We start from the raw sequence: 57,027 nt of genomic DNA, 5'->3' as shown, positions 1-57,027 counted from the left end.
CGAGGACGGAGTAGTCGCCGTTGGAGGACAGCAGCGCGTCACGCAACGAGGTCTCCGCGAGCGGCCCGAGCACCATACCGATCATCAGCGGGGCCAGCGGCATGTCGTGGCGGCGCATGATGAAACCGACGAACCCGATACCCAGCAGCAGCATGAGCTCGAAGGTCGAGCTGGAGGTGGCGTAGACGCCGAGCGCGCAGAAGACCGTGATGCCGCCGTAGAGGTAGGGCGCCGGGATGAGCAGGAGCTTGGCCCACAGCTGGGCGAACGGCAGGTTGATGATCAGCAGGATCACCATCGCGATGAAGAAGCTCGCCAGCAGCGGCCAGACCAGCTCCGGCGTCCGCTCGAAGAGAAGCGGGCCGGGCTGCAGGCCGTACTGCCGGAAGGCGGCGAGCATGATGGCCGCCGTGGCCGAGACCGGTAGACCGAGGGCCAGCAGGGCGCCCATCGCAGTGCCCGTGGTGGCGTTGCCGGCGGCCTCCGGCGCGGCCAGGCCGCGGATCGCGCCCTTGCCGAAGGCGGGCTCGCGGCGGCGTCGGTCCAGGCGGCGCTCCAGGTCGTAGGCCATGAAGGTGGGGACCTCGGAGCCGCCGACAGGGATGACTCCGAAGGGCAGCCCGATCGCCGTGCCGCGGGCCCAGGCCGGTGCGGCCTCCTTGAACTCCTTGCGGCTGAGCCAGGCCCGGCCCGAGGGGCGCATCGACACGACGTCGGGGTCGCGTCGGATGCGGGCCGCGATGTGGAAGACCTCGCCGAGGGCCAGCACCGCGACCGTGACCGTGACCAGCGAGATCCCGTCGAAGAGCTGCGGGGCGCCGAAGGTCGCCCGCTCCGCGCCGGACGTGGGGTCGATGCCCACGGTGGCGATCCCCAGGCCGAGGACCAGCGAGGCGAGCCCCTTGACGACGGAGTCGGAGACGACCGAGGAGGTTGCCACGAAGGCGAAGAGCGCCAGCGCGAAGTACTCGGCCGAGCCGAAGCTGGCCGACCAGCTGGCCAGCTGGGGAGCGAGGAAGACCACCACGACCGCAGCGATCATGCCGCCCACGAACGCGCCGATCGCCGCCGTGGCCAGCGCCTGCGCCGCACGGCCGTCCTTGGCCATCCGGTGGCCCTCGAAGGTCGAGGCGATCGCGGAGGCCTGTCCGGGCGTGTTCATCAGGATCGCCATCGTCGAGTCGCCGAAGAGGCCGCCGAAGTAGACGCCGGCGAACATGATGAACGCACCGGTCGGGTCCAGCGCGAACGTCATCGGCAGCAGCAGCGCCACCGCCATCGACGACCCGAGGCCGGGCAGCACGCCGACCGCCGTGCCGAGCAGGCAGCCGACGACGACCCACAGCAGGTTCATCGGGCTGAAGGCTCCGACGAAGCCCTGCCCGAGGAGCTCGAGCACCTCCATGTCAGATCCCCCCGAGGAAGCCGACGGGCAGGTTCAGGCTGAGACCCTGCACGAAGGCGATGTAGATGAGCGAGGAGAGCAGCAGCCCGAGACTGAGGTCGAAGACCGGGCGTCGGGAGCCGATGCCGCGGGCGACGCACCAGAACAGCAGCGCGGCCGCGAGGATCCAGCCGAGCACCTCCAGCACCAGCGTGAAGAGGATGAACCCGCCGACGCACCACGCCACGGCGCTCCAGTCGGTGAAGGTCCGGTAGCGCGGGCCGGTCGGGTCGGGGTCCTCGGGCACCTCCGGGTTGCGCAGGTAGTGCAGGACCAGCAGGGCGGCCAGGACGAGCCCGACGACCACCAGGATCATCGGGAAGAACTGCGGTCCGGGGAAGTCGGTGCCGTCGGGCACCTCCATGGTGACGACGCCGTAGAGCAGGTAGAGGCTGAAGGCGACCATGACCCCCGCCAGGGCCAGCCCGGAGCGTCCGTGCCAGAAGCCGTGGTCGGCCGTGCCGGTGCCGACGGCGGTGCGGCCCGGCGGTGGTGCGTCCTGCAGGGTCGGCGCAGTCTGCCGCCTCGGGTCGTGGGGAGTCCCCTGGTCGTCCTCGCTCACAGCCCGACCTCCTCGACCAGCGCCACGATCTGCGCGGTGTCCTCCGCGATGAAGACGTCCAGCTCGTCCCCGGTGAGGAAGACGTCGCTCCACTTGTTGCGTTCCATGGCGTCCTGCCACTCCGGTGTCTGCACGGTCTCGGTGATGATCTGCTGCAGCTCGGCGTACTGCTCGTCGGTGATCCCCGCGGGCGCCAGCAGACCGCGCCAGTTGGTCATGACCACGTCCTGTCCCTGCTCCACCAGGGTCGGCATGTCGATCCCCTCGACCCGCTCCGGGGCGACAATCGCCAGCCCCCTCATGCGGCCCGCCTCGATCTGGTCGGCGAACTCGTTGAAGCCGCTCACCGCGGCCTTCGCGCCCCCGGAGGTCAGCACCTGGATCGCCTCGGCGCCGCCGGACTTGGGGATGTAGGTGACGTCCTCGACGGGGACGCCGTTGAGGAGGGCGAGGTCGGCGATGATCAGGTGGTCCAGGCCGCCCGCGGACCCGCCGGTCCATGGGAAGCCGGCGGGGTCCTGCTGCCAGTCGGCGACCAGGTCCTCGATCGACTGGTACGGAGAGTCCGCCGGGACGACGATCACGTCGTACTCCTCGGAGACGCGCGCCAGGGGTCGGACGTCCTCGAGGGAGACGGGGGAGTCGTTGACCTCGATCGCGCCGATCATCACGCTGCCGGTCGTCATCAGCGTGTCGGCCTGGGCGTCCATGGTGGTGAACTTGCCCAGCCCGATGGTCCCTCCCGCACCGGGGATGTTGACCACCTGCACGTTGTTGACGATCTTCTGGGCACGCATCGCCGCCTGCAGCTCGCGGGTGAAGGTGTCCCAGCCGCCGCCGGCCCCTGCTGGCGCGATGAGCGTGAGGTTGGCGCGCAGGTCCTGCCCGGTGTGCGCCGAGCGGACCGAGCTGAACAGGGCCCACCCCACGACCAGGGCGACCACGACGCCGTAGACGACGAGCGCGACGGGACCTCGGGGCCCTCGTCGGCCGGCCGCGGCGCCCTGGGGGACGGCGACCGCGTCCCGTGCGGTGGCCGGCTCGTCTCCGTCAGGGGTGACCATGGTCCGTACCGTCCTCCCGGCCGTCGCCGCCGATGACCTCTTGTGCCTTAACATAGCGTCAACCACCCACTCCCCACAGAGGTCCGACCGGAGGAGCTTCCGATGACCGTCGTGCTGGCCCGCACCACCACCCCCGAGGGGACCGCGGCCCAGGACGCCGCCGTCGAGGAGGCCCGTCGTCGCGGGGAGGACCTGCTCGTCGTCGACCTCTCCGGCGAGGGCTCGGAGGTCGAGGACGCCGAGGGCGTCACGGTGACCCGGCGTGCCCTCGACGCGCGTGACCGCGACCCGGTCGGCGCGCTGCTCGACGTCGTCGCCGAGGTCGGTGCCAGCTGCATCGTCATGGGGATCAAGCACCGCACCGCGGTCGGGAAGCTCCTGCTGGGGTCCGCCGCGCAGAAGATCCTCCTCGAGGCCAACGTCCCGGTCATCGCCGTCAAGTCCGCCCAGACCTGAGGGTGGGCCCGCGAGCGCGACGACGAGCGGCACCACGGCATACCCGGAGGTGACCGGCGCCGAGCAGCTGGTCGGACGCCGGTCGGGAGCGCCGACGCGGGCGTGACATGGTGGGAGCCGTGCCCCTCGACACCTCTGCCGTCCTCACCCTGCTCCAGGAGACCGCCGCGGAGGTGATCGACCCCCGCTTCCGCGCCCTCCAGGACGGGGAGGTCTCCTCCAAGACCCACGCCGGCGACCTCGTCACGGTCGCCGACCAGGAGGCCGAGGTGATCATCACCGCGGCCCTGCGTGCGGCCTACCCCGACGCGCTGGTCCTGGGGGAGGAGGCGTATGCCGGGGACAAGGGACTCCTGGAGGCGTTCCGCCGCGCGGACCACGCGTTCACCGTCGACCCTGTCGACGGCACCCGCAACTTCGTCCACGGCTCGCCCGACCACGCGGTGATGGTCTCGGAGGTGCACGGCGGCCGCGCCGTGCGGGCGTGGATCTGGCAGCCGCAGCACCGCAGCGCCTATGTCGCCGAGCTGGGGGCCGGCCTGTGGCGCGACGGCGAGCGGGTCCGGGTCCACGAGCCCGCGCCGAGCCCCCAGGAGTGGGACGTGCGCACCTCGCGGCGCAGCGCGGTCGGCACGATGCTGGGCCCGCTCGGACCGCTCGCCCTGACGTGGGCCAGCTGCGGCATCGACTACCCGCACCTGGCCACGGGAGGGTGCGACGCGCTCATCTACCGCGGAACCATGCCCTGGGACCACGTGCCCGGGTCGCTGATGATGCACGAGGCCGGCGGCGTCGTGGGCACCGACGACGGCGGCCCCTACGGGCCCCGCAGCACGCCGGGGGCGATCGTCGGGGCGGTCGACGCCACGGTGCTCAGGACCGTCCTGAGCCACCTGTGAGCCTCGGGTCGCCGCCCGCCAGGTGGCGGTGCCGGCGGGCCCGGTGACGCCGCCACTCGTGCCAGGTCAGCGCCAGCACGAGGACGTCGAGGACGGTGAGCAGCGCCATCCCCACCGATCCCTGGGTCACGACGACGTAGAGCTGGTAGGCGATGAAGACCCCCAGCACGCCGATCATCCACGGGTAGGCCCAGAGCCGGTCGCGCAGGAGCGCCCAGACCAGGACGATCTTGACCACCGCGTGGCTGAGCAGATAGAGAAAGACGAACCACTGCGTCGACCCCGACACCGACCCGGCGTGGTCGCGGATCCAGGTGGCGACCGGGTCGTCGGGGTCCTCGATGAGCTCCCCGCGGGTGAGGACCACGGCGGCTCGCACCCACCAGCCGTGCGGGACGAACATCACGACGAGCGCGCTGACCAGCTCGGCCACCGCCAGCAGGCCCTTGCCCCAGAGACTCAGGCGGAAGAGTCGGTAGAGGACGCGCTCGTGCCGCTCGACCGGGGTGCTGGTGCGGGACCGTGCCGTCCTCACCGTTCCTCGGTGCCGGTGGCGTGGTGCTGCTCCTCCACGGCCCGGCGCAGCGCCAGCTCGCGAGCCAGCGTGGTCACCTGCTGCTCCACCTGCCGCATCCGGCGGTAGGAGGAGGCGACGTAGCCCAGGAAGAAGACCGTCAGCCCGTAGAGCAGCAGGTCCGCCCCACGCCCGACGCCGAGGAACTGGGCCACCTGCGTCAGCAGGCGCGGGAAGAGGACGGCCGCCGCGGCGAGCAGCACGAACCCGACGAGCAGCAGCCGGCGCACCGCCTGGTGGCGCGAGCCGGCCGTCGAGCGGTTGAGCATCAGGGTGATGACGACGACCGCCACGAGCAGGACGGTCTTGATCAGGGGCTGGTCCAGGGGCTGGTCGAGCATGGTCGTGCCTGCCTCACTTCAGGAGCGTGTCGACGAGGATGTTGACCGAGTTGATCAGGGACTGGCCCTTCTTGCGGCTGTAGGCGGTGTAGAGCACGTGCACCGGGTGCTCGGCCCACGGCAGCCCGGTGCGGCCCAGCTGCAGGACGATCTCGGTCGCGTGCGCCATCCGGTTCTGGCGCAGGTCGAGGGTCTGCGCTGCGTCCCGGCGGATCACCCTCAGCCCGTTGTGCGCATCGGTCAGCCGCATCCCGGTCTGCTGGTTGGTCAGCCACACGGCCGCCTTGAGCACGATCTTCTTCAGCAGCCCCGGCCTGGTCCGGCCGTCCAGGAACCGTGAGCCGAAGACGACCGCGAGGTCCTCCTCCTTGGCCCGTCGCACCATCGCCGCCGCGTCCTGCACCTGGTGCTGGCCGTCGGCGTCGAAGGTGACCAGGTAGGCCGCGTCGGTCGCCTCGAGCACGTACCGCATACCCGTCTGGAGAGCGGCCCCCTGACCCAGGTTGAAGGGGTGGCGCACCACCACCGCCCCGGCCTCCTCGGCCCGGGCGGCCGAGCCGTCCCGGGAGGCGTCGTCGACGCAGACGACGTGGGGAAAGACCTCGCGCGCCCCCCGGACGACCTGCTCGATGACGGTCGCCTCGTCGAACAGGGGGATGACCAACCAGGCGTCGTCGTGCCGGGGCGATAGGGTCATACCGGACATTGTCCCGCACGCGAGGCGGGACGCCCGACGAGCCCGGCAGCAAGGAGTGCAGTGGCGACCCGCATCGTGGACAGCGCCGACGTCTCGCCCCAGGCGAGCCTCGGCGAGGACAGCTCGGTCTGGCACCTGGCGCAGGTGCGCGAGGGAGCGGTCCTGGGCCGTGGCTGCGTGGTCGGCCGAGGCGCCTACATCGGCTCCGGCGTGCGGCTGGGCGACCACTGCAAGGTGCAGAACTACGCGCTCGTCTACGAGCCGGCGCAGCTGGCCGACGGCGTCTTCGTCGGGCCGGCCGCGGTGCTGACCAACGACACCTTCCCGCGCGCGATCAACCCCGACGGCTCGCTGAAGAGCGCGGCCGACTGGGAGTCGGTCGGCGTCACCGTCGGCCGCGGAGCCTCGATCGGGGCCCGGGCGGTCTGCGTGGCGCCGGTGACGGTCGGGGAGTGGGCCACCGTCGCGGCCGGCGCCGTCGTCACCCGGGACGTCCCGGCGCACGCGCTGGTCGTCGGGGTCCCGGCCCGCCATGTCGGCTGGGTCGGCCGGGCCGGCCACCCGTTGGAGCAGACGACCGTCCCCGGGCAGTGGCGCTGCCCGACCACCGGCGACCTCTACCGCGAGAACCGCGGCACCCTCACCCCGGAAGGCGACACCTGATGACCGAGACGTCCGAGCTGCCCATGATCCCTGCGGCCAGGCCGGTGATCGGGGTGGAGGAGCGTGCGGCGGTGGACCGGGTGCTGGCCTCGGGGATGGTGGCGCAGGGTCCGGAGGTGGCGGCGTTCGAGGAGGAGTTCGCGGCCGTGCTGGTGGGGGGTCGCACGTGCGTGGCGGTGAACTCGGGGACCTCGGGTCTGCACCTGGGGTTGTTGGCGGCGGGGATCGGTGCGGGGGACGAGGTGATCGTGCCCTCGTTCACGTTCGCGGCGACGGCCAACGCGGTGGCGCTGACGGGGGCCACGCCGGTGTTCGCCGACATCAGCGCGGACACCTTCAACCTGGACCCGGCCTCGGTGGAGGCGGCGGTGAGCGAGGCGACGGCCGCGGTGATGCCGGTGCACCTCTACGGTCACCCGGCGGACATGGACGGGCTGGGCGCGGTCGCGGCCGAGCACGGGCTGCAGCTGTTCGAGGACGCGGCGCAGGCGCACGGCGCGACCTATCAGGGTGCGCCGGTGGGCAGCTTCGGGGTGTTCGGGATGTTCAGCCTGTACCCGACGAAGAACATGACCTCCGGGGAGGGCGGGATGGTCTCCTGCGCGGACGAGGACATCGCCCGCGGGGTGCGGCTGCTGCGCAACCAGGGGATGGAGAGGCAGTACGCCAACGAGGTGGTGGGGCTGAACAACCGGATGACCGACATCCACGCGGCGATCGGACGGGTGCAGCTGGGCAAGGTGTGGGGCTGGACGCAGCAGCGGCGCGCGAACGCGGCGTGGCTGGACGAGGCGCTGGCCGGTGTGGTCGTGACGCCGCCGGTGCGCGAAGGGTGCACGCACGTCTACCACCAGTACACGGTCCGCGTCGAGGGTGCGAGCGCGGCGGAGCGGGACCGGGTGGTGCAGGCGCTGCGCGAGGAGCACCGGGTGGGGTGCGGGGTGTACTACCCCACGCCGAACCATCAGCTGGTCTCGTTGGCCCGGTTCGCCCCGGCCCGCGAGCTGCCGGTGACGGCGCGGGCGGCCGCCGAGGTGATCAGCCTGCCGGTGCATCCCTCGTTGTCGGAGGGGGACCTGGAGCGGGTCGCCGCTGCGGTGCACGCCGTGGTCGGGGCTGGTGGCTGATGTCCGGGCAGGTGGGTGCGGGCGTGCTGGCGGAGGGTCGCACGGTGCGGATGGGTCTGATCGGGCTGGGCTCGATGGGCCGGCACCATGCGCGGGTGATCCGGTCGGTGGAGGGGATGGAGCTGGTCGCGGTCGCCGACCCCTACGGCGACCGGCACGGGGTGGCCGGGGACCTGCCGGTGCTGCCCGGCGTGGAGGGGCTGATCGGGGCGGGGATCGACGCGGCGATGGTCGCGGTGCCGACGTGGTCGCACGAGGAGGTCGCCCTGGCGCTGTGCGGGGCGGGGGTGCACACGATGGTGGAGAAGCCGATCGCGGCGACGGCGGAGTCGGGGCAGCGGGTGGCGCAGGCGTTCGCCGACGCGGGCCTGGTCGGTGCGGTGGGGTACGTGGAGCGGTGCAACCCGGCGCTGCTGGAGATGCGGCGCCGGATCGAGGCCGGGGAGCTGGGGGCGCTGTACCAGATCACCACCTCCCGGCAGGGGCCGTTCCCGGGGCGGATCGCGGACGTGGGCGTGGTCAAGGACCTGGCCACCCACGACATCGACCTGGCGGCGTGGATCGCGCAGTCGCACTACGAGCGGGTGGCCGGTGAGGTGACGCACCGCAGCGGTCGGGAGCACGAGGACATGGTGGTGGCCACGGGCCGGCTGGCCAGCGGGGTGATCGTCTCGCACACCGTCAACTGGCTCTCCCCGCTCAAGGTCCGTCAGACGGTGGCGACGGGGGAGAAGGGTGCGTTCGTGGCCAACACCCTGACCGGTGACCTGACCTTCATCGCCAACGGTGACGTGACCTCCGAGTGGGACCGGGCCAGCGCGTTCCGGGGCGTGTCCGAGGGCGACTCGACGACCTTCGCGATCTCCCGCCGGGAGCCGCTGCTGGTGGAGCAGGAGAACTTCCGCGACGCCCTGTGGGGCCGCCCCTCCGCCGTGGTCTCGATGGCCGACGGCGTCCACACCCTGCGCGTCGTCGAGGCCGTCCTCACCTCCGCCGCCACCGGGCAGACCGTCACCCTGTGACGGGCCGGCGGCCCAGGGTCCTGCTCGCGACCCGGATCTTCGTGCCGGAGGCCGCGGCCGCGACCTTCCGGCTGCGCGCCCTCGTGCGATCCCTCGCGCAACGGGCCGACGTGGCGGTGGTCACCGCCGCGGCACCGCCGGCGCTGCGGGAGACCGCGATGCCGCCGCTCTCGCCCGGGCCCGGCCGGGTCTGCGTGTCCCGGTGGCCGGTGCTGCGGGACGCGACCGGCTACGTGCGCGGCTACCTGCCCTACCTGTCCTTCGACCTGCCGCTGGCCGTGCGGCTGCTCTCGGCCGTCCGCCCCGACGTGGTGGTCGTCGAGCCCCCGCCGACGACCGGAGCGGTCGCCCGGGTGGCGCTGGCGGTGCGCGGGCTGCTGTCGCGCCGGCCGGTCCCCTACGTCTACTACGCCGCCGACGTCTGGTCCGACGCGACCGCCTCGACGGGCGCGCCCGCCCCGGTCGTCACCGTGATGCGGTGGGTGGAGCGCTTCGCCCTGCGCGGGGCCCGCGACGTCCTCGCCGTCTCCGAAGGGGTGGCCGAGCGGGTCCGGGCCCTCGCCGGCGCCGCCGCCCCGGTGACCGTCGTGCCCAACGGCGTGGACACCGACGTCTTCACCCCCGGGGGCCAGCGGCACCCGGACGCCCCGGACACCCCCTACCTCGTGTATGCCGGGACCGCCTCGGAGTGGCAGGGCGCCGAGGTCTTCGCCGAGGCGATGCGCGAGGTGGTCCGCGAGGAGCCGGGGGCGCGCCTGGTGTTCCTGGGCCAGGGGTCCTCCTGGCCGGCCCTGGCCCGGGTGCGCGACGAGCTGCCCGAGGGCGCCGTCGAGCTGCGGCCGCTCGCGCCGGCGGAGCAGGCGGCGGCGTGGCAGCGCGGCGCCGCTGCGGCGCTGGTGAGCGTGAAGCCGGGGGTGGGCTACGACTTCGCCTATCCGACCAAGGTCCTGGCCGCGCTCGCCTGCGGGACCCCGGTCGTCTTCGCCGGGCCCGGCCCGGCGGCGCTCGACGTCGCCGAGCACGACCTCGGTGAGGCGGTGGGGTATGACGTGACGCCCGTCGCGCGGGCGATGGTCGCCGCCCTGCGCCGGGCCGGCGAGCAGACGCCGCAGCAGCGGGCCGAGCGGGCACGGCACCTCGCCGGGTGGGTGCACGAGCACCGGAGCCTGGCGGCGACCGGCCGCGACGCCGCTCAGGTCGTGCTGCCCGCGGACGCTGCGCTGCCGTAGACGGGGGCGGTGGGGACCGCGGGCCGCCAGGGCGCTCAGAGCCGCTCGGCGACCCGGCGGGCAGCCACCGAGAGCACCTCCCAGGCGGTCGCGAACGGCGGTGCGTAGGCCAGGTCCATCCACGCCAGGTCGTCGACCGTCCCGCCGAACCAGAGCACCGCCGCGGCGGCGTCGATGCGTTTGCCCGCCCCGTGCCCGCCGACGATCTGGACGCCGAGCAGGCGGCGGGTGCCGCGCTCGGCGACCACCCGGATCGCGACCGGCTCGGCCTCGGGCATGTAGCCCGAGGCGGTCCTCCCCTCCAGGGTCGCGGCCAGCACGTCCAGACCCCTGCCGAGCGCGACCTCCTCGGTCAGCCCGGTCATCGCGATCTCGAGGTACTCGTCCCCGCCCATGAAGCGGGTGATCGCGGTGCCCAGGGCGCCGTCGAAGGTCAGGGGGCTGGCGGGGTCGCCCAGGTTGTCCCCGAGCGCCCGGCCGAGCTTGTTGGCGTACGTGCCCAGGGCAGGAAGGAGCGCTCGTCGAGCAGCCGGTGGTGCACCTCGCAGCAGTCGCCGGCCGCCCACACGCCGCGGTCGGCGTCGACCCGGCCGCGGGCGTCCGGCAGGAGCCCCCGACGGCTGCCCAGCGGCAGCTGGCCGGCGACGAGGTCCGAGCGGGGAGTCAGGCCGAGCGCGAGTACCACGCGGTCGGCCGGCACGCTGGTGCCGTCGGCGGTCTGCGCGCCGCGCACCCGGTCCCCGTCGAGGTCCAGGCCGGTCACCTCGACTCCTTCACGCACGTCGGCCCCGGCCCGGCGCATCGCGTCGACCACCCGCTGGCCCATCTCCGGGTCGAGCGTGTGCAGGAAGCGGCCGCGGGTGAGCAGGGTGCACCGGTGCCCGCGGGCGAGGACCGTCTCGACCATCTCCAGGCCGATGTAGCCGCCGCCGGCGACCAGGACATCGCGGCTCTCGCCCCCGATCTCGTCCAGCCAGTACCGGCCGTCGTCGAGGGTCGAGACCACCCCGGTGCCGGGGAGCAGGGCGCCGTCCTCCCCGCGCGCCCAGCCGGGGCACGAAGGGTGCGGCCCCGGTGGCGACCACCAGGTCGTCGTAGGGATGGGTGCTGACCCCACCGGGACCCTGCGCCGTCACGGTGCGGGCGTCCAGGTCGACCTCGGTGACCCGGGTGCCCACCCGCAGGTCGATGCCGGCAGCGACGTGCTGCGCCGCGGTGCGGGCGACCATGTCGTCCCCGGACCCCACCTGCCCCGCGATCCAGTAGGGCAGGCCGCACGCGCTGTAGGACGTGTGCGCGGTGGCCTCGAAGGCGAGCACCTCGATCTCCCGTCCGGCCCGGCGGGCGGCGCGGAGCGCCTGGTGGGCGGCCGACATACCGGCCGCGTCCGCGCCGATCACCACGATCCTGTGCGTCATGCACAGACCTTTGCACACGCCGGTCGTGTGGTGGACGCCACAGACCCCCTCGGGGGCGGGCACCTACGCTGGGGAGCACGGAGGTGGCCAGCCATGACCGAGGACGAGGGACGCGACGAGCGACGCGATCAGGGGCGCCCGACCTGGGGACGCCCCGGGCAGCGGCCGGGTGCTCCGGACGCCGAGGAGCAGCTGGCGGAGCTGGGCATCGGCCCCCAGCCGCGGCGCCGGATGACCCCGGAGGGCATCCAGAGCTGGGTGGACCGGTCGATCGCCCAGGCCGAGCGGCAGGGCGCCTTCGCCGACCTGCCCGGTGCCGGCCGGCCGCTGCGCGACGTCGACATCACCACCGACCCCGACTGGTGGGTGCGCGGACTGATCGAGCGCGAGCAGCTGGACCTGTCCGACGCCCTGCCCGGGGTGCTGCAGCTGCGCCGGGAGAAGGCCGGCCTCCCCGGGTCGCTGGCGGGCCTGGCCGAGGAGGCCGCCGTCCGGGCACGCCTCGAAGACTTCAACGAGCGGGTGCTGGCCGACCGGCGCCGGCCCTACGCGGGGGCGGGGTCGCCGCCGGTCGTCGGGCGCGTGGACGTCGAGGAGATGGTGCTGGCCTGGCGGCGGCTGCGGGACGAGCGGGTGGGGGACGGGGACGGGAGCGCCGGGGCCGAGGAGCGGCCGGGGCCGGGCGGTGCTGCGGGGAAGCGCCGAGGCCGGTGGTGGCGCCGAGGGCGGTCCTCGGCCTGACCCGCCGCGAGGCGCCGCCGTCGTCGGTGGTGCTCAGCCGTCGGCGGCTGCCCCGTCGAGCCAGCTGCCGAGCACCTCCGCGGCCCGCCGGCCGTCGTGGTGCGCGCGTGCCCACCCCGGGCCGCGGGAGGCGATCTCCTGGTATGCGGTGCGCCGGGCCAGGACGTCCCCCAGCACCTCCCGCAGGGTGTCGGGGTCGGCCTCCACCACGGGGGGCGCGGCCGCCACGGGGGAGCCGGGGTCCGTCGTCGCCCGCGTGTCCGCCCAGCGACCCCGCACCTGCGCGGACAGGTGCGCGACGACGACGCGCCCGGCCGCCAGCGACTCCGTCATCAGCACGCCGGGGTTGCCGAGGACCACCTGGTCGACCACCACGTCCGCGTCGGCGACGAAGGCGGCCATCTGCTCGTGGGGGACACCGGTGAGGCGGCGGTAGTCGACCAGCCCGGCGCGCTGCATACCGTGCAGGACCTCCTCCACCACCTGCGTCCCCTTCAGCCGCGGGTTGGAGGGTGCGTGCAGGACGACCGGCCGCTCGCGCTCGAGCGGGCGCATGCCAGAGGCCTCCCCGGCCGCCGCGAAGCGGTCGACGTCGACGACCAGCGGCAGCAGCCTGGCGCCGGGCACGACGTCGAGCAGGTCCGGGGTGGAGACGAGGACGGGCAGCCCGTGCTCCTGCCAGCGGAGAAGGTCGGCCCGGTTGCGGTCGACGACCGCCTGCAGCGTGCGGAGGTAGTCGTCCCAGTCGCGCTCGGGCACCCGGAACGGGCTGTTGGCGTAGCGCCCGGCGTGCTCGCGCAGGTCGCGCACCTCGCTGCCGTGGTAGAGCACCGCGGGGCGGACGCCCGCCGCGGTCAGGGCCGGGAGGTCCTCGAGCATCGAGCCCGCGTGGAAGTCGGCGAGGACCGGCCGGCCGGACTCGTGCAGCACGTGCGTCGCCTCCTGCAGCACCCGCTCCCCGTGGATCTCGCGCACCCGACCACGCTGGGCCAGCACGCTGATCTCGTGGTCTGCGCGGTAGCGGAAGTGCGCCTGGGACAGGCTGCGCTGCGCCCAGAGGTTCTGCGCGGCGACCCCTTCCAGGTGCCGCTCGGCGGACCGTGCCCACTCCCACGCCTGCCCGGCGGTGTTCCACGGACCGACGTAGAGCCGGCGTCGCGCCGGCGGCATGGGCGCCAGGGCCCGCAGCTGCGCGTCGGCGCGGCGGCGCACCGGCAGGGTCGCGAGCTCGCGCACCGGGCGCGGTGTCCGCGCCAGGCCCTGCCACACCAGTCGTCGCAGGTCATTGACGGGGTCGGCCACTCCCGCAGCCTACGATGGGGCCATGACGAGGCGGGTCGCGTGCTGAGGCTGTGGCGCGCGCTGCGCGAGCTGCTCCCGCTGCTGCCGGCGTCCACGCGCTGGTTCCTGCTCGGGTATGCCGCCCTCTCCGCCCTGCTGTCCGTGGTCGACATCGTCGCCCTGTCGCTGCTGGCCCTGACGCTGGCCCCGATGGTGCAGGGACAGGCGGTCGAGCTGCCGGTGCTCGGCGAGGTCGCCCCGGCGAGCTACGGCTGGCTGCTGGGCACGATCACCCTGCTCGTGGTGCTCAAGGGACTGGCCACGCTCGCCCTGCAGTGGGCGGTGTCCCGCCGGCTGGGCGCCTACGACCTCGTCATCGGCGACCGTCTGTTCGGCGCCTACATCCGGGCGCCCTGGACCGAGCGGCTGCGCCGTAACACCGCCGAGCTGGTGCGGCTGGCCGACGTCGGCATCGCCAACACCACCACGGGCCTGCTGCTGCCCGCGGCCTCGCTGCCGGCTGAGCTGGCGACGTTCGGCGCGGTGCTGGTCGTCCTGCTGGTCGCCCAGCCGCTCACCGCGGTCGTCACCTTCGCCTACCTCGGCGGGCTCGCGGTCCTCATGTACGTCGTGATCTCCCCCGCGCGGTCGTCGCCGGACGGGTGGGCCGGGACTACTCCTTCAGGGTCGCCGGGCTGATGACCGAGATGATGGGCGCGCTGAAGGAGGTGACGCTCCGCGGCAAGGCCGAGGAGGTCGGCGCCGAGGTGCACGCCAACCGGGTGCACGCCACCCGCGCCCGCAGCAACCTGATGTTCCTGGGCGCGGTGCCCAAGTTCGTCACCGACACCGGCCTGGTGCTCGGCTTCGCCCTGGTGGGGGGAGTGGCCTACCTGCTCGGCGGGCCGGGGCAGGCGTTCGAGGCGATCGCGCTGTTCGCGGTGGCGGGCATGCGGATGATCCCCAGCGTCAACCGTTTCCAGTCGGTGATGACCCAGACCGCCTCGACGCTGCCGCACGCGGAGGCGGTGATCCGGGACATCGTCGACGCGCAGGGCTACGTGGTGGCCGCCGAGCAGCTGGGCCAGGAGCCGCTGCCGCACGACCCCGAGGTGCTCTCGCTGCGCGGGGTCTGCTTCACCTACCCGGGCGCCCGCGTCCCGGCGCTGCACGGGGTGGACCTCGACGTGCCGATGGGCTCCTCGGTCGCTCTCGTCGGGGCCTCCGGCGCCGGCAAGTCCACGCTCGTGGACGTCCTGCTCGGCCTGCTCGTCCCGCAGGAGGGCGAGATCCGCCTCGACGAGCTGCCCCTGGCCGACGTCCTCGCGGCGTGGCGCTCGCGGGTCGGCTACGTCCCCCAGGAGGTCAACCTCTTCGACGGCACCGTCGCCCAGAACGTCGCCCTCACCTGGGGCGACGACCTCGACGAGGACCGGGTGGTCCGCGCCCTCGAGCAGGCCCAGCTGCTGGACGTCGTGCAGGACCGGGGCGGGCTGCACACCCGGGTCGCGGAGCGGGGCCTGGCGCTCTCGGGCGGGCAGCGCCAGCGGCTCGGGATCGCGCGGGCGCTCTACGGCGACCCGCTCGTGCTCGTGCTCGACGAGGCGACCTCGGCGCTGGACACCACCACCGAGGACGCCGTCGCGCGCGCGATCCACGAGCTGCACGGGCAGGTGACGGTGGTCGCGGTCGCGCACCGGCTCTCCACGGTGCGCGGCAGCGACCAGGTGTGCTTCATGACGGAGGGGACGATCGCGGCCCGCGGCACCTTCGAGGAGGTCGTGGCGGCGCACCCGCAGTTCGCGACCCAGGCCCGGCTGTCGGGGCTGGCATGAGGCTGCCGGAGGTCGACGTCGACGTGGTCGTCGCCGTGCACGACCCGGCCCGCCCGGTCGGGACGACCGTGCTCTCCGCGCTGCGCGGCGCCGACCTTGCGGGGATCCTGCCGTCGGGCCACCGGGTGCGCGTGACCGTGGTCTGCCACGGGCTGGACGCCGCCGACGTGCGAGGACGGGTGGAGGCCGACCTCGAGGCGGCGGGGCAGGAGGACGTGTCCGTCCACGTGCGCTACCTGGAGCTGCGCGACGCCCTGCGCTCGCCCGCGGGCCCGTTCAACGCCGGCCTGGCCGCTGCCGACGGCCGCTGGGTGAGCATCATCGGCTCGGACGACCGCTTCGCCGCCGGCGCCCTGGGCGCCTGGGCCGCGCTCGGCGACGAGCTGGGGTCGGCGTGGCTGGTGGCGCGCCTGGAGACCGACGACGGCGAGCTGGTCCCGACCCCGCGCACGCGCCCGGGGAGGACACGGGACCTGGACCTCGTCCTGGACCGGCTCGCCTACCGGACCGCGCCGCTGGGCCTGCTGCGCCGCTCGGTGCTGGTGGACCTGGGGCTGCTCGAGCCCGGCGCGGAGCACCCTGTCGGCCCGCTCACGCCCGGCCTGGCCACCGGCGAGGACACCGAGCTGTCCCTGCGGCTGGCCAGCTCGGGGGAGCGGATCGACTACGCCCCCGACCTGCCGCCCTACGTCATCGGCACCGGTGGCGCCGCGCCGGAGGTCGCCGCGGCCCGCGTCACCCACGCCCGGCGCCCCCTGGCCGACGAGCTCGCGGCGCAGGCCCGGCTGCCCGGCCTGCGCTGGCTCGCGGCGCTGCCGGAGCCGGCGCGGCGCGCGATCGTGGTCAAGACGCTGCGCATCCACGTCCTCGGCGCGGTCCGGCGCCGCCCCTCACCGGTGGACTGGGCGCCCGGCGAGGCGGCGTGGGTCCGGTCCCTGGTCCGCGAGCTGCTGGCGCTGGGTCCCGACGCGGAGCGTGCCCTGCACCGTGCCGACCGCGCGCTGCTCGACGCGCTGCTGACCGCCCCGGACACCGACGCGGTCGCCGCAGCCTCGCGCCACCGGGCCGGGGCCTCGCGCTGGGACATCCTGCTCACCCCCGACCCCCGGCACAACCTCGACCCCGAGTCGACGGTCCGCCAGCACCTCGACCACTCCTTGAGCCTCGCCTCGACCCGGGGTCGAGGGTTCCTCGCGCGCGGTGGCGACGCACCCCATACCCTCCACGACGCGGAGCGCCCGCGCGTGCTGGTGCTCTCCTTCAGCCCGATCGCCTCCGACGCCCGCGTGCTCAAGCAGGTGCGCCACCTCTCGCGGGACTTCCACGTGGTGACGTGCGGCTACGGGCCCGCCCCGGACGGGGTGGCCGCGCACCTGCGGGTCCCCGACGTGGCCCAGAACCAGCTGGACGGGCGGCTCATCACCGCCCGGGCCTACCGCGCCGCCTACGGGACGCAGGCCGGCGTGCGCTGGGTCCGGCGGCACCTGCCCGCCGGCACGGCCGACGTGATCCTGGCCGACGACCTCGACGCGGTCCCGCTCGCGCTGGCCCTGCGGCCCCGCGCCGGGGTGCACGCCGACCTGCACGAGTACTTCCCGCGCCTGCACGAGGAGGACGAGGCGTGGATGCGGCGGATCTCGCCCTACCAGGAGTGGCTGTGCCGGCGGTTCCTGCCGCGGTGCGCGGCGGTCACGACCGTCAGCCGGCGGATCGCCCAGGAGTATGCCGAGCAGTTCGGCGTCGAGGTCGGCGTCGTGACCAACGCCGCACCGTACGCCGACCTCTCGCCGGGCCCGGTGGGCTCGCCGCTGCGGCTGGTCCACTCGGGTGCCTGCCTGCGCAACCGGGACCTGCACGTCATGCTCGAGGCGGTCGTCGCGGCGGCGGGGGAGGGCGCCGACGTGAGGCTGGACCTCTACCTGACCCCCAACGACCCCGGCTACCTGCAGGAGCTGCGGGCGGCGGCCGACGCGAGCGGCGGCGTCGTCACCGTGCACGACCCCGTGCCGTACGCCGAGCTGCCGGCCACCCTCAACGGCTACGACGTCGGCGTGCACGTGCTGCCGCCGGTCTCGTTCAACAACGCCAACGCCCTGCCCAACAAGGTCTTCGACTACGTCCAGGCGCGGCTGGGCCTGCTCGTCGGGCCCAGCCCGGAGATGGCCCGTCTCGTGCACGACCACGGCCTCGGTGAGGTCGCAGCCGGGTTCGACGCGCGGTCGGTCGCGGACGCGGTGCGCACGCTGGAGCCGGACGCGGTCGGGGGGTTCAAGGCCGCCTCCCACGCCGCGGCCCGGGAACTCTCCGACGCCGAGCAGTCGCGGCGGTGGGTGGAGTCCGTGCGGGGGATCGCCGGACGCGGGCGGCACGCATGAGGCCCGACCCCCGACCGCGCCTGCTGATCATGTCCTTCAGCCCGTTGCGCTCGGACGCGCGCGTGCTGCGCCAGGTCCGCCTCTTCGCCGACCGGTACGCCGTGACCACCCTCGGCTACGGCGAGGCACCTGACGGGGTGGTGCAGCACCTTCGCCTGCCCGACGACGTCGTCAGCTGGCACAAGGACCGCCGGCTGCTGGTCGCCCGCCGGTTCGAGGCGGCATACCGCAGCTCCCCGGTGGTCCGCGCTGCCGCCCGGCTGCTCGAGGACCGGGCGAGAACGGTCGACGTGGTGCTGGCCGACGACATCGACACCGTCCCGCTGGCGCTCGACCTGGCGGCTCCGGGCGGGGTGCACGCGGACCTGCACGAGTACCACCCCCGGCAGAACGAGGAGAACCGGCGCTGGCGGCTCTTCGTCGCGCCCTACTACCGGTGGCTGGTGCGCACCTACGGCCAGCGTGCCGACTCGGTGACGACCGTGGGCGAGGGGATCGCGCGGGAGTACCGGATGCGGTTCGGGATCCGCGCCGGTGTCGTCGTCAACGCGCCCAACTTCGTCGACCTCGAGCCGACGCCCGTGCCGCAGGGGGGACCCCTGCGGCTCGTCCACTCGGGCAACGCCCAGCGGCACCGTCTCGACGTGATCCTGGCGGCGATGGACCTGGTGACCGCGCCGATGACGCTCGACCTGTACCTGATGGGCAACGACCCGGGCTACCTCGAGGAGCTCCGGACGAGGTATGCCGCGTCCGACCGGGTGCGGCTCCACCCGCCGGTCGCGCCGCACGAGCTCCCGGCGAGGCTCAACGCCCACGACGTGGGCGTCTACGTGCTGCCGCCCGTGTCGTTCAACCACCTGTGGGCGCTGCCCAACAAGGTCTTCGACTTCGTCCAGGGCCGGCTGGCGCTCGTCGTCGGGCCCAGCCCGGAGATGGCCGCGCTCGTGCGCCGCCACGGCCTCGGCGTCGTGACCGACGACTTCACCGCCGAGGCCCTCGCGTCGGCTCTCGACGGGCTCAGCGGCGAGGACGTGCGCCGCTACAAGGCGGCCGCGGCCGCGGCCGCGCACGAGCTCTCTGCCGAGGAGCAGGTCGGCGGGTGGGCCCGGGCGGTCGACGCGCTCGCTGCGCGGGTGAACGGATGAGGCGCACCCGCGCGGCGGACGTCATACCCCCCGTCTGCTGCCAGGCGCCGTCGGCGCTGCGCCCACGGACACCGAGCGCGACGTCGATGGCGGACATGTGGTCGTTCTCCCCGGCGGTCCAGGTGTGCACGCGCCGGACCCCGGGCGCGTGCTCGGCCAGCAGCTCCAGGTTCGCCGCCTTGACGAGCATCCCGAGCCGGTGCCCACGGTGCTCGGGCAGCACGAGGGTGCCCGCCTGGTGGGCCGTCGCCGGATGGTCCAGGGGCCGGTCCAGCTGGGTGTAGGCCACGAGCTGGCCGGTCCGCACGTGCTGGGCGGCGGTCGTGAGGAGCCGACGGCCCATCGCCTCACCGGCGCGCTCGGTGTCGGCGACCCGCTCGGCGTCCCACTGCTCGGGCTCGACCTGCACCTGCCCGACGGGCGGGTCGGTGCTCATCCGGGCCAGGAGGACGGCAAGACCGTCGAGGTGCTCCGCAGGCGTGCGCCCGACCCAGCTCAGGGTCCGGTATGCGGTGCCCGCGGCCTCGCGGGCCCGCGTGCCCTCGCCGGCCCACGCCGGTCCGCGGGAGGCGGTGCTCCCCGGAGGTCCGTCGGGTCGCGCTCCGGGTCCAGGACGGAGGAGACCTGCGCGAGCGAGGTGTTGTCCACCAGAGGCATCCGCACCCACAGGCCGCCCACGGCGGCGCTGCGCCGGGCGAGGGGCGAAGGGTGCTGACCCGCAGGCTCATCCCTCGGTGTGGCGCCGGGGACCACGCCGGCACAACGGTCAGCGGCGTGTCAGACCCCTGCCAGCTGCCAGGCACCCTCGTGGCTCGCGGGGCGGAAACCGAGGGCCTCGTTGATCGCGAGCATGTGGCCGTTCTCGTCGGCGTTCCACGTGTGCAGCCGCTCGAGGGCCGGTGCGTGCTCGGCGACCCGACGCAGGTTCTCGGCCTTGACGAGCATGCCGAGCCGGTGGCCGCGGTGGTCGGCGTGCACGAGCGTGTCCTCCTGGTAGCCGACCGCCGGCTTGTCCCCGGGCAGGTCGACGTAGGTGTAGGCGGCCAGCTCCCCGCTCGCCACGTGCTCGGCCACCGTCATCACGCGGGCGCGACCGGCCTGCGCGCAGACCCGGTCGGACTCGGCCACCCGGTCGGCGTCCCACACCTCCTCCTCCAGCTCCAGCGCTCCGGCGGGGACGTCGGTGCTCATCCGCGACATCAGTCGAGCCATCGCCCCGCGCCGCTCCGGCGGGACCGGGCCGACCCAGCCGAGCGTCCGGTATGCGGTGCCCGCCGCCTGCCGGGCGGCCGGCAGCTCGGCCGCGGCGCGCTCGAGCGCGGGTGCCACGGCCAGGACGCTGTGCCGCTCGACCTGCTCGAGGACGAAGCCGAGGTCCAGGAGCGCCGTGGCGAGGGCGTCGCGCGGCACGCTGCCGACGCCGGTCCGGGGGACCACGTGCTCGGCGTCCGCGTCGGCGGCGTGGTCCGACCAGACCAGCGCGGTGCGGCGGCCCTCGGCCCGCAGGACGGGGACCGCCCCGGCCCACAGCGCGTCGACGACCGGGGCCGGGTCGTGGTCGGGGTCCAGGGAGAAGGACGCCTCCGCCAGCGAGGTGTTGTCCTTCAGCGGCAGGCCGAGCCACAGCCCGCCGAGCGTCCGGGCGCCGTCCCTGGCCAGCAGGACCATCTTGCGTCGGTAGTTCTGCTCCGCGAACGCGCTGATGACGACGTGGGCCGGGTCGGCGAGGTCGTCGTCGCCGAGCGTGGCGACGATGGAACGACGGCTCACCTCGGCGAAGGCCTCGAGGTCCGCCGAGGGCGGTGGTGCACCGGGGACGAGTCGGAGCGTGCTGACCTGGATGTTCATGACCTCAGTGTGCGGACGCCGGCCGGGGTTGCACAACGGATTTCGCCACCGCGGAGGCGTCAGGCGCGGGAGCGGGCCCGGTCAGGCGCCGAGGGCGGTGAGGACAGCGGCGGCGGCGTGGCCGTCGCCGTAGGGGGTCGCCCCGGTGGGCAGCGGCGCGGGTCGCGAGGCGGCGTCGCGCAGCCCGGGGCCCGGCTCGACCAGGACGTTCCAGCCCAGCTGGACGGTCTCGACCCACTCGGTCTCGGTGCGCACCGTCGTGCACGGCGTGCGCAGCGCGAAGGCCTCCTTCTGCAGGCCGCCGGAGTCGGTGATGACGCCGCGGGCGGCGGTGACCGCACCGACCAGGGAGGGGTAGGGCAGCGGGTCGCGGACGGTCAGCGAGCCGCCGTCGAGGTCCAGACCCTGCTCGGCCGCCCTGGCCCGCAGCCGCGGGTGGGCCAGGAGCACGACCGGGTGGTCGACCTGCTGCAGCGCCTCGACGACCGCGCGCAGCCGCTCCGGGTCGTCGGTGTTCTCCGCCCGGTGGACGGTCGCCACCGAGAACGCGCCCTCCTGCTGGCCGAGCTCGGCCAGCACGGCCGGGACGTCGGCCAGCTCGTCGCGGACCCGGTGCAGCACGTCGATCATCACGTCGCCCACGAGCACCGCCCGGCCGGCCAGGCCCTCGTCGGCCAGGTGGTCGACCGCGACCTGGGTGGGGGCCAGGCACAGGTCGGCGGCGTGGTCGGTCAGGACCCGGTTGTGCTCCTCGGGCATCCGCCGGTTGAACGAGCGCAGCCCGGCCTCCAGGTGCGCCACCGGCACGTGCAGCTTCACCGCCGACAGGGCACCGGCCAGGGTGGAGTTGGTGTCCCCGTAGACCAGGACCCAGTCCGGGGCGTGCTCCTCCAGCACGGCGTCCATCGCCGCCAGGATCGCGCCCGTCTGCGCGCCGTGGCTGCCCGACCCGACCCCCAGGTGCACGTCCGGGTCCGGGATGCCCAGGTCGGCGAAGAAGACGTCGGAGAGCACCGGGTCGTAGTGCTGCCCCGTGTGCACGATCACGTGCTCCACGCCGCGCCGGGCGCACTCGGCCGCGACCGGCGCGAGCTTGACGAACTGGGGGCGGGCCCCGACGACGGAGAGGATCTTCACGAGCCACAGGGTATGCGGTGCGCCTCGCGTAGGTTGGGGTCCATGCGCGTGCTCGTGGTGACGACGTGGTTCCCGACGTCGACGTCCCCGGCCACCGGCGTCTTCGTGGCCCGCGACGTCGCGGCGATCGCGACCCGGCACGACGTGCGGGTGCTGCACCTGTGCGCGCCGGCGCTGCTGGGTCAGGACGAGCACGGTCAGGGGTATGCCGTGGAGCGCCTCCCCATGGACCCGCGCCGTCCCGACCACGTCCTGCGGGCGGCACGCAGGGTGCGCGAGCTGGCGCCGGAGGCGGACCTCGTGCACACGATGGCCGTCTCGGCGCTGCTGCCGATGACCGGCCGCCGTCCGGGAGTGCCGTGGGTGCACACCGAGCACTGGTCCGGGCTGCTGGCGCCGGGGACGCTGACGCCGGCGCTGCGCGCGGCCCGGCCGGGCGTCCTGCGGCTGCTCCGCCGTCCGGACGTCGTGGCCGTGGTCAGCGAGCACCTCGCCGAGGGGGTGCGTGCGGCGCGCACCGGACCGGTCGTGGTCGTGCCCAACATCGTGGACAGGCCCGAGGAGCTGGTCGCACGACGGGACACCGAGCGTCCGCTCCGCGACGGGCGGGAGGACGGCACCGGGCCGGGGACGACGAGGGAGGGCCCCTTGCGGGTGGTCTCCGTCGGCGGGCTGGCGCCGCGCAAGGACCCGCTGGCAGCGACGCGGGCGGTCGCGGCGCTGCGCGTGCGTGGCGTGGACGCCTCCCTCACCTGGGTCGGGGACGGCCCGCTGCGGGAGGAGGTCCGGGAGGCGGCCCGGCGGGCCGGGGTGCCGCTGCGGCTGACCGGCCCGGTCCCGCCGGAGCAGGTCCAGCAGATCGTGGGGGAGTCCGACCTCTTCCTGCTGCCCACGCGCGCCGAGACCTTCTGCGTGGCCGCCGCCGAGGCCCTGGCCGCCGGGCGGCCCGTGGTCGTGGGCGACAGCGGCGGCCCGCGGGACTTCGTCGCGCCGCCCAGCGGGCTGCTCGTCCGCCCCGGCTCGGCGCCCGGGTCGTGGGCGGACGCCGTGGAGCAGGTGTGGGCGGCCAGCGCCCAGCTGAGCGCCGAGGAGATCGCGGCGCCCGTGGTCGAGGCGTACAGCGAGCAGGCGCACGCAGCGAGGGTCGATGAGATCTACCGCGGCGTGCTGCCCCAGGGGTCGCCGCTGGTCGACGTCGTGGTCGCCACGCACTCCCTCGAGCGCCCGGTCGACCGCGCGGTGCGCTCGGTGCTGGACGGCTCCGACGAGCTCGACGTGCGCGTCACCGTCGTCTGCCACGGGCTGGACGCCGACGCGGTCGCGGCCACCGTGTCCGACGAGACCCGCTGGGATCCGCGGGTGCGGCTGCTGGAGCACCGGGACGGGGTCGCCAGCCCGGCGGGCCCGTTCACCGCGGGCCTGCAGGCCGCGACCGCCCCCTGGGTCAGCATCATGGGCAGCGACGACCGGCTCTCCCCGGGCGCCCTGCGCAACTGGCTCGCGACGGCGGGCCGCACCGGCGCCGAGGTCGTCCTCGCCGAGATCCGGCTCGGGGACGCCGCGGTGCCGACGCCGCCCACCAGGGTCCGGCCCGCCCGGCGTCCGCGCCGCGAGGAGCGCCTGGACCTGGTGCGGGACCGGCTCAGCTACCGCTCCGCCCCGCTCGGGCTGCTGTCCCGCGCCGCGGTGGCCCGCACCGGCGCCCGGCTGCTGCCGGGTGCGCAGACCGGCGAGGACGTCCCCTTCGTCACCCGGTTGTTCGAGGGAGCCAGCGTCGCGCTCGCCCGCGGCACGCCCTACCTCGTGGGCACGGACGCGGACGACCGCACGACGGCGGTGCCCCGCCCGGTGGCCGACGAGCTCGTCGCGCTCACCGCGCTGCTGGACGACCCGTGGTTCGCGCAGCTGCCGGCGCGGCGGCGGCGCGCGGTCGCCACCAAGCTGCTGCGCATCCACGTCTTCGGCACGGTGCTCAACCGCCCCGACCCGCACTGGTGGAGCGCGGAGGAGCGTGCCGAGCTCGCCGGCACCACGGGCCGGCTGCTGCGCACCGCCCCGGGCTGCGAGGCACCGCTGAGCCTGGCCGACCACGACCTGCTCGCGGCGGTCCTGGACACCTCGGTGCCGCCCGCCCGGATGATCGAGCTGGCCACGGCCCGGCGCCGGCACGGCAGCCCCCGCACGCTGCTGCCGCACGACTGGCGCCAGCTGCTGCACCCCGAGGCGCCGCTGCGCTTCATGACCGCCTCGCTCGTGGCGCGCAGGGCCGGTCGCGGCCGATCCTGTGCACCGGAATGAGACCTGTGCACCGGAATGAGACCTGTGCACGGGATATATCCGCCGCACAAGTCCTTTTCGGGTGCACAGGTGCGGGACTCAGACGTGCGCGTCGAGCCAGCCGACGATCTCGTCCTCGACCTCGTCCCGGTTCGTCTCGTTGAGCACCTCGTGGCGCGCACCCGGCCAGATCCTGACCGTGACGTCCTGGACGCCGGCCTCGAGCATGAGCCCCGCGACCTCCACCGCGGCGTCGGCGCCGCCCACGGGGTCGACCTCGCCGGCAACGATATGTACGGGCAGGTCGGCCGGCATCATCGCCGCGGTCGGGAGCTGGTTGACCCAGATCAGCCCGGTGAGCAGGTCGCGGTAGAACGCGGCCGTCGCCCGCCCGCCGCACAGCGTGTCCTCGACGTAGGCGTCCACCTGCGCCTCGTCGCGCGAGAGCCAGTCGAAGTCGGTCCGGTTGGGGGAGAACCTGCGGTTGTAGGGCCCCAGCGTCAGCGCCTCCATCAGCGCGCTGCGCGCCCTCGGCCCCCGGACCCGTGACTCCAGGGCCGCCAGCCGCACGCCGACCCGGCCCGTCGCACCCGGGTCTCCTGCCGTCCCGCTGAGGACCAGGGCGTCGAGCCGCTCGCCGTAGCGCGCGGCGTAGGCCCGGGCCAGGAAGGAGCCCATGCTGTGCCCGAGCAGCACGAGGGGCAGGCCCGGGTGCTCGGCCCGGAGGCGGTCGCCGAGGGAGACCAGGTCGTCCACCGTCGCCGCGAAACCGCCCTCGTCCCCGAGGTGGCCCAGGTCGTCGGGGCTGCCGGCCGTGCGCCCGTGGCCGCGGTGGTCGGAGGCGTACACCGCATACCCCTCCCTCGCCAGCCGCCGCCCGAGGTGGGCGTAGCGGCCCGCGTGCTCGACCATGCCGTGCGCGACCTGGACCACGGCCCGCGTCGTCCCCTCCGGCAGCCAGCGGTAGACGTGCAGGACGGTCCCGTCGGGGACCGTGTGGGTGAAGGTCGGCTCGCTCATGGCGCCCAGGGTATGACGTGGCACGGGCCGCGCGCCCACGTATCCTGGGCAGCGCACCCTGCCCTGCTCAAGGACGGACATCACCACATGAAGATCGCGGTCGTCGCGCTCGGCAAGATCGGTCTGCCGCTCGCGGTGCAGTTCGCCGACGCCGACCCCTCCCACGAGGTCGTGGGGGTCGACGTCAGCCAGCGGGTCGTCGACCTGGTCAACGCCGGCCAGGAGCCCTTCCCGGGCGAGGCGCACCTGGCCGAGAAGCTCGCCGAGCTCGTCCCCGCCGGGCGGCTGCGCGCGACGACCGACTACGCCGACGCGGTCCCCGGGGCCGACGCCGTGGTCATCGTCGTGCCCCTTTTCGTCGACGAGGCGAGCGGCCGGCCCGACTTCGGCTGGATGGACGGCGCCACCGCCAGCCTCGCGCAGCACCTGACCCCGGGCACGCTGGTCTCCTACGAGACCACGCTGCCGGTGGGCACCACCCGCACCCGCTGGAAGCCGATGATCGAGGAGATCTCCGGGCTGACCGAGGGCAGCGAAGACGGCTTCCACCTGGTGTTCTCCCCCGAGCGGGTCCTGACCGGCCGGGTCTTCGCCGACCTGCGCAGGTACCCCAAGCTCGTCGGCGGCCTGTCCGGTCCCGGCGCCGCGGCCGCCGTGGAGTTCTACCAGGCCGTCCTCGACTTCGACCAGCGCCCCGACCTGCCCCGCCCCAACGGGGTGTGGGACCTGGGCAGCGCCGAGGCGGCGGAGATGGCCAAGCTGGCCGAGACGACCTACCGCGACGTCAACATCGGGCTGGCCAACCAGTTCGCCCGGTTCGCCGACACCGCCGGGATCGACGTGCACAAGGTGATCGAGGCGTCCAACTCCCAGCCCTACAGCCACATCCACCACCCCGGCATCGCCGTCGGCGGGCACTGCATCCCGGTCTATCCCCGCCTCTACCTCTCCACCGACCCCGACGCCACCGTGGTGCGGACCGCCCGCGAGGCCAACGCGGCGATGCCCGAGTACGCCGTCGCCCGCGCCGAGTCCCTCCTGGGCTCCCTGGCGGGCCTGCGCGTCGTCGTCCTGGGCGCCTCCTACCGCGGGAAGGTCAAGGAGACCGCCTTCTCCGGCGTCTTCGGCACCGTCGACGCGCTGCGCGCCCGCGGCGCCCAGGTCCTCGTCCACGACCCGATGTACACCCCCGAGGAGCTGACCGGCCTGGGCTGGACGCCCTACACCTGGAGCCCCGGTGAGCCGGGCGACGACATCGATGTCGCGATCGTCCAGGCCGACCACCCGCAGTACGCCCAGCTCTCCGCCGAGGACCTGCCCGGTCTGCGCCTCCTCCTCGACGGCCGCAGGGTCACCGACCCCGCCCGCTTCACCGGGGTCCCCAGGCTGACCATCGGCGGGGGCGAACCGGTCGAGGCATGAGCTGGGGGGAGGTCGCGCCCGGGATCGTCGGGCTCGCGCTGCTGTGGGTGCTTCCCGGGTATGCCGTGCTCCGGCTCCTCGGCGTCCGCGGGCTCCTCGCCCTGGGGGCCGGGCCGGCGGTCACCTCCGGGGTCTGCGGCGTGCTGGCGATCCTCTACGCCTTCGTCGGGCTGCGCTGGTCGCTGTGGTCGCTGCTCGCCGGGCTTCTGCTCGTGTCGGCGGTCGCCGCGCTGGCCGGCCGCCTGCTGGGCACCACCTCGGACCCGCGCGGGGCGACGGTCGCCGGCGAGCGTCCGCTGCGCTCCAGGGAGAAGGTCTGGCTGGCGCTGACCTGGGTCCTGGGCGGGGGCGCGCTCGGAGCCGCGATGATGTCCGGGATGGGTCGGGCCGACCAGCCGCCGCAGGCCTGGGACGCTGTCTTCCACCTCAACGCGCTCTGGTTCGTCCGGGAGACCGGCAACGCCAGCTCCCTCGGCGGCCTGGCGCCGATGTACGCCGATCAGGTCCAGCCCTTCTACCCGGCCGTCTGGCACGGGATCGTGGCCGTCGCACCCGGCTTCGAGCGGGTCACCGAGGCGGCCAACTCCTCCTCGCTCGTCCTCGGCTCGGTGGTCTGGGTCGCGGGCCTGGTCGCGCTGACCCGGGTCGTCTACCCCAGCAGGGCGCTGCCGAGCGTGCTCGTCCCGGTGCTGGCCGCGAGCTACGTGACCTTCCCGGCGATCGCGGTCTCGATGCTGGCCGTCTGGCCGTTCGCCCTCTCGGTCGCCTGCCTGCCCGGCACGATCGCCCTGGTCATCGCGACCCTGCGCGGTGTCCTGTCCTGGCAGCTGCACCTCGTCCACGGCGCCGGTCTGGTGATGGCCGTCACGGGCGTCATCCTGGCCCATCCCTCGGGTCTCTTCTCCCTCGTCCTGCTCGCGGTGCCGCTGCTCACCGTGCTGCTCGCCCGGCAGATGCGGCGACGGTCGCGGCACGGCTCGCGCGTCGTGGCCGTGGCGGTGATGGTCGGGTGGGCGGTGGCCGTCGTGGGCGTGATCGCCTTCCTCGTCACCTTCCCGCCGGTGCGGTCGATCATGGACTACAAGCGGGGCGGGCAGGACTCCTACCTGCCGGGGATCGGGTCGATGCTGATCGACCACCCGCTCATCTACGTCTACAAGATCACCTCGGTCAACCTCCTCGGCACGGTCCTGGTGCTGCTCGGGGTGGTCCTCACCGTCGGCCGCTCGCACGCCCGGTGGCTGGTGGCCTCGCTGGCCGGGGCGGTCGCGCTCACCCTGCTGGCGGCCGGCCCGCCGCAGAACCCGCTGCGGGTCCTGGCCGGCTTCTGGTACACCCAGCCCTCCCGGATCAACGAGCTGGTCCTCGTCCCCGCCCTGGTCCTGGCGGCCGGCGGTGCGTCGTGGCTGGCCCGGCTGGCCGCCCTGCGCCTGCGGGTGCCGGTCCCTGCCGCGGCCGCCGGCATGGTGGTCGTGGTCGTGACCCTCACCTCGGGGCTGCGCTGGACCAGCCAGACCCAGGTCATGGCCTCCACCTACACGACCTACCCGATCGCCTGGGGGACCATCCTGGAGCCGCAGGAGATCGAGATGATCGACCGCGCCCGCGACACCCTGCCCGACGACGCGGTGGTGCTGGGGGAGCCGGTCGCGGGGTCGCCCTACCTGCTCGACCGCGCCGACGTGCAGGTCGTCTTCCCCCAGCTCAGCCCGATCCCGGACTCGCCGGAGCGCACCGTGCTGGAGCAGCACTTCAAGGACTGGCGGATCCGGCCCGAGGTGTGCGAGGCGGTCCGGGCGCTCGGCGTGACGCACGTGTATGCCGACTCGCTCACCTTCCAGGACCCGCTCAACGCGAAGTACGAGGACACCACACCGGGCCTGCGCAACATCGAGCCGCACGGCGAGGGGTGGCGCAAGCTGGACGAGGGCGGCCACGCCTCGCTCTGGGAGTTCACCGGCTGCGACGAGCGGTAGGTCACTGCACCCACTGGCCGCGGGCGACCAGGACGTCCTTGAGCAGGTCGGCGCGGTCGCTGATCAGCCCGTCCACGCCCAGGTCGAGCAGACGCACCATCTCGGGCACGTCGTTGACCGTCCACACGTGCACGAAGCGGCCCACCTCGTGGGCCGCGGCCAGCGTCGTGGGGGTGACCACCTCGATGCCGTAGTGGTGGGACGGGACCTGCACCCCGTCGACCGCGTGCAGCGCCCGGGCCACGACCGCCGGTCGCACCAGGTGGGGCAGCTCGGCGGCTGCGCGGAAGGCGGCGGTCGAGCTCTGGCCGGCCGAGGTGACCACCGGCCGGGTCAGCCGCATCGTGGCCGCCTGGCGCCGCTGGTCGGAGAAGGAGGTGACGCACACCCGGTCGTGGGCGCGGGTGCGCTCGATGACCCGCACGAGGGGCACGACCGCGCCGGAGGACTTGATGTCGATGTTGACGCGCAGCTCCGGCCAGGTGCCCAGCAGGTCCTCCAGGAGCGGCACGCGCTCGACGCCGCCGACCCGGGCCCGGGACACCTCGCGCCAGGACAGCTCGGGGATGGTGCCGGTCCGGTCGGTCACCCGGTCCAGCGTCTCGTCGTGGAAGGCCACGACGTGGCCGTCCCGGGTGGCGTGCACGTCGGTCTCGACGTAGCGGAAGCCGAGGTCGACCGCCGCACCGAACGCGCGCATGGTGTTCTCCAGCCCGTCCAGGTCGAAACCCCGGTGGGCCATCGGGACCGGTCCCGGGTGGTCGAGGTATGCCGTGCGCACGGTGCCAGCCTAGGCGCCCGTGCCGCGCCCGGGCCGCCAACGCGCCCTCGCCTGACATACTCCCTGGCCATGGAGGGGCTCTACGCGCTCAAGCCGTGGTACACCCGGCGCCTGGACCGGTTCGTCCGCGCGGCAGCGACCTGCTCATGTGGGCCGGGCTGGTCTGGTGGGCGGGCCAGCACTCCACCACCGCGCTGGTCTGGGTGCTCGTGGCCACGGTGGCCGCGACCCTGCCGACCTTCGCCTCGCTGTCCGCCGCCGGTGCAGGCGCGACCCGTCGCAACGGCGGCCCCCTCGGCAAGACCGAGCGGTGCGCCCTGGTGGTCCTGGGCTGCGCCATACCCACGTGGCTGCCGTGGGTGTGCGCCCTGGTCGTCCTGGGCTCCGTGGCGACCACCGCCCTGCGCCTGCGGTCCGCCCGTGCCGAGCTGGCGGCACCGTGAGCACGCCGGGGCACTGGTGGGACCTGCTCCTGGACCACGACCGCGTCCTCACCCTCCCGGTGGCGCTGCCCTGGTTCGGCGAGGTGACCGGACGCGGCGTGTTCAACCTCTACGTCACGCTCGCGGTGCTGACGGTCGGCGGTCTCGCGGTGGCTGTGGTGCGCGCGCCGGAGCTGCGCACGCGGTGGACCACCTGGGTCCTCATCGCCCCCGTCGTCGGCCTGCCGATCTGGCTGGGGCGGGGCACCACGGCGCTGCTCGCCGCGGTCCTCGCCGTCCTGGCGGTCGTCGAGTTCGCACGCCTCGTCGTCCTGCCCCGGACCGAGACGGTGCTGCTCCTGCTGCTGGCGGTGGCCTACCCGCTCGCCGCCTGGCAGCGGCCGGGACTGCTCGCCCTGGCACCGGCCATGGTCCTGGTCTGCGCCCTGCCCTCGGTCCTGCGCGGCGATGCCGCCCAGGGGGTGGAGCGGCCGCCTTCACGGCGTTCGGATCGGTGTGGCTGTGCTGGTCGCTGGCGCACCTGGTCGCGCTCTGGGAGGCGGCGTTCGTGGTGGTCTTCGCCGCGGCCGCCGCCGACGTGGCCGCCTACGTGGGCGGCAGGAGCCTGCGCCGGTTCGGCTGGGCCCGCCGCGCCATCTCCCCGCTGTCGCCCAGCAAGACCCTCGGCGGGCTCGTCGGCGCGGTCCTCGGTGCTGTCCTGATGCTCCTCGTCCTCGGCGAGCTGCGGCCGGGCATGGTCGTCGCGGTCGCGGTCGGCGGGGTGCTCGGGGACCTGCTCGAGTCCATGGTCAAGCGCCGAGCCGGGGTGAAGGACGCAGGGACCTGGCTGCCCGGCTTCGGCGGGCTGCTGGACCGCGTCGACTCCCTGCTCGTGGTGCTGCCCCTCGCGGCTGTGCTGGGAGGAGCGGCATGAGCAGGAACAGGTGGGCGGCGAGCGCCCGGCACGTCCTGTGGCGGGCGGCGTCCACGCTGGTGGGTGGCGTGCGCATCGGGGGTCATGTCCCGGACGGGCCGATGGTCCTGGTCGCCAACCACACCTCGCACGCCGACACCGCGGCCCTGCTCGCCGCGGTCCCCCCGGACCGGCTGCCGGTCCTGGCGGCCGCGGAGGACTACTGGTTCCGTCAGCCGCTGCGCCGTGCGGTGGTGACCGGGCTGGTCGGCGCACTGCCGGTGCCCCGGGACGGCGGGGGTGGCTACGAGGCGCTGCGGGCTGCCGCCGCACCGGTCCTCGCCGGCGGCGGGACCGTCGTGATCTATCCCGAGGGCACGCGCGGCCGGCCCGGGGAGGACCTGGGGCGGTTCCGCTCCGGCGCGCTGCGCCTGGCAGCCGACGAGGGCGTCCCGCTGGTGCCGGTCGGGATCAGCGGCACCGGACGCGTGCTGCCCAAGCACGGCCGCCTGCGCCCCGCGGGCGTCGTGCTGCGCTTCGGCCAGGCGCTCCCGCCCCAGGCGTGCCCGGGAGATCCCGGCCGAGGCGGTGCGCGCGGCGGTCCAGGCGCTGCGCGACGACAGCAGCGAGGTGCCCTGGCCCGACTCGCGCGTGCACCTGTGGCTCGACCCGCGCAGCGACACCCAGCTCGTCGGCGCGGCCTTCGTCTGGGGAGCGGCGGAGGCCCTGTCCTGGCCGGTCATCGCCGAGATGTTCCTCGTCCTCGTCGGCGCCCCGCAGCACCGGCGCCTCGGCCGGCTCACCGCCGGCCTGGTCGCCGGGTCGGTGCTCGGGGCGGTGGCGCACGCCGCCGCGACCCGCGGGGGCGCACGTCTCCCCGCCCCGTGGACCACCCCGCGGATGCACGACACCGCCCGCGCGCAGCTGCGGCAGGAGGGTGCCTGGGCCGTGCGCCACCAGGCGTTCAACGGCATACCCATCAAGGTCTACGCCCGCGCCGCCGGCGTCGGGGGGGACCCCGCTGACCGGCTTCGCGCTGGCCACCGCCGCCGTGCGCACGGCCCGGATCACCGCCGGGGCTCTCGCCGTCGGGGGCCTCGCGCGCTGGGCGGCGCCGTTGCTGCGCCGCCGCACGCCCGAGCACCTGGTCCTCGCCGGCGCGGTCTTCGCGGACGGCCTGCACCGGGTGGTGCGCCGCTGGAGGTGACCGACCCGGGGCGACACCGTGCGGACGACGGTCGGGCGGCGGTCAGCGCAGGCGCAGGGTGCCGGGGTCGGGCGGCACGGGCGAGCTCTCGCCCTCCTCGCCGAAGGGCCGGGCCCCGCCGGCGGCGCGTCGCGTCTGCGCGGCGTCGCGCCACACGCTCGGGAAGGGAGCCTTCGCCGCCGCCCGGGTCAGGGACACGTCGTCCAGCGGCTGCCTGGAGGCGACGACGACCACGTTGCCGAAGCGCTTGCCGGCGGCGATCTCGCGCAGCAGCATCTGGCCCACGTGCGCCAGCTCCAGCTCCAGCGTCGCGCAGTAGCGCCCCACCCACCGCAGCCCGGGGTCGTCGGCGACGTTGGCCAGGACCAGCCCGTCGGGAGCCAGGACCCGGGACAGCTCGCGCGCCCACGCCCTCCCGGCCAGCGGCCCAGGCACGCGGCCCTCCTCGAAGGCGTCCACCACCACGACGTCGGCCGAGCCGTCGCGCAGCCCGGCGACCCCCTCCTGCCCGGAGAGCGGGCGCACCCGGACGCGGTGGCCGCGCGGCAGCGGGATCTCCCGACGCACCAGCTCGGTGAGGGCGGTGTCCGGCTCGAGGACGATCTGCGGCGAGCCGGGGTGGACGCGGTGCACCCACCGCGCCAACGTCATACCGGCGCCGCCGACGTGCGTCACCGCCAGCGGGGCCGGGTCGGGACGCAGCGCCTGGAGGACGAGCGCGAGGTGCTGGACGTACTCGAAGACGAGCAGCAGCGGGTCGTCCGGGTCGACGTAGGACTGCTGGTGCCCGTCGCGCAGGACGGTCGCGCCACCGTGCTCGTCCCAGACGACGCTCACGGGGTATGCCGTGAGCGCACCGGCGTCGTCCCCGCCGCGGCGGCCAGCTCCACCTCGCGCCTAGATGTCCCGGAAGGTCTGGATCTTGGCGCCCAGGCCGTTGAGCCGGGTGGCGAGGTCCTCGTAGCCGCGGTTGATCACGTAGACGTTGCGCAGCACCGAGGTGCCCGGGGCGGCGAGCATCGCCAGCAGGATAACCACGCCCGGGCGCAGCGCCGGCGGGCACATGATCTCGCCGGCGCGCCAGCGGGTCGGGCCCTCGATCATCACCCGGTGCGGGTCCATCAGGTGGACCTTGGCGCCGAGCGTGGTGAGCTCGGTGAGGTAGATGGCGCGGTTCTCGTAGACCCAGTCGTGGATGAGCGTGGACCCCTGCGCACAGGCCGCGATGATCGCGAAGAAGGGCAGGTTGTCGATGTTGAGCCCCGGGAAGGGCAGCGGGTGGATCTTGTCCAGCGGCGCCCTCAGCGGGCCGGGGACGGTCCTGAGGTCGACCAGCCGGGTGTGGCCGTTGTCCGAGACGTACTCCTCGGACAGCTCGCACTGGAATCCCATCGTGTCCAGGACCGCGAGCTCGATCTCCATGAACTCGATCGGCACCCGCTTGATCGTCATCTCGCTGCCGGTGACGACCGCGGCGGAGAGCAGGCTCATCGCCTCGATCGGGTCCTCCGAGGGGGAGTAGTCGATGTCCACGTCGATGTGCTCCATGCCCGTCACCGTGAGCGTGGTGGTGCCCAGCCCCTCGATGGTGACGCCGAGCTTGCGCAGGAAGACGCACAGGTCCTGGACCATGTAGTTGGACGAGGCGTTGCGGATGACCGTGGTGCCGGGGTGACGGGCGGCGGCGAGCAGGACGTTCTCGGTCACGGTGTCGCCGCGCTCGGTGAGCACGATCGGTCGGGTGGGGCGCTTGGCCGGGTCGGCCGCGGCGCGGTAGGAGCCGGTCGTCGCGGTGACATCGAGACCGAAGTGGCGCAGCGCGATCATGTGCGGCTCGACCGTGCGGGTGCCCAGGTCGCAGCCGCCGGCGTAGGGCAGCTCGAAGTTGTCGAACTCGTGCAGCAGGGGGCCCAGGAACATGATGATGGTGCGGGTCCGGCGCGCGGCCGCGTCGTCCATCGAGGCCAGGTCGATCTTCTCCGGCGGCACGATCTCCAGGTCGGAGGAGTCCGGCAGCCAGCGGATCTTGAAGCCGATGGAGACCAGCACCTCGGTGATCCGGTTGACCTCCTCGATCCGGGCCAGCTTGCGCAGCGTGGTGCGCCCCTTGTTGAGCAGGGAGGCGCACAGCAGCGCGACGGCGGCGTTCTTGGAGGTGCGCACGTCGATCTCGCCGGACAGCTTCAGGCCGCCCTCGATCCGCAGGTTCTGCGGGACGCCGGAGGAGACCTGGACGATCTCGGAGTCCAGCTTCTCCCCGATCCGGGCGATCATCTCCAGGGAGAGGTTCTGCTTGCCCTGCTCGATGCGGGCCACGGCGCTCTGGCTCGTGCCGAGCAGCTCGGCCAGGTCGGCCTGGGTCAGGTCCTTGTGGCGGCGCGCGTCGCGGATCAGTCCACCGATGCGCGAGAGGTAGCTCTCAGTCATGGAGCACCACTGTAGATCACATATATGAGATATGCGTGACGGCGCAGGTCCGGCCGGTCAGGGGTGTTCCTGGAGCGCCGCGACGACCAGCGGGACGACCAGCTCGCGCTGCCACGGGCGGGCGCCGAGCGCGGCGAAGGCCTCGTCCACCGTCCGGGCGCTCACCGTCGACGGCGGGCGCCACAGCACCTTGCGCACGTGCTCGGGGGTCATCAGGTTCTCCACCGGCACGTCCACGCGCTCGGAGAGGGTGGCCAGCTCGGCGCGGGCCATGCTCAGCCGCTGGGCGGCGGCCGGGTCGCGCTCGGCCCACGCCCGGGCCGGCGGCGGTCCCTCGCTCCGCGGCGAGGGTGCGGGCAGCTCCTCCTCGGGCAGCTCGGCGGCCCGGCGGACCGCGTCGAGCCAGGTGCGCTGGTAGCGCTGCAGGCCCTGCTCGGCCCGCCGCTGGCGCGAGCGGGACCGGTCGGGCCGCTCCGACGCCAGTCCGGAGGGGTGGAGCGGCATCCTGGTGGCGAGGTCGACGAGAGTGCTGTCCGGGACGATGCGGCTGGGGGCGACGTCGCGCTCCTGGGCGATGGCGTCGCGGGCGTGCCAGAGCTCGCGCAGCGCGGCCAGGTTGCGTGGCCTGCGCACCCGGTGCATCCCGGAGGTGCGCCGCCAGTCCTCGCCGTCGGCGGAGCGCGGTCGGAAGTCGACCAGGGCGGCGAACTCCTGGCGGGCCCACGCGAGCTTGCCCTGCTCGGCCAGGTCGCGCTCCATCCGGTCGCGCAGGTCGACGAGCAGCTCGACGTCGAGGGCGGCGTAGCGCAGCCAGGGTTCGGGCAGCGGCCGGGTCGACCAGTCGACCGCCGAGTGCTCCTTGGCGAGCGTGACGCCGAGGTAGTACTCGAGGGAGGCGGACAGCCCCACGCGGGGCAGACCGGCCAGACGTGCTCCCAGCTCGGTGTCGAAGAGGGCGCGCGGGCGCAGACCGACCTCCGCCAGGCAGGGGATGTCCTGGGTGGCGGCGTGCAGGACCCACTCGTCGGGGGCCAGGACCTCGTCGAGCCCCGCGAGGTCGGCGAAGGGCACCGGGTCGACCAGCCAGGTGCCCGAGCCCCGCCGGCTCAGCTGGACGAGGTAGGCGCGCTGGCCGTAGCGGTACCCGGACGCGCGCTCGGCGTCGACCGCCACCGGCCCGCTCCCGCCCCGCAGCGACTCCATCGCCTCGGCCAGGTCCCGCTCGGTGTCCACCACGCGCGGCACGCCCCCGGAGGGGACGTCGACGCGCTCGAAGTCGGAGGTGGGGTCGGGGTCGAGGTCGGGCACCTCCGGGACGCGGATCACGCCCGCATCATGCACCCTCGCCGCCTCGTCCCCGGAAGGGGCCCGGGAGTCGGGGACGGGCCCGTCCTCCCGCGAGGACCGGGTCACCGGCGCGGTCCCGACAGCGCCACGACGCCGTCGGGCAGCGGCGGCAGCCCGGCGAGGGTGCACAGCAGGTCGGCCCAGGCCCGCAGGTGCGCCGACAGCTCCTCGCCCTCGGCACCGTCGGTCAGGACCGGGGTCCAGGACGCGCGCACCTCGAGGTCCACGGTGGGAGCGCGGTCGGAGAGCGCGCCGAAGCTCTCGGAGGTCACGCAGGTCACCGTGCCGGCCGGCGCCGTCCAGCTCAGCGAGCCGGCCTCCAGGGCGTCGGTGAGCCAGGACCAGCCGGCCTGGCCGGCGAGGGGGTCGTGGCCGACCTCGGGCTCCATCTCGGCCTTGGCGTAGGTGACGACGCGCCACGCGCCCTCCCACGGCTCCGGGCAGGACGGGTCGTGCAGCAGGACGAAGCGGCCGGTCGCGTCGGGGTCGTCGTCCTCGCTGAGGTAGCTCGGCACCACCTCGCCGGACAGCGCGACCGTGTGCGGCGCCAGACGGCTGGGGGCAGGTACCTCCTCGAGCACGAGCTCGGGGCGCACGACCACCTCCCGCAACCCCACCAGGGCGCGGGCGAACACGGTCGCGTCCCCGTCGAGGGGCACGGCGGCCCTGCCGGAGGCGCGCTGACGGGCCTGCGGCCGGGATCCCGAGATTCGGCTCACCACCGATCCAGCGTATGCCGATCCGGCGCGCCGGGCCGGGACCGCCACGCCCGGGCACGGGGACCGGCGGGAGGCCGCCCCTGCCCGCGGTCAGCGGGCAGACACCTCGTGCACGAGCTCGACGACCCGGGTGAGGACGCCGGGGTCGGTCGCGGGCAGCACCCCGTGGCCGAGGTTGAAGATGTGGCCCGGCGCGGCGACCCCCTCCCGGACGATCTCGCGCACCCGCTGCTCGAGGGGCTCCCACGGCGCGAAGAGGAGGGCCGGGTCGAGGTTGCCCTGCACGGCATACCTGCCGCCCGTGCGGGCGACCGCGTCGGTGAGGGAGACGCGGTAGTCGACGCCGACCACCTCCGCGCCCGCGTCCGCCATCACGGACAGCAGCTCACCGGTGCCTACCCCGAAGTGGATGCGCGGGACGCCGAGGTCGGCCACGCCCTCGAGCACCGCACGGCTGTGCGGCTCGACGTGGCTCAGGTAGTCGGCGCGCCCGAGGTGGCCGACCCAGGAGTCGAAGAGCTGGACCACGGAGGCTCCGGCCTGCGCCTGCACGCGCAGGAAGGTCAGCGCGATCTGCGCCAGGCGCGCGCACAGGTCGTGCCACAGCTGCGGGTCGCCGTGCATCATCGCCTTGGTGCGCTCGTGGTTGCGCGAGGGACCGCCCTCGACCAGGTAGGAGGCGAGCGTGAACGGCGCCCCGGCGAAGCCGATGAGCGGGGTGGCGCCGAGCTCGGCGACGAGGCGGCGCACCGACTCGGTGATGTCCGGGACGTGCTCGGGGGTCAGCTCCGGTATGCGGTCCAGGTCCGCCCGGGTGCGCACCGGCCGGGCCACCACCGGCCCGGTCCCCGGGACGATGTCGACGTCGACGCCCGCGGCGGCGAGGGGGACGACGATGTCGCTGAAGAAGATCGCGGCGTCCACCCCGTGACGGCGCACCGGCTGCATCGTGATCTCGGTGACGAGGTCCGGCGTGCGGCACGCCTCGAGCATCGGGACCTCGGCGCGCAGCGCGCGGTACTCCGGCAGCGAGCGTCCCGCCTGGCGCATGAACCACACGGGGGTGTGCGGGACGGGCTGCTGGCGGGCGGCGCGGACGAGGGCACTGTCTGAGGGGTCTGGCACGGCGCCAGTCTGGCACGTCGGCCGAACGGCCCCGACCCCGCCCGGACGGGCCCGGCGTAGCCTCTCAGCGGTCCTTGAGGAAGGTGCCGGGAGTGACCGGCAGGGCCCTCTTGTGCGCGGTGGCGTCGTACCAGCCCAGGATGGTCGCCTCCTCCTGCGCAGAGACCTGCTTGCCCTCGAGGTAGTCGTCGACGGCGGCGTAGCTGACGCCGAGCGCGACCTCGTCGGCGACGAGCGGCCTGTCGTTCTCCAGGTCGGCGGTCGGCACCTTCTCGACGAGGTGCTCGGGGCAGTCGAGGTGCCGGGCGATCTGCCGGACCCGGCGCTTGGGCAGCCCGAAGAGCGGCACGAGGTCGGCCGCCCCGTCGCCGAACTTGGTGTAGAAGCCGACGGCCGCCTCGGCAGCCTGGTCGGTGCCCAGCACCAGCCGCCCGGAGCCACCGGCGATGGCGAACTGCGCCACCATCCGGAGCCGGGCCTTGACGTTGCCGCGGTGGTAGTCGGCCCGGTCCTGCTCGAAGTTCACCCCGGCGCCCAGCAGCGCCTCCCACTGGGCATCGACCCCCGGCCCGATGTCGACGGTGAACTCCTCGTCGGGCCGGATGAACTGCAGCGCCGCGACCGCGTCGTGCTCGTCCTTCTGCACGTGGTAGGGCAGCCGCACGGCGGCGAACCGGGCCTCGCCGCCCTGGATCCGGACCCGTTCGCAGGCGACCTGCGCCAGGCGTCCGGCGAGCGTGGAGTCGACCCCGCCGCTGATGCCCAGGACGAAGCCCCTGGTCCCGGTCGCCTCCAGGTAGGCGGTGAGGAAGCCGATCCGTCGCTCCGCCTCGGCCGCCGCGTCGAAGGCGGTCGGATCGACCACCTCGAGGGCGGTGCGGATCTCGTGCTGGCGCTGGGTGTCGGTCACGCGACCGACTCTAGTCAGCGGCGCCGTCGGGCACCGCCGGGGAGGGCCCCGGGCTCGCTTCCCGGCTGCCTGGACGCGTGCCGCGACGGACCCGGCGGCGCCAGGCGAGCAGCGGCAGCGCCACGAGGGCGGCGACGACAGCGAACGGCAGGACCCCGCCGAGGGCGGTGAGGAGGAGGGTGACCGAGGCGGTGAAGGCCGCCCAGCCCTGCTGGAGGCCGGCCAGGAAGCCGGTGCGCGGCACGGTCTGCGCGAGGGTGGCCGCGTCCTCGGCCAGGTGGAGGGTGATCGTGGAGCGGCTGACGTCCTCCTGGAGCACCTTCATCCGGGCCTTGAGCGCGTCGAGGTCGGCCTCGCGGGCGGCCAGCTCGCGCTCGAGGTTGGCGATCGACTCCACCGAGCCGGCCTCCTGCACCAGGTCTCGGAGCCGGGCGGCGCTGGCCTCCAGGGTCGCCACGCGGGCCTCGACGTCGCGGTACTCGGTGGTGACGTCCTCGGCGCTGCTGCGGCTCGAGGTGACCTTGCCCAGGTCACCCAGGGTGGTCACGGTCGCGTCCAGGTCGGCCGAGGGCACCCGCAGCACCAGGGTGGCCCAGCCGGGGTCGTCGTCGGCGCCGGGACGGACCTCCTCGGAGGAGACCCAGCCGTCCACGGCGACCACGGCGGCCCGGGTCCGGCTGACGGCCTCGAGGACGTCCTCGACCAGCAGCTCGACGTCGACGGTGCGGACCATCAGCGGGGCACCGTCGCCGGCGACCGCCGCCTGCGCGACCAGACCCTCGACCCCGCCGTCGGCGAGCCGGGCCTCGGAGCCGTCGGCGGCGGACTCGTCGGCGGCCGGCTGCTCGGCCGGCGCCCCCGCGTCCATCCCGACGGCGCCGTCGGCCTGCGCCTGGTCGGCCGCGGTGCCGGCAGAGCCCCCGGAGGCGCTGCAGGCGCCGAGCACGAGGGCGAGGATCAGCAGGAGGGGCGCGAGCACGCGCTTGCGGGTGTCCATGCCGGGTTCGACCCCGCGAGAGGGCGGCGGGCTCCCTGCACGACGGTCACGATCTGGTCACGGCAGGGAACCCCGGACCCCCTGCGGCGGGACGTCCGGTGAGACGCTGGCGCGGTGACCTCCTACCTCGTGCTCGGCGGCGGCATCAGCGGCCTCACCGCGGCGGACGACCTCCTGCGCGCCGACCCGCGGGCGGAGGTGATGGTCCTCGAGGGCAACGACCGCGTGGGCGGCAAGCTGCGGTCGGCCGAGCTCGCCGGACGGCACCTCGACGTGGGCGCGGAAGCCGTGCTCGCGCGCCGTCCGGAGGGGCTCGAGCTGATCGGGCGTGCCGGTCTGGGCGACGACGTGGTGCACCCGACCGGGGCACGGGCCAGCATCTGGTCGCGCGGCGCGCTGCACGCCGTGCCGACGCGGACCTTCATGGGTGTTCCCGCCGACCCGTCCGCGCTGCGCGGCCTGCTCACCGAGGCCGAGGTCGCGCGGGCGGAGCACGAGCTGGCGCTGCCCACCGGGCAGGCGGACGTGTCGGTCGCGGACCTGGTCGGGCCACGGCTGGGGGCCGCCGTCGTCCAGCGGCTGGTCGAGCCGCTCCTCGGCGGGGTCTACGCCGGTCACGCGGACGTCCTCTCCGCGGCGGTGACGCTGCCGGCGCTCCTGCGCGCGGCCCGGGCGGGGGAGTCGCTCGTGGCCGCCGTGGCGGCCCTGCTGCCGCCGCCCCCCGAGGACCACGCCCGGACCTCGCCGCGTCCGCCGGTCTTCGCCACCGTCGCCGGCGGTCTGCACCGGCTGCCGCCCGCGCTCGCCGAGGGTCTCCAGCGCCGGGGTGCCACGGTCCGCTCCGGGACCCTCGTCCGCGAGCTGCACGCGCTGGCCGGAGGCGGCTTCGAGGTGGTGACAGGACCGCGGCCCGACCCCACGGCCTACCGTGCCGACCGGGTGGTCCTGGCGCTGCCGCCGACCCCCTCGGCCCGGCTGCTGCACGACGTCGCGCCGGAGGCCTCCGAGCTGCTCGCCGGCGTGGCGACGGCGTCGACCGCGGTGGTCACGCTCGCCTTCCGCAGCGAGGAGCTCGGCCCGCTGGAGGCGTCCGGCTTCCTCGTGCCGCGCGCCGACGGCCGGAGGATCAAGGCGTCGACGTTCAGCGCGGCCAAGTGGGAGTGGGTGGCCGATGCCGGTCGCGGGGCCGGGCCGGACGGCGCCGACCTCACCTTCCTGCGCGTCTCCGTGGGTCGCCACGGCGAGGAGGTGGTCCTCCAGGTGCCCGACCCCGCGCTGGTCCGGACGTGCCTGGCAGAGCTCGGCCAGGCGCTCGGTCGCGAGCTGCCCGCGCCCGTCCACCGGCACGTGCAGCGCTGGGGCGGGGCCCTGCCGCAGCCCGCCGTCGGCCACCTGGACCGGGTCGCGGCCGTGCGCACGGCGCTGGAAAGGGTGCCGGGGCTCGCCGCCTGCGGCGCGGCCTACGACGGTGTCGGGATCCCGGCCTGCGTGGCCTCCGCGCACCGCGCCGTCGCGCAGCTCAGCGGCTGACCGCGCGCGCAGCGACGCTCTCGCGCCTCGGTGCGGGTCCGGGCCCGACCCCCTGCACCGGCGTGTTCGCAGACCCGCCCGAGGACCGTTCAGGGACGGCTCCCACAATGGCGTGCATGACCGACACCACCCAGATGTCCGACGAGCAGCTCGACCAGATCCACTCCGCCACCCGCTACGCGGCCTACTCCGTGTTCCGGGCGGTCGTGCCGATCACTGAGGACCGCGCCGCCCTGGCAGCCGAGGTCCGTGCGCTGCTGACCGAGCTGGAGGGCGAAGGGCTGGTCGTCCGGGGCCTCTACGACGTCGCCGGCCTGCGTGCCGACGCGGACCTGATGATCTGGTGGCACGCGGAGAAGGTGCAGACCATCCAGTCCGCCTACCAGCGCTTCCGCCGCACCCAGCTCGGCCGGCACCTGGAGCCGGTCTGGTCCAACGTCGGCGTCCACCGACCCGCGGAGTTCAACCGTGGACACGTGCCGTCCTTCCTCGAGGGCAAGGAGCCCAAGGACTTCGCCTGCGTCTACCCGTTCGTGCGGTCCTATGACTGGTACGTGCTCGACGCCGCCGACCGCTCCCGGATGCTCAAGGAGCACGGCCAGGCGGCCCGCGACTTCAAGGACGTGCTGCCCAACACCATCGCCTCGTTCGCGCTGGGCGACTACGAGTGGCTGCTGTGCTTCGAGGCGGACGAGCCGCACCGGATCGTCGACCTGATGCGCGAGCTGCGGGCCGTCGAGGCGCGCCTGCACGTGCGCGAGGAGGTCCCGTTCTACACCGGGCAGCGGGTCGAGGTCGAGGACCTGCTCACCCGGCTGCCCTGAGGGCTCGGCCCGCCGTCGGCGTTCAGTCCTCGGTGGGCACCAGCGTCATCGAGATGCTGTTCATGCAGAAGCGCTGGTCGGTGGGCGTGTCGTAGCCCTCGCCCTCGAAGACGTGACCCAGGTGCGAGCCGCAGGAAGCGCAGCGCACCTCGGTGCGCACCCGCCCGAGGGAGGAGTCCTCGAGGTACTCGACGCGGTCCTGCGCCAGCGGGGCGTAGAAGCTGGGCCAGCCGCAGTGGCTGGCGAACTTGGTCTCGCTGCGGAACAGCTCGGCACCGCAGGCACGGCAGGCGTAGACGCCCTCGGTCGTGCTCTCGTTGTACTCCCCGGTGAAGGGGCGCTCGGTGCCGGCCTCGCGCAGCACCTGGTACTCGGCGGGGGTGAGGCGCTCGCGCCACTCCTGCTCGCTGACGGCGGCGGGGTATGCGGTGCCGCCCTTGGCGGCGTCGGTCGCGGGGGTGCTGTGCTGGGTCGTCATGATGTGGACAACGTTAGGCCTGCCGCGATCCTTCCGCGCGGCCACCCCGGCACCTGTCACCGGCACCGGGGTGTCGCGTCCTCTCACTCCAGCGTGCGCAGCAGGTCGACCACCGTCCCCGAGATCACGGTGGTCCCGCCGAGCACGATGACGCGGCCGGGGTCCAGCCGGTCGAGCTCGGCCCAGGTGACCGCCGGGATCCGGCCCGTGCGGACCAGCAGCAGCGGTGACCCGGTCGCCCCGGCGCGCGCGGCACCGGCGAGCGCGTCCGGCCAGTCGAGCCCGGTGGCGACGAACACGTCCTGGGACGTCGCCAGCTCCTGCGACAGCCGCGCCGCGGTGTCGTACCGGTCGTCCCCGGCCACCCGCTCGACCGTTCCGTAGGCACGCAGCTGGCGCTCGACCGCCCTCGACACCGCGGAGGTGCCGCCGAGCAGGACGATCCGGTCGGGCGCGAGCCGCTCCAGCTGGGAGGCGGTGACCGCCGGCAACGAGCCCTGACGCACGAGCAGGACTGGCGCCCGGTGGTCTGCCGCCCGGGCCGCGCCGGCGAGGGCGTCCGGGAAGTTGGTGCCGGCCGCCACGTAGACGACGTCCGCCGAGCGGTAGGCCGCCGCGATCCGGGCCGCGGTGCCGTAGCGGTCCGCGCCTGCCCGACGGCTCACCACGGCGTCCGGCACCAGGCCGCGCAGGGTGCTCTCCACCCCGGCGGACACCGCGGTCGTGCCGCCGGCGACCACGACGGTCCTCGGGTCGAGCCGCTGCAGGGCGACCCTGGTCGCGGCCGGCACCGAGTCGGGCCGGACGAGCAGGACCGGACCACCCAGCGAGCCGGCCCGGGCGGCCGCCGCGAGCGCGTCGGGGAAGTTGCGTCCCGACGCCACGTAGACGGTCCGGACCCCCGGTGCGAACTGCTCCGAGACCCGCGCCGCGGTGGCGTAGCGGTCGAGTCCGGCGATCCGGGTCACCTCGGGCGGGACCGTCCCGGGCGGGTTCTCCTGGCACTCCTGGGAGAGCAGGGAGAAGTCCTGGGTCACGGTGCCGCCCCGGACGAGGGTGACGAGGTGGGTGTCGGGCCGGAACCCGCCGAGGGTCGCGGTCATCCGCAACGACCCGACCTGGGTGTTGATCCACCGGGCGTAGGTGCCGACCTCGTCGGTCATGATCACCCAGCCGTCACCGACGCCCTCGCGCACCGGCGCGATGTCGATCAGGATGCTGTCGCCGGCCACCTGGCCGCCCTCACAGTCCTCGATGTAGGCGGTGCCCGTCACCTTGCCCCACGACAGCGGGGGAGCGACGTCCATCGAGACCTCGACGGGGGCGAGACCGACCGGGACGTTGGCGGTGATCGTGACCCCTGCCGTGTAGGTCCCGGGCTGGTTGACCGCCGAGCTGTCCGTGGTCACCTCCACCGTCACGCTCTCACCGGGAGTCAGCGTCGCCTCCTCGGTGTCGACGAAGAGCCAGTCGACGTCGGCGCCGGCGGAGTCGCACAGGTCGTAGCCGGGCAGCAGCTCGGCCGCGTCCGTGGGGAGGAAGTTGTCGTCCATCCCGCCGACCTTGGCGAAGCCGCAGGCGCCACCGCCACGGAAGGTGGCCGTGTTGGCGTTCGGCAGCGAGGACCACTCGTCCGTCGCCGGGTCGTAGGCCCAGGAGGCGTTGGTCACGTTGTCGTCCTGGACCCCGCCCACCACGAGCAGCTCGGAGTTGGCTGCTGCCGACGCCGCTCCGCCGAAGGTCACCGGGGCGGGGGACGCTGCGGACCAGCTGTCGGAGGCAGCGTCGTAGGTCCAGGTGCTGTCCAGGAGGGAGTCGCCCTCGCCGAACCCGCCGGCGCAGACGAGGCCGCCGGCCACCGCGCCGCACGCCTGGTGGGAGATCGGCTCCGGGAGCGGAGCGGCCTGCGACCAGCTGTCGGAGGCGGGGTCGTAGACCTGGACCAGGTCGCTCATCGGGGCGCACTCGCCGTTGGTGCAACCGCCGACGGCGTAGACCTGACCGTCGACCACGCCGGTGCCCGCCGCCGAGACAGGGTCCGGCATCGGAGCACCGGAGGACCAGCTGTCCTCCGCGGGGTCGTAGATCCAGGTCTCGGCGAGGGTGCTGCCGTCCATTCCCCAGCCGCCGGACACCACGATCCGGCCGCCGACCGCGGCTGCGACCGGCAGCATCGCGGGCGCGGGCAGGGGAGCGACCGGCATCCACTCCAGCGCGACCGCGTCGAAGCGGTACACGTCGGTGATCACGTCCATGTCGTTCGCCCCCCCGAGGACGTACCACTGCCCGTCGAGGGAGACGACGCGGTTGTCGAGCACGGGCAGCGGCAGGGCCGGCAGGTCCGTCCACGGCTCCTCCGCCGCGCGGGGCGGTGCCGAGGATGCGGACGAGGCCGTCGACCCCGAGGACGGGAGCATGACGCCGGGGTCGAAGGTGACGGGACTCTCGGCCAGCGGCGCGCCCTTCGCGCCGGCCATCTGCGTGCTGGTCATCCGGCTGCCGTCGGCACGCAGGATCTCGAAGCCGCCTCGGGTCTCGCCGAAGGTGATCTCGGCGGTGCTGGTGCCGGTGTTGGTGACGGTGAAGGCGCCCCCGTCGGACTCGCCGAGTCGCACGGACGTCGAGATCGACGTGGGCTCGACGGACAGGACGGCCTGACCGAGGACGAAGTCGGCGCGCACGACCGCGCCCTCGGCCACGTCCACCGGCTGCGTGTCTGTGCCGTAGTTGCGGGCACTGGCCACGAAGGGGTGCGTCCCCACCAGGAGGGAGTGCAGCCAGTAGAAGCCGTCCTCCAGCTCAGGGTCGTCCGGTGTCGCGCGGGTGGTGCCGACGTCGGCCGGCCTGTCCTGCGAGCTGACCTTCGCGTTGACGATCCCGGTGCCGTCGATGTCGTCCTGGACGTACCCGACCACCAGACCGCCACCGGTCGGGTCGCAGGTGCGGCTGCCCAGGAAGACGTCGTCCACCTGCCACAGGAAGTCCTCATCCGGGCCGGGGTCGCGGTAACGGAAGCGGACCTGCGCGGCGGACGCCCCGGCGAGCTGCTCGCTGAGGTCGAGGGTGACCGCGCCGTACACGAAGGAGGTCTCCTCGCGGACCTCGGTCCAGGTGGCGCCGGCGTCCGAGCTGACCTCGACCGCGCCGCTGGAGTCACCCCAGCTGTCGAACATCTGCTGGTAGGCGAGGGTCACGTTCGACATCGCGGAGGCGTCGACGACAGGTGAGACGAGGACGGTGTCCAGCCCGGCGCCCAGGACCATGCTGTTCGCCTCGGCGAAGCCGGCCCTGCCACCGGTCTGGTTCCCGATGCCCATCGGGTCGTCGAACTGCCAGAACAGGTCCCTGCCCTCGAGGTCCTCGACCGCCCACCCCGCGGGCAGGACCAGGTCGTCGAAGCTCTGCGACGTGCCGTCGAGATCGAGCGTGTAGCCCGGCGCGGTGCACGTCATCGGGTCGATCGTCAGGGCGAAGTCCGCGACGGTGCCGTCGGCCTCCACGACCACCACCGAGCGCGACGCGACCTGGTAGCCGGGCAGCTGGGAGGTGGCGCGCACGACGTGCGTCCCGACCGGCAGGTCGAGACTGTACTCGCCGGTCTCGGGGTCGGTGTAGGTGCCGACCGACGCGGCCCCCTGGACGCTGATCCGGGCGTAGAGCGGGTAGCCGTTGCCGGACCCGTCGGTGACCGTGCCGGACAACGTCCCGCTGGGCGCGGGATCGAGGGCGACGTCGTGGACGGTGGTCTCGTCCAGGGCCACGTTGACCGTGGCGGAGTCGGTCAGGTAGCCGAACCTGCTGACGGTCGTGGCCCAGTCGCCGACGCCGAGACGCAGACCGTAGGTGCCGTCGGAGGCGGTGGAGGTGGTGCGGACCCGCTCGCCCTGCAGCTCCACGGTCGCCCCGGAGACCGGGTCGGACGTCGAGGAGTCGGTCACCGTGCCGACGACGCGACCGGTGTCGCCGATGGGGGCGGACGCGAGCAGGGCCAGCGCGTCCAGCCGACCCTCTCCGTAGACGTTGTTGTCGTCGTCGGTGCCGCCGCACTGGTCGTCGGGCGTGTCGATCGCCGAGCCGTCGAGGAGCTCTCGGGTGAAGGCGACGTCGCCGATCAGGTCCGGAGCGGCCGACCAGAGCAGCGCGACGGTTCCGGCCACGTGCGGAGCGGCCATCGAGGTGCCGCTGTAGGCCTCGTAGCCGCCGCCGGGCACGGAGGAGCGCACGTCCACGCCCGGCGCGGAGATGTCGGGCTTGATGGCTCCGTCCTGGCCCGCGCCGCGCGAGGAGAAGTCCGCGATCGTCGCGTCGACGTCGTAGGCGCCCACCGCGTAGTTGATGGAGCGGCTGCCCGGTGACCCGGACGTCTGGCACTGCGGTCCCATGTTGCCGTTGGACCAGACGCCGAAGATCCCGGAGGCCGCCCACGCCTGCGCGACGTCCTCCATGAACGGGTCGTTCGTCGGGAAGCCGCTGCCCCAGGAGTTGTTGATGATGTTCGGTCGCAGGTCGGGGCGGGGGTTGTCGCCGACCAGGTCGGTCGGGGCCAGCATCCACTCGCCGGAGGAGATGAGCGCCTCGTCCGAGGGGCAGCAGCCGTTGGCGGCGATCCACGTCGCGCCGGGCGCCACCCCGATCTGGTTCGAGCCTCCGTCGTCGCCGACCATCGTGCCCATCGTGTGGGTGCCGTGAGCGTCGTAGTCGACCGGCTCGTCGCTTCCGGTGCCCCCGGCGTCGAACCAGTTGTAGTCGTGGGTGAAGGTGCCGTCACCGTTGTTGCCGCGGTAGTGATCGACGAGGGCGGGGTGGGTGTAGTCGACACCGGTGTCGATGTTGGCGACCACGATGCCCTCGCCCGTCGCCCCGAACTCGGACCAGACGTCGTCGGCGTTGATGTCGGCGATGCCCCACTCGACCGCGTCGGTGATGAACTGCGGCTCGCCGACGACGGGCTCTGGCAGGTCGTACTTCGCGGGCAGGTAGACACCCTCGACCTCGGGGCTGAGCGCCAGGGAGGTCAGCAGCTCGCGGTCGCCGCCGGTGACGAGGATCGCGTTGGTGATGAAGAAGGACCGGTAGGCCACGCCGGCCTCGTCCAGGGTGGCGCGGGCCGCGGCCTGGCTGCTCTCGGCCGTCGAGGTGAGCGCGTCGTAGACGGCCTGACCCCGCTCGTCCCAGCCCTCGATGTCCTCGAACGCCGTCATGTCGGGGCGGTCGCCGAACCGCACCAGGACCGTCGCGCGGCCCTGGTCGTCCAGCTTGGCGTCGACGTCGGCCTGGATCTTCCCCTCCGGGCCCGGCGCGGCGGGCAGCGGGGCCGCAGCGGCAGCGCTGAGGAGGCTTCCGCCGAGGGTGAGGACCCCGGCCGTCAGCCCGGCGACCCACCTGCGCCGGAGGCCGGTGCTGTGCCGCGAGCGGGAGGTGCGGTGCTGGATCGACATGAGGAACCCCGTCCCGCGTGCCGGGCCCCCGGGCCCTCCCCGGCGTCGTGCACGCTACCGCCGAAGGTAGCGGCGGCACGGTCGCGCGACATCCGTGGAAGTACCTATGTTGGCACGCTCGTGCCGGTGGCGCCGTCCTGGGCCGGGGTGCGGGCCGTGACCCAGCTCGCCACGCCGGCCCGGCTGCGTAGGCACAGCTTGCGCAGGATCGCGCTCACGTGGGCCTCGACGGTCCGCTCGGACAGGTGCAGCTGGTCGGCGATCTGCCGGTTGGACCAGCCCTGCGCCACCAGCCCGGCGACCCGGTCCTCACCGGCGGTCAGAGGGCCGGGGCACGCGGCGACCGCTCGCGCGACGCTGGTCAGCGCCGCGGTGAGGATCGCCCTCGCCTCGGCCTCCACGGACCGCCGGTTGGCCGCTGCCTGCTGCTGGAGGCGACGATGGACCTTCTCGTCCATCCCCCTCACCGTCACGGTGTTCATGACTGATCGTAACCGTTGCCGGGGACGCAGTGTCGTCCCCGCGGTGCCGATACCGTGGGCGTCATGGCCGACGCGCTGACCCTCACGACCCAGGACGCCGACGGGAAGCCGCGGCAGGTGCGGCTGAGCAGTCCCGGAAAGGTCGTCTGGCCGGCCACCGAGCAGGGTGCCGCGATCACCAAGGCCGACCTCACCACATACCTGAGCGCCGTCGCGGAGCCGATGCTGCGCGGTCTGGCCGACCGCCCGGTGACCCTGCAGCGGGTGCGCGGCGGGATCGAGGGGGAGGAGTTCTACTCCAAGAACCCGCCCAAGGGGGCGCCGGAGTGGGCGCGGACCACGATGGTGACCTACCCGTCGGGGCGCAGCCACCCGCAGCTGGTCGTCGACGACGAGGCGACCCTGCTGTGGACCGCGCAGATGGGGACGGTCACCTGGCACCCGTGGCCGGTGCGCACCGGGGACAACGACCACCCCGACGAGGTGCGCATCGACCTGGACCCGCAGCCCGGGCGGGCCTTCGGCGACGTCGTCCGGGCCGCGCGCGGGCTGCGCGAGGTGATGACCGAGGCGGGCCTCACGCCCTTCGTGAAGACCACCGGCAGCCGTGGTGTGCACATCTTCGCCGCGGTGCGGCCGCGGCTGGAGTTCCTCGACGTGCGCCACGCGGTCATCGGGCTGGCCCGTGAGCTGGAGCGGCGGATGCCGGACCTGGTCACGACGGCGTGGTGGAAGGAGGAGCGCGGGGACCGGATCTTCGTCGACTTCAACCAGGCCACCCGGGACCGGACGCTGGCGTCGGCGTGGAGCCCGCGGATCCTTCCCGGGGCGCCGGTGTCGGTGCCGATGACCTGGGACCAGCTGGGGGAGTACGGTCCCGGCGAGCTCACCGTCCGCACGGTCCCGCAGTGGCTCGCCGAGCACGGCGACGCGTGGGCCGGCCTGCACGAGGACCCCGGTGAGATCGACGGTGCGCACGCGTTGTGGGAGGCCGACCTGGAGCGCGGGCTCGGCGAGCTCAACTTCCCGCCCGACCACCCGAAGATGCCCGGGGAACCGCCCCGCGTGCAGCCCAGCAAGAAGGTCGCCGGGAACTGGGACGCGCACGGCAACCGGGTGGAGCCGTAAGGTCCGCCAGCCTGGTGGGGCAGACTGACGTCGTGGACCTGCCCGTCATGCCGCCCGTCTCGCCGATGCTGGCCAAGCCGCTGAAGACGCTGCCCGAGGGGTGGCTCTACGACCTGAAGTGGGACGGGTTCCGCTCGATCGTCTTCCGCGACGGGGACGAGGTCGAGCTCGGCAGCCGCAACGAGCGACCGCTCACCCGCTACTTCCCCGAGCTGGTCGAGGCGGTGCGCGCCGAGCTGCCCCGGCGGTGCGTGGTCGACGGCGAGATCGTCGTCGCGACCGCAGACGGCACCCGCCTGGACTTCGAGGCGCTCCAGCAGCGGATCCACCCGGCCGACTCGCGGGTCCAGCTGCTCGCCGGGCGGACCCCCGCGCTCTTCGTCGCCTTCGACCTGCTCGCCCTCGGCGACGAGGACCTGACGGGTATGCCCTTCCGCGAGCGTCGGGCGCGCCTGGAGGCAGCGCTGGGGGAGTCCCTGCGGGCCGACGGGCGGGGGAGGGTGCGGCTGTCGCCGGTCACGGCACAGGAGGAGGTGGCGATGCGGTGGTTCACGGACTTCGAGGGCGCCGGTCTCGACGGGCTGATCGCCAAGGACCCGGAGGCGGCCTACCAGCCGGGCAAGCGGGTGCAGACCAAGCTCAAGCACGAGCGGACCGCGGACTGCGTGGTGGCCGGCTACCGGACGCACAAGAGCGACGACGAGGCGATCGGGTCGCTGCTGCTGGGGCTGTTCACCCAGGACGGGCGGCTGGCCCACGTCGGCGTGACCTCGTCCTTCCCGATGGCCCGTCGCCGCGAGCTCTTCGTCGAGCTGCAGGACTTGGTCACCGACCTCGACGGGCACCCGTGGGACTGGGCCCGCCAGCTCGAGGGCGAGCGGACCCCGGCCAAGGGTGTCGGCTCGCGGTGGAACGGCGGCAAGGACCTCTCCTTCGTGCCGCTGCGCCCTGAGCGCGTGGTCGAGGTCCGCTACGACTACCTGGAGGGGGAGCGGTTCCGGCACACCACCCAGTTCGTGCGCTGGCGCCCGGACCGGGAGCCGGCCAGCTGCACCTACGACCAGCTCGACCGTCCCGAGGACCATGACCTCGCTGACGTCCTGGCGGTGCGCCGGTGAACGGCGACCTGCGCCGGGCGGTCTCGGTCGGGGCGGGCGTGGTTGGCGGGGCGGCCCTCGGCGGGGCGGTCTCGATGGGGACGGCCACCTACTTCGCGCACCGGATCATCACCCCCGAGCACGAGAAGAAGGACGACACCGCCGTCCTCCAGGTCGCGAAGGGGACGCTGACCCTGCGCGCGACCCCGGCCACGCTCACCCCCGGACGCTACGGGCTCTGGCTGGACAAGGGTGCCGGCCACGCGCGGGTCGGGGAGGTCGTGGAGACCGGCGGCAGCGGCCGCTCGGCGACGGTCACCCGCGAGCTCCTCGGCGTGGACCTCGGCGAGCTGGAGCCTGGCCCCGCACGGTGGAACAAGTACTACTACTGCGGGACGCCCCGCACCGCCGTCGGCCTGCCCTACGAGGACGTCCTCGTCACCTCGGACGTGGGAGACCTGCCCACGTGGCGGGTGCCACCGGCCGCAACGGAGGACACCGGTGACTGGGCGATCCTCGTGCACGGGCGCAGCGCCATGCGCGAGGAGACCCTGCGGGCGCTGCCGGTGCTGCACCGGGTGGGCTTCACCAGCCTCATCCCCATGTACCGCAACGACATCGGTGCACCGCCCAGCGCGGACGGCCGCTACAGCCTGGGGCTCTCGGAGTGGCGCGACGTGGACGCGGCGATGCGTTACGCGCTGGCGCACGGAGCCCGCCGGCTCGTGCTGCTGGGCTGGTCCATGGGCGGGGCGATCGTGCTCCAGGCGCTCAACCGCTCCGACGTCGCGCACCGCGTGCAGCGGGTGGTCCTGGACGGGCCGGTGATCGACTGGGGCTCGGTCCTCGCCCACCAGGCCGACCTGCACTTCATCCCGCGGCCCATCGACCACCTGGCCCGGAGCCTGCTGCGCAGCAAGCTCTCGCGGCTGCTGCTGCAGATCTCCGAGCCGGTCGACGTGGCGGCCACCAACTGGCTGGACCGGGCCGACGAGCTCAGCCACCGGATCTTCATCATCCACTCGGCCACCGACGAGACCGTGCCGTTCGGACCGTCGCAGGACCTGGCGCGCCGGCGGCCGGGGCTCGTGCACACCTTCGTCTGGCCCAGCGCCCGGCACTGCCAGGAGTGGAACACCAACCCCTCGTTGTGGGAGGACCTGGTAGCCAGCTTCCTCCGGTGAGACGCGGCTCCCGGCGGCTGCCGCTCCCCACGTCCCCCCAGCGCGAGCCGGGAGAGCCCCACCGGCGCCGGACAGTGGGCGGGGCGCGCTCCTTGGGCACCCCTGTGTCCCGGCCCGCGTTGGGCCGGGTCGGGGCGTGGTGGTCAGAGGTGCCAGGTGACGACGTCGCCGACGACGGTGGCCATCAGGTCCTTGTCGTGGACCGTGGTGTGGTGGCGGGGGCAGAGCAGGACCAGGACGAGGATGTCGGTGTCGCCGGCGCGACACCACCAGATCAGGTGGTGGGCCTCGCACCAGGCCCCGGGGACGGTGCAGCCGGGGTAGGTGCAGGTCTTGTCGCGGACCAGGAGGGCCTTGAACTGTCCTGGGCTGGCCAGGCGTCTGGTCCGGCCCAGGTCGAGGGGTTCACCCATCTCACCCAGGACGACCGGGGTCAGGTCCCCTATGCACGCGTACCGTCCGGCGGCCTTGGAGGTGAACCGTGTCCCTGCGGTGGCGGCCTGCGCGGTACCGGTCGGCTCGCCGGTCCTGGGGTCGGCCTTGAGGGTGATGATCACCGAGGCACGGGCGGAGGTGGCGGGCGCGCCGGGGTTGGCCAGACCACGGGACAGGACGGTCTTGAGCGCGTCGTAGGTCCGCTGGTCGGCGTCCCGGGGGTCCTTGCCACCCTCGGGGCAGGGGACGGGGGCCGCGAGGGGCCCGTTCATGATGCCCTCGATCATGGCCGCGTCCGCGTCCGGGGCGTCCAGGACGTAACGGGTCATGCCCTCACCCAGGGGGTGACGGGTCAAGGAGCGCAGCGCCTGCGGTGCGGGGTCGGGCCGGTCGTGGTCGTCGGGGTCCTTGCCCTGGTCCGGGGCTTCATCGAGCAGGTCGGTCAGCAGCCGGGTGCAGACCCTGCCCAGGTCCGCATCACTGATGTTCGCGTCACAGGCCGCGTCGGTGGCGATCCGGGCGTAGGCCTGGGCCTGGTCGGGGTCCAGCGCCCGGACCAGGCGCAGCATCGCCTTGGCGATGCGCCCGGCCCGGTACAACGACGTGCGCCCCTCCCGGACCGCCGCGTCCAGGGGTCGGCCCCAGTGCTGGGCGGCCGCCTCGACGACGTGCTTGAGCGCGGAGGCCTCGGCGATCGTGGTCCGCGGGCAGCGGGCCCGGACCCAGTCCACCAGCGACAGGCCCACCGCCGTGTGCAGGCCACGGGCGTGCACCTGCACCACCAGGGCGTAGAGCAGGCCCTCGCCGCGGACGCGGACCCGCGCGGCCTGATCCACCGCCTCCCGCAGGCCCTCGTCCAGGACCCGGGTCAGGTCCGCGTCGCCGAGCCCGGCCGCCACGTCCAAGGCCGTGGTGGCGCTCGACAGCGACGCGGACAGCACCTCCGGTGCCCAACCCAGCCCGTCGGGGTCCAGCGGGTCCGCCGCCAGGGACGCCACGATGTCGGCCCACGCCGCCTCCGCGCCCGGCGACCCGGTGGCCTCGACTGGGTCACCACCCTCGACCTGGCCGTTCAAGGTCGCCAGCTGCTCGGCCGCCACCGCCTCCGCCGCAGCCACCTCTGCCTCGCCCACCGGCGAAGGCCCGAGCAGCCAGTCGCCGGGGTCGAAGAACTCCGTCCCGACACCCACCCGACTGCTCCTGAACAACATACCCACACACAACCACCGACCACCGACAGACCCCTGGCCAGGCACGATGCCTTCCACAGAGTGCGGGTGTAGTGACCCGTCGACCAGCGGCAAGGAGCACTGACGACATGGCCCAGTCCAGCCCCTGCACACCCGGTCGGGTCGCACGCGAGGTCCCCGGCCGAGGGGCTCTCGCCGGCGTCGCCTTCGACGGCACTCTCCAGCTGCAGCGCGACGAGGTGAGGAGGGCCGCAGACGGAGGATGCCGACCGTGATGCGTCGAGGAAACTCAGCGCAGGCGGGTGCGCAGGAGCACGTCCCCGCCCCAGGTGAGCAGGTGGGTAGCCTCCCCGGCGAGCCGGTCCAGCTCGACGTCGCGTCCCACGAGCAGGGGACCGCCACCGCCGGCCAGGACCGGGCGGACGGTGAGACAGAGCTCGTCCAGCAGGCCCTCGCGGAGCCAGGTGTCCAGCAGGTGCGGCCCACCCTCCACGACGATGCGGCGCCAGCCGCGCTCGACGAGCGCAGCCCGGATCTGGGCGGCGGTGAGCTCGCCCTTCCCACCGACGAGGACCACCTCGCCCGTCTCCGGCCCTCCCGCGTCCGGCTCGGTGTGCGCGAGCGTCGGCGGGAGCACCTCGCCCCGGGTGACGACTGCGAGGGCGACGCCGGGCAGCGGGGTGTACTCCTCCTCGATCACCGTGCCCGCGCCGACCACCACCACGTCGGCCCACTCGCGCAGGTGGGCGAAGACCGCGGCGTCGCCCTCGGAGCCGGCGTTCAGGCTCCCGCTGCGCCCGTCCGGGCCGGTCACCCGACCGTCCAGGCTCGTGATGAAGCTGGCGCGCACCCAGGTGCCCTCGCCGAGGTCGGCGGGCTCGGCATACCAGTCGGCGAGCTCGTCGGGGGACAGGGGACCTGATCCGGTGCGCGTCATGGAGACATCATGGCCCGACCTCCGGTCCGTCCCAGCAGCGGTCGGCGTGCCGTGCCACGATGTGGCGATGGGCACCAAGAAGAAGCACGGCAAGAAGCACGGGAAGAAGCACAAGAAGAAGGGCGAGAAGGGGTCCGGCAGCCCGTTCAGCGACGCGCTGCGGGTCAGCGACGGCTTCGTCCTGGCGGACGTGGACCAGCGCTCCACGCCCGCCTTCGACGGCGACAAGCAGGAGGGCAAGGATGCGCTGGTCGCCGCCGACGGGGAGATGGACGATCTGCAGGAGCGGCTCTACGCCCAGAGCAGGTCCGGTGGACGACGCCGCGTCCTGCTCGTCATCCAGGGCATGGACACCTCCGGCAAGGGCGGGATCATGCGCCACGTTGTCGGGGCGGTCGACCCGCAGGGCACGCAGATCACCGCGTTCAAGGCGCCCACCGCCGAGGAGAAGGAGCATCCCTTCCTCTGGCGCATCCGCAACGCCCTGCCTCAGCCGGGCATGATCGGCGTCTTCGACCGCTCGCACTACGAGGACGTGCTCGTCGTGCGGGTCCACGACCTCGTCCCGCCTGCCCAGTGGAAGCGGCGCTACGCCACGATCAACGACTTCGAGGAGAGCCTCGTCGAGGACGACGTCACCCTCATCAAGGTCATGCTGCACATCTCGGCCAACGAGCAGAAGGAGCGGCTCATGGAGCGGCTCGAGCGGCCGGACAAGTACTGGAAGTTCAACCCCGGCGACCTGGACGAGCGCGAGTTCTGGGACGACTACCAGCAGGCCTACCAGGTGATCATGGACCGTTGCAGCCCCGAGCGGGCGCCCTGGTTCGTCGTGCCGGCCGACCGCAAGTGGTACGCCCGGCTGGCCGTCCAGCAGATCCTCCTCGAGCACCTCCGCGACCTCGACCTGCGGTGGCCGGAGGCCGACTTCGACGTCGAGGCCAACAAGGAGCGTCTCCAGGCGATGTGATCGGCGGGTGAGGTATGCGGCCCGCGAGCGCGGGCCGCATACCTCACCTGCTCAGTCCTCCAGCAGGTCAGGACGGGGGGTCCCGCGCAGGACGACCACGACGCGCCCGGGCAGCTCGTGCGTCGAGCCGCCCTCCCACGTGGCGCCCGGGTCCAGCTCGCCGGTGGTGTCCACGACGACCGTCCACCCGGCGGTGTCGATGCCCTCGGGGATCCGGAAGGAGACCGGGTCGTGGTGACCGTTGAAGAGCAGCAGGAAATGCTCGTCGGTCACCGGACGACCACGCCGGTCGGTGTCCTGGATCGCCTCGCCGTTGAGGAAGACCGTCACCGCCTGGGTGGTGGTGTGCCATCCGTGGTCGGTCATCAGGTTGCCGTCGGGGGAGTACCAGATGATGTCACCCAGGTCGCTCTGGCCACCGTGGTCGGCCAGGCCGGCGAAGAACCGCCGTCGGCGGAAGGCTGGGTGCTCGCGGCGCAGCTGGATGAGCCTGGTGGTGAACTCCAGCAGGTCCTCCTGCTCGGGGTCCAGGTCCCAGTCCATCCAGGCCAGCTCGTTGTCCTGGCAGTAGACGTTGTTGTTGCCCATCTGGGTGCGGCCCATCTCGTCGCCGTGGGCCAGCATCGGCACGCCCTGGCTGAGCATCAGGGTGGCCAGGAAGTTCTTCTGCTGGCGCAGCCGCAGCTCGTTGATCTCCGGGTCGTCGGTAGGGCCCTCGACGCCGTTGTTGTCCGAGCGGTTGTGCGACTCCCCGTCGAGCCCGTCTTCTCCGTTGGCCTCGTTGTGCTTCTCGTTGTAGGAGACCAGGTCGCGCAGGGTGAAGCCGTCGTGGGCGACCACGAAGTTGATGGAGGCCAGGGGTCGCCGGCCGCTGTGCTCGTAGAGGTCGGACGAGCCGGTCAGCCGGGAGGCGAACTCACCGAGCGTCGCCGGGGTCCCGCGCCAGAAGTCGCGGACGGTGTCGCGGTACTTGCCGTTCCACTCCGTCCACAGCGGCGGGAAGTTGCCGACCTGGTAGCCCCCGTCGCCGAGGTCCCACGGCTCGGCGATGAGCTTGGACTGGGAGACGATCGGGTCCTGCTGGATGATGTCGAAGAAGGCCGAGAGCTTGTCCACCTCGTGGAACTGCCGGGCCAGCGTCGCCGCCAGGTCGAAGCGGAAGCCGTCGACGTGCATCTCGGTGACCCAGTAGCGCAACGAGTCCAGGATGAGCTGGAGGACGTGCGGGTTGCGCATGAGCAGGCTGTTACCGGTGCCGGTCGTGTCGTAGTAGTGCGCCTTGTCGTAGTCCACGAGGCGGTAGTAGCTGGCGTTGTCGATCCCGCGGAAGGACAGGGTGGGACCCAGGTGGTTGCCCTCGGCGGTGTGGTTGTAGACCACGTCGAGGATGACCTCGATGCCGGCCTCGTGGAGGGTCTTAACCATCGACTTGAACTCGGTGACCTGCTGGCCCCGGTGCCCGTATGCCGAGTAGCCGTTGTGCGGGGCGAGGAAGCCGATCGTGTTGTAGCCCCAGTAGTTGGACAGCCCCTTGTCCTGCAGGTGGGGGTCGTCGACGAACTGGTGGACCGGGAGCAGCTCGATCGCCGTCACGCCCAGCCGGGTGAGGTGTTCGACGACGGCCGGGTGCGCGACGCCGGCGTAGGTCCCGCGGATCTCCGGCGGGACCTCGGGGTGCTGCATGGTCAGGCCCTTGACGTGCGCCTCGTAGATGACGCTGTCGGCGTAGGCGTGCCGCGGCGGCCGGTCGTGGCCCCAGTCGAAGAACGGGTTGACCACGACCGAGAGCATCGTGTGCAGGATCGAGTCGTCCTCGTTGAAGGAGTTGGGGTCGCCGAAGTCGTAGCCGAAGATGCCCTGGTGGTTGCGGATCTGGCCGCTCACCGCCTTGGCGTAGGGGTCGAGCAGCAGCTTGTGGGGGTTGAACCGG

General features: G+C 73.8%; 51 protein-coding genes and 1 pseudogene (2 of these 52 running past the window's edge). 25 read left to right on the top strand and 27 right to left on the bottom strand.

Translation table 11 applies throughout. The features are described 5' to 3' along the window. The 3 genes in view from DV701_RS03765 to DV701_RS03755 are tightly spaced (at most 1 nt apart) and all read right to left on the bottom strand, a layout consistent with a single transcriptional unit that may run on beyond the window. Positions 1-1,405 carry the 5' portion of a tripartite tricarboxylate transporter permease gene (locus tag DV701_RS03765; RefSeq protein WP_114927129.1) on the bottom strand. 101 nt of this gene lie to the left of the window's left edge, so the window shows 1,405 of its 1,506 coding nt (coding positions 1-1,405); it begins with the start codon at positions 1,403-1,405; the stop codon falls past the left edge of the window. Between the two features lies 1 nt (position 1,406). Further along, entirely contained in the window at positions 1,407-2,006 is a 600-nt protein-coding gene (locus DV701_RS03760) for a tripartite tricarboxylate transporter TctB family protein (RefSeq protein WP_228255208.1), read from the bottom strand. Continuing rightward, on the bottom strand, positions 2,003-3,070 hold the full coding sequence (locus tag DV701_RS03755; RefSeq protein ID WP_114927128.1) for a tripartite tricarboxylate transporter substrate binding protein: 1,068 nt from the start codon (positions 3,068-3,070) through the stop codon (positions 2,003-2,005). The genes DV701_RS03760 and DV701_RS03755 overlap by 4 nt, the downstream gene beginning before the upstream one ends. 102 nt (positions 3,071-3,172) lie before the next feature. On the opposite strand from DV701_RS03755, the gene DV701_RS03750 reads away from it, so the two are divergent. Beyond that, complete coding sequence (locus DV701_RS03750) at positions 3,173-3,526, top strand: universal stress protein (protein WP_114927127.1); 354 nt, start codon at positions 3,173-3,175, stop codon at positions 3,524-3,526. 119 nt (positions 3,527-3,645) lie between these two features. Further along, a complete protein-coding gene (locus DV701_RS03745; protein WP_228255207.1) occupies positions 3,646-4,425 on the top strand; it encodes an inositol monophosphatase family protein in 780 nt (259 codons plus the stop codon). Here the strand turns inward: DV701_RS03745 and DV701_RS03740 are convergent. The 3 genes from DV701_RS03740 to DV701_RS03730 are packed head-to-tail and all read right to left on the bottom strand — an operon-like array spanning position 4,400 to position 6,037. Continuing rightward, positions 4,400-4,960: a DUF2127 domain-containing protein gene (locus DV701_RS03740; protein ID WP_114927125.1), complete on the bottom strand. Its 561-nt coding sequence runs from the start codon at positions 4,958-4,960 to the stop codon at positions 4,400-4,402. The genes DV701_RS03745 and DV701_RS03740 overlap by 26 nt on opposite strands. Further along, positions 4,957-5,340: a DUF2304 domain-containing protein gene (locus tag DV701_RS03735; protein ID WP_114927124.1), complete on the bottom strand. Its 384-nt coding sequence runs from the start codon at positions 5,338-5,340 to the stop codon at positions 4,957-4,959. The genes DV701_RS03740 and DV701_RS03735 overlap by 4 nt, the downstream gene beginning before the upstream one ends. Before the next feature lie 13 nt (positions 5,341-5,353). Then, entirely contained in the window at positions 5,354-6,037 is a 684-nt protein-coding gene (locus DV701_RS03730; RefSeq protein ID WP_202863622.1) for a glycosyltransferase family 2 protein, read from the bottom strand. A gap of 60 nt (positions 6,038-6,097) precedes the next feature. Between DV701_RS03730 and DV701_RS03725 the strand changes: the two genes are divergently transcribed. Genes DV701_RS03725 through DV701_RS03710 form a run of 4 tightly spaced genes read left to right on the top strand, consistent with a single transcriptional unit; the run spans position 6,098 to position 10,078 of the window. Beyond that, complete coding sequence (locus DV701_RS03725) at positions 6,098-6,700, top strand: acyltransferase (protein WP_114927122.1); 603 nt, start codon at positions 6,098-6,100, stop codon at positions 6,698-6,700. Continuing rightward, positions 6,700-7,827 carry a DegT/DnrJ/EryC1/StrS family aminotransferase gene (locus DV701_RS03720; protein WP_114927121.1) on the top strand — a complete coding sequence of 376 codons (1,128 nt, stop codon included), beginning with the start codon at positions 6,700-6,702 and terminating at the stop codon, positions 7,825-7,827. Before DV701_RS03725 ends, DV701_RS03720 begins: the two co-directional genes overlap by 1 nt. Next, the gene (locus DV701_RS03715) at positions 7,827-8,849 is read left to right on the top strand and encodes a Gfo/Idh/MocA family protein (protein ID WP_114927120.1); all 1,023 of its coding nucleotides are present in this window, start codon (positions 7,827-7,829) and stop codon (positions 8,847-8,849) included. The genes DV701_RS03720 and DV701_RS03715 overlap by 1 nt, the downstream gene beginning before the upstream one ends. Beyond that, positions 8,846-10,078, top strand: a complete 1,233-nt coding sequence (locus tag DV701_RS03710; RefSeq protein ID WP_114927119.1) for a glycosyltransferase — start codon at positions 8,846-8,848, stop codon at positions 10,076-10,078. Before DV701_RS03715 ends, DV701_RS03710 begins: the two co-directional genes overlap by 4 nt. Positions 10,079-10,113: 35 nt before the next feature. Here DV701_RS03710 and DV701_RS18400 read toward each other — a convergent pair whose 3' ends face one another. The 3 genes and pseudogenes from DV701_RS18400 to DV701_RS19320 form a co-directional block, all read right to left on the bottom strand. Further along, positions 10,114-10,473, bottom strand: a complete 360-nt coding sequence (locus tag DV701_RS18400) for an NAD(P)/FAD-dependent oxidoreductase (RefSeq protein WP_202863621.1) — start codon at positions 10,471-10,473, stop codon at positions 10,114-10,116. Between the two features lie 38 nt (positions 10,474-10,511). After that, a complete protein-coding gene (locus DV701_RS18395; protein WP_407669360.1) occupies positions 10,512-11,084 on the bottom strand; it encodes an NAD(P)/FAD-dependent oxidoreductase in 573 nt (190 codons plus the stop codon). Between the two features lie 100 nt (positions 11,085-11,184). Beyond that, positions 11,185-11,454: pseudogene (locus DV701_RS19320) on the bottom strand (FAD-dependent oxidoreductase); the annotation flags it as partial. A gap of 135 nt (positions 11,455-11,589) precedes the next feature. On the opposite strand from DV701_RS19320, the gene DV701_RS03700 reads away from it, so the two are divergent. Beyond that, entirely contained in the window at positions 11,590-12,237 is a 648-nt protein-coding gene (locus DV701_RS03700; RefSeq protein ID WP_114927118.1) for a DnaJ family domain-containing protein, read from the top strand. Positions 12,238-12,270: 33 nt separating this feature from the next. Here DV701_RS03700 and DV701_RS03695 read toward each other — a convergent pair whose 3' ends face one another. Then, a complete protein-coding gene (locus DV701_RS03695; RefSeq protein WP_162802771.1) occupies positions 12,271-13,539 on the bottom strand; it encodes a hypothetical protein in 1,269 nt (422 codons plus the stop codon). A gap of 39 nt (positions 13,540-13,578) precedes the next feature. Between DV701_RS03695 and DV701_RS18675 the strand changes: the two genes are divergently transcribed. From DV701_RS18675 to DV701_RS18100, 5 genes are all read left to right on the top strand, one after another. After that, on the top strand, positions 13,579-14,217 hold the full coding sequence (locus DV701_RS18675; protein ID WP_228255206.1) for a hypothetical protein: 639 nt from the start codon (positions 13,579-13,581) through the stop codon (positions 14,215-14,217). Next, a complete protein-coding gene (locus DV701_RS18670) occupies positions 14,217-15,353 on the top strand; it encodes an ABC transporter ATP-binding protein (protein ID WP_228255205.1) in 1,137 nt (378 codons plus the stop codon). The genes DV701_RS18675 and DV701_RS18670 overlap by 1 nt, the downstream gene beginning before the upstream one ends. Further along, on the top strand, positions 15,350-17,728 hold the full coding sequence (locus DV701_RS18665) for a glycosyltransferase (RefSeq protein ID WP_228255204.1): 2,379 nt from the start codon (positions 15,350-15,352) through the stop codon (positions 17,726-17,728). Before DV701_RS18670 ends, DV701_RS18665 begins: the two co-directional genes overlap by 4 nt. After that, positions 17,725-18,876 carry a glycosyltransferase family protein gene (locus tag DV701_RS03675; RefSeq protein WP_114927116.1) on the top strand — a complete coding sequence of 384 codons (1,152 nt, stop codon included), beginning with the start codon at positions 17,725-17,727 and terminating at the stop codon, positions 18,874-18,876. The genes DV701_RS18665 and DV701_RS03675 overlap by 4 nt, the downstream gene beginning before the upstream one ends. Before the next feature lie 124 nt (positions 18,877-19,000). Next, positions 19,001-19,591 carry a hypothetical protein gene (locus DV701_RS18100; protein ID WP_162802770.1) on the top strand — a complete coding sequence of 197 codons (591 nt, stop codon included), beginning with the start codon at positions 19,001-19,003 and terminating at the stop codon, positions 19,589-19,591. A gap of 62 nt (positions 19,592-19,653) precedes the next feature. Here DV701_RS18100 and DV701_RS03670 read toward each other — a convergent pair whose 3' ends face one another. Together DV701_RS03670 and wecB are read right to left on the bottom strand one after the other, a co-directional pair. Beyond that, positions 19,654-20,724: a GNAT family N-acetyltransferase gene (locus tag DV701_RS03670; RefSeq protein ID WP_114927115.1), complete on the bottom strand. Its 1,071-nt coding sequence runs from the start codon at positions 20,722-20,724 to the stop codon at positions 19,654-19,656. A gap of 81 nt (positions 20,725-20,805) precedes the next feature. Next, positions 20,806-21,861 carry a non-hydrolyzing UDP-N-acetylglucosamine 2-epimerase gene (wecB, locus tag DV701_RS03665; protein ID WP_114927114.1) on the bottom strand — a complete coding sequence of 352 codons (1,056 nt, stop codon included), beginning with the start codon at positions 21,859-21,861 and terminating at the stop codon, positions 20,806-20,808. Positions 21,862-21,903: 42 nt separating this feature from the next. On the opposite strand from wecB, the gene DV701_RS03660 reads away from it, so the two are divergent. Continuing rightward, entirely contained in the window at positions 21,904-24,159 is a 2,256-nt protein-coding gene (locus DV701_RS03660; protein ID WP_114927113.1) for a glycosyltransferase, read from the top strand. 78 nt (positions 24,160-24,237) lie between these two features. On the opposite strand, the gene DV701_RS03655 is transcribed toward DV701_RS03660, so the two are convergent. Further along, a complete protein-coding gene (locus DV701_RS03655; RefSeq protein WP_114927112.1) occupies positions 24,238-25,158 on the bottom strand; it encodes an alpha/beta hydrolase in 921 nt (306 codons plus the stop codon). Between the two features lie 87 nt (positions 25,159-25,245). Between DV701_RS03655 and DV701_RS03650 the strand changes: the two genes are divergently transcribed. Together DV701_RS03650 and DV701_RS03645 are read left to right on the top strand one after the other, a co-directional pair. After that, on the top strand, positions 25,246-26,580 hold the full coding sequence (locus DV701_RS03650; RefSeq protein WP_114927111.1) for a nucleotide sugar dehydrogenase: 1,335 nt from the start codon (positions 25,246-25,248) through the stop codon (positions 26,578-26,580). Then, a complete protein-coding gene (locus DV701_RS03645) occupies positions 26,577-28,556 on the top strand; it encodes a DUF6541 family protein (RefSeq protein ID WP_114927110.1) in 1,980 nt (659 codons plus the stop codon). The genes DV701_RS03650 and DV701_RS03645 overlap by 4 nt, the downstream gene beginning before the upstream one ends. Before the next feature lies 1 nt (position 28,557). On the opposite strand, the gene DV701_RS03640 is transcribed toward DV701_RS03645, so the two are convergent. After that, positions 28,558-29,337 (bottom strand): glycerophosphodiester phosphodiesterase, encoded by a 780-nt coding sequence (locus DV701_RS03640; RefSeq protein WP_114927109.1) that lies wholly within the window; start codon positions 29,335-29,337, stop codon positions 28,558-28,560. A gap of 95 nt (positions 29,338-29,432) precedes the next feature. Between DV701_RS03640 and DV701_RS03635 the strand changes: the two genes are divergently transcribed. The 4 genes from DV701_RS03635 (at position 29,433) to DV701_RS18095 (ending at position 31,879) form a co-directional block, all read left to right on the top strand. After that, a complete protein-coding gene (locus tag DV701_RS03635; protein ID WP_228255203.1) occupies positions 29,433-29,780 on the top strand; it encodes a hypothetical protein in 348 nt (115 codons plus the stop codon). Positions 29,781-30,273: 493 nt separating this feature from the next. Beyond that, positions 30,274-30,693 carry a phosphatidate cytidylyltransferase gene (locus DV701_RS18985; RefSeq protein ID WP_229574872.1) on the top strand — a complete coding sequence of 140 codons (420 nt, stop codon included), beginning with the start codon at positions 30,274-30,276 and terminating at the stop codon, positions 30,691-30,693. Continuing rightward, entirely contained in the window at positions 30,690-31,697 is a 1,008-nt protein-coding gene (locus tag DV701_RS19315) for a lysophospholipid acyltransferase family protein (protein WP_114927107.1), read from the top strand. Before DV701_RS18985 ends, DV701_RS19315 begins: the two co-directional genes overlap by 4 nt. A 26-nt stretch (positions 31,698-31,723) precedes the next feature. After that, on the top strand, positions 31,724-31,879 hold the full coding sequence (locus DV701_RS18095; protein WP_162802769.1) for a hypothetical protein: 156 nt from the start codon (positions 31,724-31,726) through the stop codon (positions 31,877-31,879). Positions 31,880-31,921: 42 nt separating this feature from the next. On the opposite strand, the gene DV701_RS03620 is transcribed toward DV701_RS18095, so the two are convergent. The 7 genes from DV701_RS03620 to DV701_RS03590 all read right to left on the bottom strand — a co-directional run bounded on the left by DV701_RS03620 (position 31,922) and on the right by DV701_RS03590 (position 39,404). Then, positions 31,922-32,716 carry a spermidine synthase gene (locus DV701_RS03620; protein ID WP_114927106.1) on the bottom strand — a complete coding sequence of 265 codons (795 nt, stop codon included), beginning with the start codon at positions 32,714-32,716 and terminating at the stop codon, positions 31,922-31,924. 60 nt (positions 32,717-32,776) lie between these two features. Then, positions 32,777-34,306 (bottom strand): helix-turn-helix domain-containing protein, encoded by a 1,530-nt coding sequence (locus DV701_RS03615; protein WP_114927105.1) that lies wholly within the window; start codon positions 34,304-34,306, stop codon positions 32,777-32,779. A gap of 57 nt (positions 34,307-34,363) precedes the next feature. Then, a complete protein-coding gene (locus DV701_RS03610; protein WP_228255202.1) occupies positions 34,364-35,632 on the bottom strand; it encodes a ribonuclease D in 1,269 nt (422 codons plus the stop codon). An 83-nt stretch (positions 35,633-35,715) separates the two neighbouring features. Then, positions 35,716-36,375, bottom strand: coding sequence for a DUF3000 domain-containing protein (locus DV701_RS03605; protein WP_114927104.1), 660 nt, complete (start codon positions 36,373-36,375; stop codon positions 35,716-35,718). An 87-nt stretch (positions 36,376-36,462) separates the two neighbouring features. Further along, the gene (hemE, locus tag DV701_RS03600) at positions 36,463-37,497 is read right to left on the bottom strand and encodes a uroporphyrinogen decarboxylase (RefSeq protein ID WP_114927103.1); all 1,035 of its coding nucleotides are present in this window, start codon (positions 37,495-37,497) and stop codon (positions 36,463-36,465) included. Positions 37,498-37,561: 64 nt separating this feature from the next. Continuing rightward, complete coding sequence (gene nadE, locus DV701_RS03595) at positions 37,562-38,407, bottom strand: ammonia-dependent NAD(+) synthetase (RefSeq protein WP_114927102.1); 846 nt, start codon at positions 38,405-38,407, stop codon at positions 37,562-37,564. A gap of 10 nt (positions 38,408-38,417) precedes the next feature. After that, positions 38,418-39,404: a DUF4349 domain-containing protein gene (locus tag DV701_RS03590; RefSeq protein WP_114927101.1), complete on the bottom strand. Its 987-nt coding sequence runs from the start codon at positions 39,402-39,404 to the stop codon at positions 38,418-38,420. 114 nt (positions 39,405-39,518) lie between these two features. On the opposite strand from DV701_RS03590, the gene hemG reads away from it, so the two are divergent. Then, positions 39,519-40,934, top strand: coding sequence for a protoporphyrinogen oxidase (hemG, locus tag DV701_RS03585; RefSeq protein ID WP_114927100.1), 1,416 nt, complete (start codon positions 39,519-39,521; stop codon positions 40,932-40,934). A gap of 116 nt (positions 40,935-41,050) precedes the next feature. After that, positions 41,051-41,758 carry a hydrogen peroxide-dependent heme synthase gene (gene hemQ / locus DV701_RS03580; RefSeq protein ID WP_114927099.1) on the top strand — a complete coding sequence of 236 codons (708 nt, stop codon included), beginning with the start codon at positions 41,051-41,053 and terminating at the stop codon, positions 41,756-41,758. A gap of 22 nt (positions 41,759-41,780) precedes the next feature. Here hemQ and msrB read toward each other — a convergent pair whose 3' ends face one another. The 3 genes from msrB to DV701_RS03565 form a co-directional block, all read right to left on the bottom strand. Then, complete coding sequence (gene msrB, locus DV701_RS03575; RefSeq protein WP_114927098.1) at positions 41,781-42,236, bottom strand: peptide-methionine (R)-S-oxide reductase MsrB; 456 nt, start codon at positions 42,234-42,236, stop codon at positions 41,781-41,783. Positions 42,237-42,319: 83 nt separating this feature from the next. Then, a complete protein-coding gene (locus DV701_RS03570; RefSeq protein ID WP_114927097.1) occupies positions 42,320-47,674 on the bottom strand; it encodes a cell wall-binding repeat-containing protein in 5,355 nt (1,784 codons plus the stop codon). 104 nt (positions 47,675-47,778) lie between these two features. Next, entirely contained in the window at positions 47,779-48,156 is a 378-nt protein-coding gene (locus DV701_RS03565) for a LuxR C-terminal-related transcriptional regulator (protein WP_114927096.1), read from the bottom strand. A gap of 63 nt (positions 48,157-48,219) precedes the next feature. On the opposite strand from DV701_RS03565, the gene ligD reads away from it, so the two are divergent. The 3 genes from ligD to DV701_RS03550 are packed head-to-tail and all read left to right on the top strand — an operon-like array spanning position 48,220 to position 51,565. Next, positions 48,220-49,284 (top strand): non-homologous end-joining DNA ligase, encoded by a 1,065-nt coding sequence (gene ligD / locus DV701_RS03560; RefSeq protein WP_114930706.1) that lies wholly within the window; start codon positions 48,220-48,222, stop codon positions 49,282-49,284. Positions 49,285-49,316: 32 nt separating this feature from the next. Continuing rightward, positions 49,317-50,402 carry an ATP-dependent DNA ligase gene (locus DV701_RS03555; RefSeq protein ID WP_114930704.1) on the top strand — a complete coding sequence of 362 codons (1,086 nt, stop codon included), beginning with the start codon at positions 49,317-49,319 and terminating at the stop codon, positions 50,400-50,402. Continuing rightward, positions 50,399-51,565, top strand: coding sequence for an alpha/beta hydrolase family protein (locus DV701_RS03550; RefSeq protein WP_228255201.1), 1,167 nt, complete (start codon positions 50,399-50,401; stop codon positions 51,563-51,565). The genes DV701_RS03555 and DV701_RS03550 overlap by 4 nt, the downstream gene beginning before the upstream one ends. Before the next feature lie 143 nt (positions 51,566-51,708). Here DV701_RS03550 and DV701_RS03545 read toward each other — a convergent pair whose 3' ends face one another. Next, positions 51,709-53,190 (bottom strand): HNH endonuclease signature motif containing protein, encoded by a 1,482-nt coding sequence (locus tag DV701_RS03545; protein ID WP_114927095.1) that lies wholly within the window; start codon positions 53,188-53,190, stop codon positions 51,709-51,711. Between the two features lie 289 nt (positions 53,191-53,479). After that, positions 53,480-54,127, bottom strand: coding sequence for a dihydrofolate reductase family protein (locus DV701_RS03540; RefSeq protein ID WP_114927094.1), 648 nt, complete (start codon positions 54,125-54,127; stop codon positions 53,480-53,482). A 67-nt stretch (positions 54,128-54,194) separates the two neighbouring features. Here DV701_RS03540 and DV701_RS03535 point away from each other — a divergent pair, with 67 nt between their 5' ends. Further along, complete coding sequence (locus DV701_RS03535) at positions 54,195-55,097, top strand: polyphosphate kinase 2 family protein (protein ID WP_114927093.1); 903 nt, start codon at positions 54,195-54,197, stop codon at positions 55,095-55,097. Between the two features lie 51 nt (positions 55,098-55,148). Here DV701_RS03535 and glgX read toward each other — a convergent pair whose 3' ends face one another. Next, on the bottom strand, positions 55,149-57,027 hold the 3' portion of the coding sequence (gene glgX, locus DV701_RS03530) for a glycogen debranching protein GlgX (protein ID WP_114930700.1). Its footprint extends 248 nt past the window's final position; the window shows 1,879 of its 2,127 coding nt (coding positions 249-2,127); the start codon falls outside the window, past its right edge — the gene reads right to left on this strand; it ends in the stop codon at positions 55,149-55,151.

The organism is Ornithinimicrobium avium, from assembly GCF_003351765.1.
GTDB lineage: Bacteria > Actinomycetota > Actinomycetes > Actinomycetales > Dermatophilaceae > Ornithinicoccus > Ornithinicoccus avius.
Note: the sequence above shows the minus strand (reverse complement) of the source record. Positions and strands in the feature narration are given on the sequence as shown.

Bases quoted from the DNA above. Each gene is read 5' to 3' on its own strand.
- DV701_RS03755 (WP_114927128.1), bottom strand. From the start codon at position 3,070: ATGGTCACCCCTGACGGAGACGAGCCGGCCACCGCACGGGACGCGGTC.
- DV701_RS03750 (WP_114927127.1), top strand. From the start codon at position 3,173: ATGACCGTCGTGCTGGCCCGCACCACCACCCCCGAGGGGACCGCGGCC.
- DV701_RS03735 (WP_114927124.1), bottom strand. From the start codon at position 5,340: ATGCTCGACCAGCCCCTGGACCAGCCCCTGATCAAGACCGTCCTGCTC.
- DV701_RS03730 (WP_202863622.1), bottom strand. From the start codon at position 6,037: ATGACCCTATCGCCCCGGCACGACGACGCCTGGTTGGTCATCCCCCTG.
- DV701_RS03720 (WP_114927121.1), top strand. From the start codon at position 6,700: ATGACCGAGACGTCCGAGCTGCCCATGATCCCTGCGGCCAGGCCGGTG.
- DV701_RS03715 (WP_114927120.1), top strand. From the start codon at position 7,827: ATGTCCGGGCAGGTGGGTGCGGGCGTGCTGGCGGAGGGTCGCACGGTG.
- DV701_RS18400 (WP_202863621.1), bottom strand. From the start codon at position 10,473: ATGGGCGGGGACGAGTACCTCGAGATCGCGATGACCGGGCTGACCGAG.
- DV701_RS03700 (WP_114927118.1), top strand. From the start codon at position 11,590: ATGACCGAGGACGAGGGACGCGACGAGCGACGCGATCAGGGGCGCCCG.
- DV701_RS18670 (WP_228255205.1), top strand. From the start codon at position 14,217: ATGACCGAGATGATGGGCGCGCTGAAGGAGGTGACGCTCCGCGGCAAG.
- DV701_RS18665 (WP_228255204.1), top strand. From the start codon at position 15,350: ATGAGGCTGCCGGAGGTCGACGTCGACGTGGTCGTCGCCGTGCACGAC.
- DV701_RS03675 (WP_114927116.1), top strand. From the start codon at position 17,725: ATGAGGCCCGACCCCCGACCGCGCCTGCTGATCATGTCCTTCAGCCCG.
- DV701_RS03670 (WP_114927115.1), bottom strand. From the start codon at position 20,724: ATGAACATCCAGGTCAGCACGCTCCGACTCGTCCCCGGTGCACCACCG.
- DV701_RS03660 (WP_114927113.1), top strand. From the start codon at position 21,904: ATGCGCGTGCTCGTGGTGACGACGTGGTTCCCGACGTCGACGTCCCCG.
- DV701_RS03655 (WP_114927112.1), bottom strand. From the start codon at position 25,158: ATGAGCGAGCCGACCTTCACCCACACGGTCCCCGACGGGACCGTCCTG.
- DV701_RS03650 (WP_114927111.1), top strand. From the start codon at position 25,246: ATGAAGATCGCGGTCGTCGCGCTCGGCAAGATCGGTCTGCCGCTCGCG.
- DV701_RS03645 (WP_114927110.1), top strand. From the start codon at position 26,577: ATGAGCTGGGGGGAGGTCGCGCCCGGGATCGTCGGGCTCGCGCTGCTG.
- DV701_RS19315 (WP_114927107.1), top strand. From the start codon at position 30,690: ATGAGCAGGAACAGGTGGGCGGCGAGCGCCCGGCACGTCCTGTGGCGG.
- DV701_RS03615 (WP_114927105.1), bottom strand. From the start codon at position 34,306: ATGACTGAGAGCTACCTCTCGCGCATCGGTGGACTGATCCGCGACGCG.
- DV701_RS03590 (WP_114927101.1), bottom strand. From the start codon at position 39,404: ATGGACACCCGCAAGCGCGTGCTCGCGCCCCTCCTGCTGATCCTCGCC.
- hemQ (WP_114927099.1), top strand. From the start codon at position 41,051: ATGACCGACACCACCCAGATGTCCGACGAGCAGCTCGACCAGATCCAC.
- msrB (WP_114927098.1), bottom strand. From the start codon at position 42,236: ATGACGACCCAGCACAGCACCCCCGCGACCGACGCCGCCAAGGGCGGC.
- DV701_RS03570 (WP_114927097.1), bottom strand. From the start codon at position 47,674: ATGTCGATCCAGCACCGCACCTCCCGCTCGCGGCACAGCACCGGCCTC.
- DV701_RS03565 (WP_114927096.1), bottom strand. From the start codon at position 48,156: ATGAACACCGTGACGGTGAGGGGGATGGACGAGAAGGTCCATCGTCGC.
- ligD (WP_114930706.1), top strand. From the start codon at position 48,220: ATGGCCGACGCGCTGACCCTCACGACCCAGGACGCCGACGGGAAGCCG.
- DV701_RS03540 (WP_114927094.1), bottom strand. From the start codon at position 54,127: ATGACGCGCACCGGATCAGGTCCCCTGTCCCCCGACGAGCTCGCCGAC.
- DV701_RS03535 (WP_114927093.1), top strand. From the start codon at position 54,195: ATGGGCACCAAGAAGAAGCACGGCAAGAAGCACGGGAAGAAGCACAAG.